The following is a 55,354-nucleotide window of genomic DNA, read 5'->3' as shown; positions in this document are numbered from 1 at the left end:
TGCGCCTCATCCGTCACATCCGCCACCCGGATCTCCAGCTCCAGCCCTTCCGCCGCCGCCTCCAGCGGTTCCCGGCGGCGCCCGGCGATGGTGACATGGCAGCCGTCCGCGGCAAAGGCATGGGCAATCGCCTTGCCGATCCCCGTACCGCCGCCCGTGACCAGAACCCTGCGTGTCATGCCCGGATCACCTCCGCCTCGCGGTCGGCCAGCCGCCATAGCTGATCGCGGCCCGCCAGATACGGCAGCGGCCAGTCCCCGTGCCGGTCGCCGATCCGCGCCGCCTCATGCAGTGTCCAATAGGGATCAGCCAGATGCGGCCGCGCCACCGCGACCAGATCGGCCCGCCCCGCCATCAGGATCGAATTGGCATGATCCGCCTCATAGATGTTGCCGACCGCCATGGTGGCAATCCCGGCCTCGTTGCGGATGCGGTCGGAGAACGGCGTCTGGAACATGCGGCCGTAGACCGGCTGCGCATCGGTGGAGGTCTGCCCGGCCGACACGTCGATGATATCCGCCCCGGCCGCAGTGAAGGCCTTGGCGATCTCCACCGCCTCCTCCGGCGTCACTCCCTCGTCGCCGACCCAGTCATTGGCGGAGATCCTGACCGACATCGGTTTCCCTTCCGGCCAGACCGCGCGCATCGCCTGGAACACCTCCAGCGGGTAGCGCAGGCGGTTCTCCAAGGAACCGCCGTACTCGTCGGTGCGGATGTTCGACTTCGGCGAGATGAAGGACGAAATCAGGTAGCCGTGCGCCGCATGGAGTTCGATCATGTCAAACCCGGCGCGCTCCGCCATCTGCGCCGATGCGGCAAATTCGTCCCGGATTTGATTCATTTCCGCCCGCGTGATCTCCCGCGGCGCCGGGTTGTTGTCCGACCACGGGATGGGCGAGGCTGAAACCGTCTCCCAGTTCCCTTCCGGCAAGGGCGCGTCCATTTCCTCCCAGCCCAGCTGGGTCGATCCCTTGCGGCCCGAATGGCCGATCTGGCAGCAGATCTTGGCGCTGGTTTCCGTATGCACGAAATCCGTAAGCCGCTTCCACGCCGCTTCATGCTCCGGTGCATAAAGGCCCGGACAGCCTAGCGAGATCCGGCCTTCGGCTGACACACAAGTCATCTCGGTATAGACCAGTCCCGCCCCGCCCTTGGCGCGCTCGCCCAGGTGGACGAAATGCCAGTCCGTCGGGCAGCCCTCCACCGCCTTGTATTGCGCCATGGGGGAGACCACGATCCGGTTCTTCAACTCCATATCCCGCAGTTTGTACGGCGCGAACATCGGCGGCCGCACCGGTGCGTCCGCCGGCGCGCCTGCCTTGTCCTGGAACCACTTCTCGGCGCTCTGCAGCCACTCCGCATCGCGAAGGCGCAGGTTTTCGTGGGAAATCCGCTGCGAGCGGGTCAGCAGAGAGTAATTGAACTGCACCGGATCCATATCCAGGTAGCGCTCGACTTCCTCGAACCACTCCAGCGAGTTCCGCGCCGCCGATTGCAGCCGCAGCACATCCAGCCGCCGTTCCTCTTGATAACGCTCAAAGGCGCGCTCCAGCGTCGGCTCGGTGCTGACCAGCTCCGCCAGCGCAATCGCACTGTCAAACGCCAGCCGCGAACCGGACCCGATGGAAAAATGCGCGGTGGCGGAGGCATCGCCCAGTAGCACCACATTCTCGTGATGCCATTTCTCGCAGAGCACCCGCGGGAAGTTGATCCACACCGCCGCCCCGCGCAAATGCGCCGCGTTCGACATCAGCGCATGGCCATCCAAATGGTCGGCAAAGATCTCCTCGCAGGTGCGGATGATCTCTTCCTTGCTCATGCCCTCAAAGCCCCAAGCTTCCCAGGTCTCGGCCGAGCATTCGACAATCACCGTCGCGGTATCGGCGTCGAACTGATAGGCGTGGATCCACATCCAGCCGTGCTGTGTCTTCTCGAAGATGAAGGTGAAGGCATCGTCGAATTTCTGATGGGTGCCCAGCCAGATGAACTTGCAGGGCCGCACGTCGATTTCCGGTTTAAAATGCTCCGCGAACTCATTGCGGACACTGGAATTCAACCCGTCGCAGCCGACCACCAGGTCATAATCCTTCTGGTACTCCGCGGCAGGCTTGGCCACAGTCTCGAACTGCAGATTCACACCCAGTTCCCGCGCCCGGTCCTGCAGCAGCAAAAGCATCTGCTTGCGCCCGATCCCGGCAAACCCATGCCCTCCCGACACCGTGCGGGCGCCATTGTGCACCACCGCGATATCGTCCCAATAGGCAAAGTTTTCGCGGATCGCCTCCGCGCTCTTCGGATCATTGGCGCTCAGGTTTTCCAGCGCGTCATCCGACAGCACCACGCCCCAGCCGAATGTGTCATCAGGCTTGTTGCGCTCGACCACTGTGACCTCGGCCTCCGGCTGCCGCAGTTTCATCGAGATGGCAAAGTAGAGGCCGGCAGGCCCTCCTCCCAGACAGACGACTTTCATGATCATCCCTTCCCGCTCAGCGCACGTCTCTGAGGATCAGGATAAGCAGGTCCTGAAAAACTTCAAGCCTAAAGTTTTAAGCTTGAAATAATTGTATTGACCAGACCCACCAGCCCTGCCCCGGCCCCGCCGAGGCAGAATAATTGTTTCGCATAAGCCCGGGCCGTGAGCGGAGCCCGGTGCCGGGCAACAGGTTTCCCGCCCCGGCAGACGGGGATTACAGCCCGCGCAGGTATTCCATCACCGCCGGGCGCACTGCCTGGTCGCCGCGGTGGCGGGCATCCGAGATGATCTTGCGCAGCTCGCCCAGGTCCACTCGCATCAGCAGCGATTTCACCGGCCCGATGGAGGCCGGGCGCATCGACAGCGTGCGGATGCCCATCGCCGCCAGGCAGACGGCCTCGACCGGGCGGCCCGCGTCCTCGCCGCAGAAGCTCAGCGGCGTGCCGGAGATCGCGCAGCGTTCCACGATCCGCTCGATGAAGCTCAGGAAGCTCACGTTCAGCGTGTCATAGCGGCGGCGCACCCGCTCATTCTCGCGGTCGGCGGCAAAAAAGAACTGCTTCAGGTCATTGCCGCCAATCGAGACAAAGGCCACCTCGTCAAAGAACTTCTGCGGCGCGTAGGCCAGCGAGGGTGTCTCCAGCATCGCGCCGATCTTCAGATCCGCCGGCAGCACATGGCCCAGGATGCGCTCGCGCTCGATGGTCTTTTCGACCTCCGCCCTGGCGGAACGGTATTCCTCGAACTGGGCGACAAAGGGGAACATGATCGACAGCGGCCGCCCTTCGGCCGCGCGCAGCAGCGCCTGCAGCTGCATCCGCATCACGCCGGGCTTGTCCAGCCCCACCCGGATCGCCCGCCAGCCCAGCGCCGGGTTCGGCTCATCGGTGGGCTTCATGTAGGGCAGCACCTTGTCGGAGCCGATGTCCAGCGTGCGGAACACCACCGGCTTGCCGTGGGCGGCATCCAGCACCCGCTTGTACAGCGCAACCAGCTCCGACCGCTTCGGCATCTGGTTGCGCACCAGGAATTGAAGCTCGGTGCGGAAAAGGCCCACTCCCTCGGCGCCGGAGCCGTCCAGCGACGGCAGATCGGCCATCAGCCCCGCGTTCATCACCATGTTGATGCGCTGCCCGTCGATGGTGACAGCGGGTTTGTCGCGGATCGAGGCATAGCGCTCCTGCGCCTTGGTGTGCATCGCGATCTTGTCGCGGAAGGCGCCGACAACCGTGTCATCCGGGCGCAGGTGCACCACCCCCTGATCGCCATCCACCATGATGTGGTCGCCGTTCAGCGCCTCGGTGGTGACCCGCTTGGCATTGACCACCAGCGGAATCGCCAGCGCCCGCGCCACAATCGCCGCGTGAGAGCCGACAGAGCCCTCCTCCAGCACGATACCGCGCAGGTTGCGGCCGTATTCCAGCAGGTCGCCGGGGCCGATGTTGCGGGCAATCAGGATCGGGTTTTCCGGCAGCTCCGCGCCGGTATCAGCCCCTTGCCCGGTCAGGATCCTCAGCAGCCGGTTCGACAGATCATCCAGGTCGCTGAGCCGTTCGCGCAGATACGCATCCTGCACCTGGCTCATCCGGGTGCGGGCCTGGGACTGCTCCTTTTCCACCGCAGCCTCGGCACTCAGACCGCGGGCGATGTCCTCTTCCATGCGCCGCATCCAGCCCTTGGAGTTGGCGAACATCCTATAAGCCTCAAGGACTTGCAGCTGCTCCTTGTCGCCGTTGCGGGACACCTCCAGCATCTTGTCGACACCGACCCGCAGCTCCTCAACCGCATCGTTCAGCCGCTCCAGCTCGCGCTGCGGATCATCGGCAATCGGGTTGGTCACGATCACCCGAGGCTCATGCAGCCAGACCAGGCCCTCTGCCGCGCCCTCTTGGGCTGAGGTGCCGTGGATCAGGACCGCCTGCTGGTGCAGCGGCGACAGCGCCGCGCCCTCGCCGACAAAGGCGCCCAGCTCGGTCATCTCGGCGATCACCATCGCCACCACTTCCAGCGCATAGACCGCATCGGCGGAAAACTCGCGCGCCTCCTTGGACTGCACCACCAGCACGCCCAGCATCTCGCCCAGCCGCTGCACCGGCACGCCCAGGAAGGAGGAATACCGCTCCTCGCCGGTTTCCGGCATATAGCGGAACCCCTTGGCGTTGGGCGCATCCGGGGTGTTCACAACCTTGCCATAGCGCGCCACCCGGCCGACCAGGCCTTCACCGATCCGCATCCGGGTCTGGTGCACCGATTCGATGTTCAAACCCTGAGTCGCGCACAGCTCCAGGGTCTCGTCGTCGCGGAACAGATAGACCGAGCACACCTCGGTCCCCATGCTGTCGGCGATCAGATGGGTGATCTTGTCGAGCCGCGCCTGGCCGGCATCATCACTCGCCATCGCCTCGCGCAAGCGGCCCAGAAGCTTCCTGCTTTCGGATTCCGTGGTATCGGCCATTCTCACCCTCTCCCGAGGTTTCTTCCCTGCACACTGCCGCCCTGATTGCTCTGCCGGAACGGACACCGCCCAGAGTAGTACGCCAGTGCTCTCTCCTCCACCCACTTGTCCCACCCCGGCGGAAAAAGTCCAAGTGTTTTTGCAGCATTGCCCGCAATCAAAGCATCCCGCCGCAGCCTTGGGCAGAACATCGCCCGCCACAGGGCGCACATGACAAAGGCGCCCGAACGGCGCCTTTGCAAATTCCAGAAAATTCCATCCGGATAAGCGGTTAGCGGGCTTTTTCCAGCTCGAACGCGTCATGCAGCGCCTGCACGGCCAGCTCCATGTACTTGCGGTCGATCAGCACCGAGATTTTGATCTCGGAAGTGGTGATCACCTTGATGTTGATGCCCTCATCCGACAGCACCTTGAACATCTTGGCGGCCACGCCGGACTGCGACCGCATGCCGATGCCCACCACCGAGACCTTGGCCACATCCTTGTCGGCCAGCAGCTCGGAATAGTTCAGCTCGCCCTGTTCCTTGATCGCCATCAGCGCTTTCTCGGCGCGGGCCACCTGGTCGGTCGGGCAGGAGAAGGTCATGTCGGTGCGGCCGTCCTCGGAGACGTCCTGCACGATCATGTCGACGTTCACGCCCGCATCGGACAGCGTGGTGAAGATCGTCGCCGCGATGCCGGGGCGGTCGGCCACCGACTGCACGGTCAGCTTGGCCTCATCGCGGGAGTAGGCAACGCCGTTTACAACATTGGATTCCATGATTTCCTCCTCGTCGCAGACCAGGGTTCCGGCCTCGTCGGACTGTTCCTCAAAACTCGACAGCACGCGCAGCTTCACCTTGTAGCGCATTGCCAGTTCAACCGAGCGGGTTTGCAGCACCTTGGCCCCCAGCGAGGCCAGCTCCAGCATTTCCTCAAACGCAATCTTGTCCAGCTTGCGCGCCTTGCCGCAAATCCGCGGGTCGGTAGTATAGACGCCATCCACGTCGGTGTAGATATCGCAGCGCTCCGCATCGAACGCCGCGGCAAAAGCCACCGCCGTGGTGTCGGAACCGCCGCGGCCCAGGGTGGTGATGCGGCCCTCCGGGCTGATGCCCTGGAAACCGGCAACAACCGCCACCTTCATGCCTTCGGCAAACTTGGCGTTGATGTTTTCCGGCGGGATCTCCTCGATCCGGGCCTGGCTGTGCGCAGAGGTGGTCATCAGCGGCACCTGCCAGCCCTGCCAGCTGCGCGCCGGAATATCCATTTCCTGCAGCGTCAGCGCCATCAGGCCCGCGGTCACGTTCTCGCCCGATGACACCACCGCATCATACTCGCGCGCGTCATACAGCGGCGAGGTCTCACCGACCCAGCCGACCAGCTCGTTGGTCTTGCCGGACATTGCCGACACGATGACGATCACGTCATACCCCTTGGCCACTTCGACGCCGACGCGTTTGGCGGCGCGGCGGATGCGGTCCAGGTTGGCGACAGACGTGCCGCCGAATTTCATCACAAGTACGGGCATATGGAACGGGTCTCCCTGCGCTTGCGGGTTTCGGTCCCGTGCCTCATATGCGAGCCGCCCCCCAAGGGCAAGTGCGCGCAGGCCTTCCGGGCAAGGAAGCTGCGGCCCCGGCGCGGTTTCCAGCGCGGCAAAGCGCCACAAGGCGCTGCAGGCGCAACTTCTGCCAAACCGGCCCAAGGTCAAGGCGGGCAGTTTGCCCGCCACCGGTCAGGAGCGCCAGAACCGCACGGTCAGGATCGCATACACCGCCATCAGCTCCAGCCGCCCGATCAGCATCGCCGCGCTCAGGATCCATTTGGCCGGATCATTCAGGGTCGAGAAATTGCCCGCAGGCCCGATAATCTCGCCCAGGCCCGGCCCGATATTGGCCACTGCCGTCGCCGCGCCGGATACCGCGGTTATGAAGTCCAGCCCGGTAAGCGCCAGCGCCCAGGCCACAAAACCCAGCGTCACCACGAAGAACATGAAAAAGGAGATCACCGAGCTCAGCACCTCGGTATCCACAGGCCGCCCTTCGTAACGGGTGATGAACACCCCGTGCGGCGAGCGGATGCGCTGGATCTGCACCTTGATCGAGGCAAACAGAAGCTGATAGCGGAAGATCTTCACCGAACAGGCGGTGGAACCCGCGCAGCCGCCGATCAGCCCGGTGAAGAAGAAGATCATCACCAGGAAGCTGCCCCATTGCATGTAGTCCGCGCTGGCATAGCCGGTGCCGGACATGATCGAGGTGATGTTGAACAGGGCCGAGCGCAGCGCCTCCTCGCCGCCATGCGGGCGCGCGTAATACAGCACCGCCGCCGCCACCGCGACCAGCAGCCCCAGTGTCATCATGAAACCGCGGATCTGGCTGTCGCGCAGCAGCGGCGTGCCATGGCCGTTGATCAGCTGCACATAGCGGACAAACGGCAGAGCCGCCAAAATCATAAAGACGGAGGCGGCATATTCCACCGGCCCGGCAAAGGCCCCGAACGACGCGTCGTAGTTGGCAAATCCGCCGGTCGCGATGGTGGTCATCGAATGCACCAGCGCATCAAACGGCCCCATCCCCATCATCATGTAGACCAGCATGCAGGCCATCGTCAGAGACACGTAGATCAGCGAGATCTGCTTGGCGATCGCCTGCGCCCGCGGCAGGATTTTCCCAAAGGTGTCAAAGCTTTCCGACTTAAAGATCTGCATCCCCCCGACCCGCAGCTCGGGCAGGAACACCATCGCCACAACAATGATGCCGATGCCGCCGACCCATTGCAGGATGCCGCGCCACAACAGCAGCCCGCGCGGCAGATTGTCGAGACCGGAAATCACCGTGGAGCCGGTGGTGGTCAGCCCCGACATCGCCTCGAAGAAAGCGTCGACAAACCGCAGTTCGGTCTCCCCCAGCATCAGCGGCACCGCCCCGAACAGCGGCAGCGCCACCCAGACCAGCGTGGTCAGAAGGAAGGTCTGGCGGATGCTCAGCCCCTCCTTCACCCCGTTGGCACAGCTCAGGGACAAAAGCCCGCCCACCAGGATGGTGAAAACGGCGCTTTCCAGGAACACATGCCATTCGCCCCGGCCGTCCAGCAGGTCGACCAGCAGCGGGAACACCATCATGGCTCCCAGAATGACGACCAGCAGGCCGATGACATACCCAACCGGGCGGAGATCCAACATGCGGCGCAGCGTTGGCCCCCCGCGCGGCAGGTGTCAAGTGGGCGGGTTTATTCGCCGCTGCCGCGGGGGCCCGAAGCGTTGCGCTGCGGCATCTGCGGCGGCGTCGCGGGCTGGCGCGGGCGCTTGGCGGATGCGTCCTGCCCGTCCTGTCCCTTGGACGCGGTTGCGGGCGCCGGTGCCGGGGTGCTGGCCGTGTCCGGCTTCGCTGCAGGTGCCTGCGCCCCCTCACCGCGGCGGGCGGCGGAGACGCTGCGGAACTCCGCTGGCTTCGTCTCCGCCTTCTCCCCGGCAGTTGTTCCGTTCCGGTTTGCCGGCTTGGCAGCGGCCGGCGCCTGCGCAGCTTTCGCGGTTTCCTTGGCTGCTTCCGGTTTAACCGGCGCCGCCTTGGCGGTTTCCTTGACCGGCGCCGACTTGGAGACTGCCTGTTTGGCCGGCTCCGCCTTGGCGGCGGCCGGTTTGACAGTCTCCGGCTTGGTTCCGGCAGGGTCGGCCACCGGCTTCACCGCCTTGGGGGCCGCCCGTTTCCGCGCAGGCGCCTTGCGGGCAGTTGTCTTGCGCGCAGCGGGTTTGCGGGCCGCAGTCTTGCGTGCTGCGGGCTTCTTGGCTTTGGCCTTTTCCGCCGCCGGTTTCGCCGCCGGAGCCGCCGCTGCGGCCTCTGCTTTCAGGTCCGCGTCCGCAGCCGCCGGGGCAGCCTCCGCGGCCGGGGCTGCCTCCGGTGCGGCAGCGGCATCCCCTGCTGCAGGCACACCCGCCTGCAGCAGCCGCCGCTGGGCTTCCATCATCGAATGCGCCAGCCGCATCTGCTCCAGCGGCGCCTGCAGCGCGGCCTCTGCCGCCTGGCGCCACAGTTTCATCTGCAGCCCGGCCGCATAGCCTGCCCATTCATGCGTCTTGACCGTCAGGCCGGGGATCTTGTGAAAGCTCGTCATTTGTTACTCCTAAAGTCCTGCACTGCACTTGCCCCGGGACAGCACTGCAGCATCCGGGCAAAGAAAACAGGGAGCGGGCGCCGGATGTGCTCCGGGCCTGATGCAGCGGAAAACGGGCCGTCAAATGCAGACACCTGCGCGCAAGCTCCCCTCGCCCCCGGCAGGACGGCCGGGGGGATTCGATTTGACGCTAGCATGAACTTCTGCACTGCGGCATAAAAAATGCGGCAATGCAGAAATTGCCGCACACCTCAACGCTGACCCGGCGGAAACCTGCCTGAAATTCAGGCAGGTCCAGGCGACTTAGCCCTGGTGGATCAGGGTCGAGAACAGTTTCGGGTCCAGGCTCATCGCCTTGAACAGCGGACCTTGGGTCAGCACGCTGACCGCATCATGGCTGTGCAGGCTTTCCTGATGGCTGGCGACCACCCGGAAATCGCCGATCCTGGCATCCGCCTGCAGCGCCTCGCAGAACAGCCGCGCCGCATCCTCGACAAAGATCGGGTTGGCGGCATTGAGCTCGGCAAAGGCCTGTTCGTCTTCGCGCTTGACCATCACCTGGGTTTCGGTCGGCACCGCCTTGCGGCACAGCTCGATCAGGTCCTCGAACCACAGGCACTCGCTGCCCGGCACCGACTGCACAGAAATCCGCGCCACCGAGCGCTGCGAATGCGGCGTCGCCAGCTGGCCGCGGGCCTGGCGGGCGTGCTCCGACAGCTCCAAGGAGCACGGGCAGGTCGAGGAATAGACATAATCCAGGTGCATGATCTTCTCACGCACCCCGTCATGGTCCACCAGCTCCAGCGCAAAGTCGTAATACTGGTAGCCGCTGAGGCCGGAGCGCAGGCTGTTTACCCGCGCCGGGAAGGAGAACCGCATCTGGATGCGCGCATCCGGGCTGTCCAAATCGCTCAGGTAATCATCCAGCGCATTCGCCATCACTTCGAAACTGAAGGTGCGCTCCGCATGCTTGTAGAAGGTGCGCATGATCCGGGACATGTTGATGCCCTTCTTGCCCGCATCCAGGGACACGGTGCCGGTCACGCTGGTCTCCAGCGTCAGGTCGCCGTCGTCGCGGGTATGAAAGCGGATCGGCAGCCGGAAATTGGAAATCCCCACATGCTGGATCTGCTCCTTGGCGCCGCGGATCAGGCTGGTCGGCCCGTTCTGCAGGTCGGGCAGCGTCGCGCGGTAGGCTTCGTCGGATTTGAAATCCTCCGGGTACTGCCGCGACAGCTCCGGGTAGTTGCCCACCTCACGGCCCGGCAGCAGCCGCGCCACCGCCGGGTCCAGCTCGGCAATCTCGGTCTCGGTCACGGTGCCAGCCCAGGCCCGCAGCACATCCAGCGCGGCGGCAGCGGCCTCGCGGTCCGGCGCTTCAGCAGCGTCGCGGTTATGAATGTTCATCGGCGTTTCCCCCAGTGATACGGCCCATATAGGGTGCGGCAGGCCACCCTCATATACTGTTACGCGGCAATTTTCAAAACGGATCCGCCATTTGCGGCAGAACCGGCGCCTTATCGGACCCCAAGCACCTCCGCAAGGGTCCGCAAGCGGCGCGAGCGCGACTTGTAATGGGCGGTGACCAGCACATAGGGCCGCGGCATCTCCAGCACCGGTCCCTTCAGCCGGTGCAGCCTGCCCGCGCGGATTTCCCCGCCCACCACCTGCTCCGGCAGCAGCGCAATCCCCAGCCCCGCCTGCACCAGCGCCACCACCGAGGGCACCGACTGCCCGATCACCGCCGCCGCCGTGTCCTCGCGAGCTATCCCGTGCTGAACAAAATACTGCCGCCAGCCCGGCACCGAGGAAATCGTTTCGCCCCAGCTGACCTCCACCAGCGGCGCCGTCCGGATGTCCGTTTGCGGGTCTATGCCAACCGGCACCAGCTGATCCGTGAACAGGGCCTGTGTCCGGTGCTCGGGATGCTCGCCGCCATAGGTCAGCCGCGCATCAATGCCCTCGGCCTCCAGATCAATCCGGTCGTCCTCGATCCGCAGCCGCACCGGCACATCGGGCCGGGCCTCTGCAAAGGCCTTCAGCCGCTCCGGCAGCCATAGCTGCGCCAATGCGGGCGTGGCCGAGATCACCAGCGGCCGCCGGGTCCCGCCCTCGGTCAGCGCCTCTGTGAAACTGGCAATCTCCGCCAGCGACATCGCCGCCTTCTGGTAATAATCCCGCCCGGCATCGGTCAGCCGCACCTGATTGGCGCGGCGGGTGAACAGCTTCAGCCCCAGCCACTCCTCCAGGTTCTTCACCTGCATCGACACCGCCGCAGAACTGACGCCCAGCTCCGCCCCGGCAGCCGAAAAGCTCCCGGTGCGGGCAGCGCATTCAAAGGCGCGCAGGGCGTTCAAGGGCGGCAGTTTCATGGCGGCACAGTGCAAGAAAATCTTATGCTCGCCAAGATATTTTATAGTGGTCAGATCCGCAGCCGGGGCGCAGGCTTGGGAAAACACGAAAGATCCCAAGGAACACCCCATGCGCGACATTCTTGATCTCGACCGTTACCCGCTCGACCGCCCCGGCACCCCGGAATGGCAGGCCCTGGTGGACCGCTGCCGCGCCGAACTGGCGGCGGACGGCATGTTCAGCCTGGAGGGGCTGATGAAACCGGAAGTCGCCCAAAGAGCCGCTGATGCGCTGAAGGGCAAGTTCGAGACCGAAAGCTTCCACCACAAGCGCTGGCACAACATCTATTTCAAGGACGCGGTCGAAGGCCTGGCGCCGGACCACCCCGCGCTGCAAAAGGTCGAGACCTCGAACTTCACCCTCTGCGCCGACCAGTTCCCGGACTCACCGGTGCTGCGCCTGTACGATTGGCCTCCGTTTGCGGAATTCCTCGCCGCCACCATGGACAAGCCCGCGCTCTACACCATGGACGACCCGCTGGCGCGGCTGAACATCATGTCCTACGGCGCAAGCCAGGCGCTGAACTGGCATTTCGACCGGTCCGAGTTCACCACCACCATGCTGCTGCAAGCGCCCGACCAAGGCGGCGAGTTCATCTACAGCCCGGAACTGCGCACGGATGACGACCCGAACTACGAAGGCGTCGAGCGGCTGCTGGCGGGCCAAGACCCCAACATGCGCACAATCACCCTTGATCCCGGCACCCTCAATATCTTCCGCGGTAAGAACTCACCCCACCGGGTCGGCACGGTGAAAGGGGACAAGACACGGGTGATCGCTGTCTTCACTTTCTACGAAAATCCGGGCGTGCGGTTCACCGACGCGGAAAACATCGGCTTCTACGGCCGCGCGTCATGACCGAAGTGGCCGTTTTCAAGGACGAGCGCAAACGCACCTTCCTGAATGCGGAAGGAGCCGACAAACCGTTGAAATCCCCGCTGAGCCAGGACGTTCTGGACCGCGCCCGCGCCTACCGCCTGCAGCGGCTGCGCGATGAAATGGCCCGACAGGACGTGGCGGGTCTCCTGCTCTATGACCCGGTCAACATCCGCTATGCGTTCGATTGCTCCAACATGTCGGTCTGGACCGCCCACAATCCGATCCGCTACGCGCTGATCCTGAACGGCGGCCCCGGCATCATGTTCGAATTCAAGGGCTGCGAGCATCTGAACGACGGACTGCCCGGCATTGACGAGGTCCGCAATGCCATCGGCTGGATGTTCATGTGCGCAGGCGACAAAGCCGCGGACCGGCTGACGCCCTGGGCGGCGGAAATCGCCGATCTGGTCAAGCAATACGGCGGAGGCAACATGCGCCTCGGCGTCGACCGGATGGAGCCCGAGGGCGTGCACGCCCTGTCAGAGCAGGGCCTCCAGGTCATCGACGGCGGCCGGATCACCGAGACCGCCCGCGCCATCAAATCCGCCGATGAAATCGAACTGATGCGCTGGACCATCCGCGTTTGCGAGGCCGGCATGGCGCGGATCTACGAACACTCTGTGCCAGGCGTCACCGAACAGGAGCTCTGGGCGCATCTTCACTTTGAGAACGCCCGCTCCGGCGGCGAGTGGCTGGAAACCAAGCTCCTCACCTGCGGCCCCAACACCAACCCCTGGTACAAGGAATGCTCCGCCCGCGAATGCCGCACGGGCGAAATGATCAGTTTCGACACCGACATGATCGGCCCCTACGGCTATTGCGCCGACCTTTCCCGCAGCTGGACCTGCGGCTATGCGCCGATGAACGGCACGCAAAGGCGGCTGTATGCGGCAGCGCGGGCGCAGATCGACCACAACATGGCGCTCTTGCAGCCCGGCCTCAGCTTTGCCGAGTTCAACGCCAAGAGCTGGCAGATCCCCGAACCCTATCAACCCTACCGCTATTCTTTGGCGGCGCACGGCGTGGGCATGGCCGACGAATGGCCGGTGGTGCCGCTGAATTTGGATTTTGAGGGCGCCCATGGCGGGTGCTTCGAGGAGAACATGGTGATCTGCATCGAAAGCCTGATCGGCGAGAAAGGCTCCGAGTCGGTCAAGCTGGAAACCCAGGTGCTGGTCACCGCGGACGGGCCGCTGCGGCTCGACAGTTTCCCCTGGGAGATGTGACCCAGATAAAAACGAGAGGGGGCTGTCTGCCCCCTCTTGAGCCTCCGGCTCAATTCACCCCCGAGAGTATTTCGGGAAAGATGAAATCCCGCCAGGTCTTTGGTATCAAGCCTGCGAGGCCTCCAGCGCTGCATTCAGGTCGGCGATCAGGTCATCCGCATCCTCAAGGCCCACCGAGAAGCGCACCAGGCCCGGGGTAATGCCCAGCTCGTCTTTCAGCTCATCGGTCAGTCGCTGGTGGGTGGTGGTCGCCGGGTGGGTAGCGATGGATTTTGCGTCGCCCAGGTTGTTGGAGATCACCGGGATGGTCATCGCGTTCAGGAACTTGAACGCCGCGTCCTTGCCGCCCTTCAGGTCCAGCGAAAAGACAGTACCGCCTTTGCCGCCCAGCTGGGTCTGCACCAGCGCGTTCTGCGCGTGGTCCTTCAGCCCCGGGTAAATTGTGCGCTCCAGCGCCGGGTGGCCGTTCAGCGCCTCGGCAATCTTCAGCGCGCTCTCGGCCTGGGCATTCACACGCAGCGACAGGGTCTCCAGCCCCTTCAGCATCACCCAGGCATTGAACGGGCTGAGCGAGCCGCCGGTGTGCTTCATATAGGGTTCCAGCGTGCCGCGGATGTAGTCTTTGGTGCCCAGTACCACCCCGCCCAGCGCCCGGCCCTGGCCGTCGATATGCTTGGTCGCGGAATAGATCACCACATCGGCGCCCTGCGCGATGGCATCCGAGAACACCGGGGTCGAGAACACATTGTCCACCACCACAGTCGCACCAACAGAATGCGCAATCTCTGCAACGCCCGCGATGTCGATCACCTCCAGCGTCGGGTTCGACATGCTCTCGAAAAACACCGCCTTGGTGTCCGGGCGCACCGCCGCCTTCCAGGCCTCCAGGTCGGTGCCGTCGATGAACGTGACCTCAACCCCGAAGCGGCCCAGAACATCCGCCAGGATATAGTTGCAGGAGCCGAACAGCGCCTTCGCGGACACGATGTGATCGCCCGCCTTCACCAGCGAGGTCAGCGCGCCGTTGACAGCCGCCATGCCGGAGGCGGTGGCAAAGGCATCCTCGGCCCCTTCCAGCGCCGCGATGCGCTTTTCGAACATGTCGACGGTCGGGTTGCCGTAGCGGGCATAGATGAACTCATCCGGGCCGGTCTCGATGAACCGCGCCTCGGCCTGCTCGGCGCTGTCATAGACAAACCCTTGCGTCAGGAAGATCGCCTCGCTCACTTCGTTGTACTGGCTGCGGCGGGTGCCTCCGTGCACCAGCGTGGTGCGCTTGTTCCAGTTGTCGCTCATCTCTTCTGTCTCCTCGCGCCCATAGCGCACAAAAAACCCCCATTCGGCCAAGCGAAAGGGGGTCCTTCACGTCCTGACCTCTTTAGCGGGATTGTTTAACGTGGCCCGCAATCCGGTAACAAATCGCCACGATGTGATGCACGGGCTTTACGCATCTTGCGGGATTCGGTCAAGCCGCCGCATCCCCCCCGCGTCACACGGATGTGAGCACCGCTACCCCTTGCCTGCCCGCGCGCCCCATGCTCCTGTGGCCGGGTTGATAGACGGAGGCGCAAGATGCAGGACCCCATCCGGCTTTTCTACTGGCCCACCCCGAACGGCTGGAAAATCTCCATCGCGCTGGAAGAGATGGGGCTTCCCTACGAGGTCACCCTGATCGACATCGGCAAGGGAGACCAGTTCGCGCCGGAGTTCCTGAAGATCTCTCCCGGCAACAAGATGCCCGCGATCTTCGACCCGGACGGACCGGGCGGCGCGCCGGTCTCGCTGTTCGAAAGCGGCGCCATCCTGCAATACCTCGCCCGCAAGACCGGGCAGTTCTACGGCAAGGACGAGCACGCCCGGCTCAAGGCGGATCAATGGCTGATGTGGCAGATGGGCGGGGTCGGCCCGATGGCGGGCCAGGCGCATCACTTCCTGAAATACGCGCCCGAGGATCTGCCCTATGCCAAGGACCGCTACCGCAGCGAAGTCGCCCGTCTCTACGGCGTGCTGGACCGGCAGCTGGCGGAGAATGAGTATGCGGCGGGCGCAGGCTATACGATTGCCGATATGGCGATCTGGCCTTGGGCCTCGCTGTGGGAGGGCCAGCAGCAGACGCTGGAGAACAAGCCGCATCTGGCCCGCTGGCTCGATCTGATGTGGTCCCGCCCCGGCGTGGTGGCCGGCCGCTCGCTGCACGCGGACCTGCGCGCCGACCGGTCGGACAGCAAGGCCCAACAGGTGATTTTCGGGCAACCCCGCTAAGCCGCGGGAGCCCGCCCCTGCCAGCCTCCGGTTACTCCGCCGGGCCGGCCTCTTCTTCTTCGCCGTATTTCTGAAACAGCTGCCCCTGGAACATGAAGAAGGCAAACATCGCCACCGGCAGGCCGAAGGTCTTGAAATAGACCCAGGTCTCGGTGCCCTGGGTGCGCCAGATCAGCTCATTCGCCACCGCCAGCCCGAAGAAGAAGGCGCAGAGCCGCCGGGTGAGGATCATCCAGCCCTCCTGCTTCAAGGGCATCAGCTCCTCCATCACCACCTTCAGCCAGCTCTGCCCGCGCATCAGGCCGATGCCCAGCAACCCGCCGAACAGCAGATACAGCATCGTCGGCTTCATCTTGATGAAGCGGTCGTCGTTGAACCACACCGACATGCCGCCGAACAGCACCACCAGAATGAGCGTGGCAAACTGCATCCGCGACAGATGGCCGGTCAGCTTCCACAGGGCGAGCGTGGACGCCACCATCAGCGGGATGAAGGCCGCGGTGATGACGATGAAGCCCTTGTATTCGCTGCCGCCGATCAGAAACACCTCATCCTTCAGCTTCAGATAGCCGATGAAGAACAGGACGATCGGGCCCAGTTCCAGCACCATCTTCAGGGTCGGGTTGATCTTCTTTGCGGCCATGGGGCCTCCTGTCAATTCTGCACGCGGGCTTTAGCCGCCCATTTCCACTATCACGGCGCCCAAGGCGATCAAAGCCATCAGCGCAATCCGCCGCGGCCCCACGGTTTCCTTCAGCACCAGCCAGCCGATGAGGGCCGCAAACACGGTCGAGGTCTCGCGCAGCACCGCCGCCTCGCCGACCTTGTCCAGCCGCGTCGCCAGCATGATCGCGCCAAAGGACGCAAACGCCACCAGCCCGCCAAAGAAGCCCTTGACCATCAGCGGCCCCGGCGCGGGCGGCGCGGGCATTGTCCGCCAGCGGGTGAAGGCAATCACCGGAAACACCAGCCCGTCGATCATGAAAAACCACGCCAGGAAGGTGAACGGATCCGCCGTCGCCCGGATGCCATAAGCGTCATATGTGGTGTAGGCCGCCACAAACAACCCGGTGATGAAGGCAAACAGCAGTGCAACCCCGAAGGTGTCGCGGTTGGCTTCCAGGAAGACAAAGTTATAGGCCGCCAGACCAAAGATCCCCGCCAGCAGCACTGCCACCCCCAGCCATTGCACCGGGGTAAAGACCTCGCCGAACAGGAAAAAGGAGCCGATCACCGTGAACAGCGGCCCGGTGCCGCGCACCACGGGGTAGACCACCGTATAGCTGCCCTTGGTATAGGCCAGCGCCTGGAACAGCTTGTAGAATACGTGGATCACCCAGGCGATCAGAAAGATCAGCCACATATGCGGCTCCGGCCAGGGCACCACGAACAGCGCAAACGGCGCCGCCATCACGCAGTAGGAAAAGTCGATCGCCCCGCGCGACAGCCAGGGATCATGCCGCCCCTTCTGCAGCGCGCCGAAAACGGCGTGCAGAAAGGCCGCCCAGACGGCCAGAAAAAGCGCTGCCTGATGCCCGGCCTCAGTGCCTTCCAGGGAGATCAGCCAATCGCTCAAATCAAATGCCTTTGCGCGGGAGGAGAGCGCCGGGGGTTCTGCCCCCGGACCCACGGGATATTTTCAGCAAGAGGAAGCTGGGGTCAGGATTTCTCCAAACCCGTCAGCGCAGCGGCGAATTCTTCCGGATCAAAGGGCGCCAGATCGTCGATCTGTTCGCCCACGCCGATGGCGTGGATCGGCAGGCCGAACTTGTCCGCCAGCGCCACCAGCACGCCGCCCTTGGCGGTGCCGTCCAGCTTGGTCATCACCAGGCCGGACACATCCGCCAGCTGCTGGAAGGTGCCGACCTGGCTCAGCGCGTTCTGGCCGGTGGTGGCGTCCAGCACCAGCAGGGTATTGTGCGGCGCGGTCTCGTCCTTCTTACGGATGACGCGGACGATCTTGGCCAGCTCCTCCATCAGGTCGGCGCGGTTCTGCAGCCGCCCCGCGGTGTCGATCATCAGAAGGTCAGCGCCCTCTTCCTGAGCCTTGGTCATGGCGTCAAACGCCAGCGAGGCCGGGTCGGAGCCTTCCGGCGCAGTCAGCACCGGCACCCCGGCTCGGTCGCCCCAGACCTGCAGCTGTTCGACAGCGGCGGCACGGAAGGTATCGCCCGCGGCAATCACCACCTTCTTGCCTGCGCCCTTGAACTGGCTGGCCAGCTTGCCGATGGTGGTGGTCTTGCCGGAGCCGTTCACGCCCACCACCAGCACCACCTGCGGGCGCTTGGCATAGATCGGCAAGGGCTTCGCCACCGGCTCCATGATGCGCGCGACTTCCTGCGCCAGGAGTTCCTTGATCTCGCGGCTGGAAACCTTCTTGCCCATCCGCCCCTCCGCCAGGTTGGCAGTGACGCGCAGAGCGGTGTCCACGCCCATGTCGGCGGCGATCAGCAGCTCTTCCAACTGCTCCAGCATGTCGTCATCCAGCGCCCGGCGCGGCTCAGCCGCCGTGGTGCGGCCCATCAGGCGGCCTAGCAGGCCCGGCGATTTCTTCTCCGGCTCCGGTGCAGGCTGCGGTGCCGGTGCGGGCTTGGGTGCGGCCACCGGCTGAGGCGCCGGCGCGGGCTCCGGTTCGGGTGCAGGCTCCGGCTCGGCAACGGGTTCCGGCTGCGGAACCGGCGCAGGCGCGGGCTGCTCCGGCGTCACCGCAGGGGACGCAGCCAGCGCCTCGACATGGGCCTCTACCTGGGCCTCCACGGCCTCCGCCGCGCTGCTGTCCGCGCCTTCCTCGACAATCGCGTCGAGCCCCTGCTCGAGCTTGGAGGAGGATTTGAACAGCCGCTCCTTGAGCTTTGAGAAAAACGCCATCTTGGTCTCCGCAAAAGGGTCTGCACCCCACCTAATGCGGATTGGGCCGGAGTGCAAAGCGCAACGCGCCTTGGAAATCAGGAAAATGCCGCCAGAAACCCCGCTTGCGCGCCCCAATAGAGCGGCCAGACTGCATATGGCGAGACCCGGCGCAGAGGATGATCCTGCGGCAGCACAAAGGTTTCCGCCGCCAGCACCATGTCCGACAGCATGAAGGCGCAGGCTGCGGCAAAGACCCACGAGCCAAACGGCAGCGTCAGCGCCGCCGCCCCCATGCCAAGAATGATCGGGATATAGGCCAGCACCGGCCCTTTCAGCGCCCCGGCGCGCGGCGCCAGGATGCTCGCCATTACCAGCCCCAGCACCAGCAACAGCGCTGCAATGGCGGCCCCGGGCATATGCAGCAGCCGCACCGGGTCGCTCGCGTCCCGGGTCAGGAACAGCACCGCATAGGCCAGATGCCCGACGGCAAAGGCACCGACACCTGCCATGAAAGCCCCCTCGCCGTCGCGCGACAGGAACAGATCGCCCAGCGCGCACAGGCCCAGCGCCACGGCCAGCAGCCAGGGCGCCCCGGCCAGCAGCGCTGCCAGCGCCAGCAAAGCGACCGATGCCGTTTTCAGCACGCTGCGCAGCAGGCCCGGCGGCTGCGCAGCCATCAGCAGATAGATCAGCGCACAGGCCCCGGCCCCCGCCCAAAGCGTCAGTTCCGCCGTCATCGCCTGCCTCCCCTGTTATTTTCCCGCACTCTGTCCCCGGAGGCCGCGCGCGGTCAAAGGTGACCCCGCGGGAGCCTGGGCAGATACATGCAACGCTTGGTGCAAACGGCGGTCCTGAGTCACAATGGCTTCATGCGCACATTGATGATTCTCCTGCTGGCAGCCCTGCCCGCCCCGCTGGCGGCGGGTGAGCCGCTGAGCGCGAACGAGTTCGACCGCTACACCCAGGGCCGCACGCTGTTCTACGGCTTCGGCGGCGCCATGTACGGGGTCGAACGCTACCTGCCGGACCGCCGGGTGATCTGGTCCTTCCTGGACGGCAAATGCCAGGAAGGCAGCTGGTATGAGGAGGCTGGCCGGATCTGTTTCATCTACGAAAACCGCGATGATCCGCAGTGCTGGACCTTCGAACTGACCCCCCGCGGCCTGACCGCCCGGTTCGAGGACGACCCGGCCTCGACAGAGCTCTACGAGGCCGAGGATATCGGCGAGGAGATGCTGTGCTACGGCCCCGACGTCGGCGCCTGAGGCCGCTGCAGATGCCCCGCTAGAACAGCGAGCCCTGGCTGCCACCGCCCTCTGCCGGCGGTTTCGGCGCAGCTTTCTTCGGCGCCTGCGCGGCTGCACCGCCCTCCAGATCCAGCGTGCCGTCGGCAAATTCGATCTGCAGGGCGTCTGCCTTGGCGGCGGCGGCTCTGGTGGTCAGGATCTCCTCGCCCGAGCGCACCACCGCATAGCCGCGCTCCAGCGTCGCCTTGTAGCTGAGGATCTCCAGCTGCCGCCCCGTGGCCGTCAGCGCCTGGCGCTGGCGGTCGATGCGCACGGCCTGCGCCGTATCCAGCCGCTGCGACAGCCGAGTCAGCGCATCCTTCTGCGCTGCCATCTCCCGCTGGAGCGGCCGCAGGCTCAGGCGCGAGGACAGATTCTGCAGCCGGTCGCGCCGCCCCTGCACCAACTGGCGCAGGGTGGCAGGCCGCAAGCTGGCCGCGGTTTCGCTTAAGTGCACCCGGCGGCGCTGCACGCCGCTGATCAGCGCCCCGGGCAGCCGGTCGGAAATCCGGTCCAGCCGCTGGCGCGGGGTTTCCAGCAATGTGTCGGGCTTGGGCAGCGCGCGGGCCAGATCGTTCAGCCGCTGGCGCCTGAGCTGCACCGCCTGCCCCGCCGCGCGGGTCAGCCGCGCGCCCTGGTTTTCACTCCACGCCATCAGCTCCAGCCGCACCGGCACCGCCAGCTCTGCTGCCGCCGTTGGCGTCGGCGCCCGGCGGTCGGAAACAAAGTCGATGAGCGTGGTATCCGTCTCATGCCCCACCGCGGAGATCAGCGGGATTTGCGAGGCGGCGGCGGCACGGGCGACGATCTCCTCGTTGAAGCCCCACAGATCCTCGATCGACCCGCCGCCGCGGGCGACAATGATCAGATCGGGCCGCGGCAGCGCACCGCCTGGCGTCAGCCGATTGAAGCCTTCGATGGCGCGAGCAACCTCCGGCGCGCAGTTCTGCCCTTGTACCGCAACCGGCCAGACCAGCACCTTGCGCGGAAACCGGTCGCGCAGGCGGTGCAGGATATCGCGGATCACCGCACCGGAGGGCGAGGTCACCACCCCGATGATCTGCGGCAGGTACGGCAGCGGTTTTTTCCGCTCCGGCGCAAACAGACCTTCCGCTTCCAGCTGCTTCTTGCGTTTTTCCAGCAACGCCATCAGCGCGCCCTGGCCGGCAACCGCGACCTCGTCCACGTTCATGTTGTACTTGGACTGGGCGCCGAACGCGGTCAGGCGGCCGGTGACAACCACCTCCAGCCCTTCCTCCGGCACCACCGACAAGCCGCTGATCTGGCCTTTCCAGGTGGTGCAGGCCAGCACCGAGCGGTCGTCCTTGATATCGTAATAGAGATGGCCGGAACGCGCCTTGAACACCCGCCCGACTTCGCCCCGCACCCGGATGCGCCCGAAGGTGCCCTCCAGCGTGCGTTTCACCTCGCCGGAAATCTCGGAAACGGTGAATTCCGGGGCGTTCTGCCCGGGCTGCGGGTCGTCAAACAGGTCGGACATCGGGGGCTGCTCTCCTGCGGCCTTAGGCCGGTCTTGTTTTGAAGTCGCGCGCAGCATAGAACGCGCGGCAAGCAAGGCAAGCCCCGGGTCGCGGCCCGCGGGGCCACAGGGCTCAGGCAGATCGGAGAATGCGCCAATGAACATCCTTATCCTCGGCAGCGGCGGGCGTGAACATGCACTGGCCTGGGCCGTGATGCAGAACCCCAAATGCGACAAGCTGATCGTGGCGCCGGGCAATGCGGGCATCGCCCAGATCGCCGATTGCGCGTCGTTTGATATCGAGGACGGCGGCACAGTGGCGGCGTTCGCCGAGGAAAACGCCATTGACTTCGTGATCGTCGGCCCCGAGGCGCCGCTGGCCGCGGGCGTCGCCGACCGGCTGCGCGAGGCAGGATTGCTGGTGTTCGGCCCCTCCGAGGCAGCGGCGCGGCTGGAAGCCTCCAAGAGCTTCACCAAGGAAATCTGCGACGCGGCAAACGCTCCCACCGCGGGCTACGGCCATTTCACCGATGCCGAGGCCGCCAGGGCGCATGTGCGCCAGCACGGCGTGCCCACCGTGGTCAAGGCTGACGGTCTGGCCGCAGGCAAGGGCGTGATCATCGCCATGACCGAGGAGGAAGCCATGGCGGCCATCGACGACATGTTCGGCGGCGCCTTCGGCGGCGCCGGCGCCGAGGTGGTGATCGAGGAATTCATGGAAGGCGAAGAGGCCTCCCTGTTCGTGCTGGTGGATGGCGAGGACGTGCTGGCAATCGGCTCCGCCCAGGACCACAAGCGGGTCGGCGAAGGCGACACCGGCCTCAACACCGGCGGCATGGGCGCCTATTCCCCGGCCCCGGTTCTGTCACCTGAGGTCGAGGCCAAGGCGATGGAAGAGATCGTGAAGCCCACCATGAAGGTGATGTCAGAGCGCGGCATGCCCTATCAGGGGGTTCTGTATGCGGGCCTGATGATCAAGGACGGCCAGCCGCGGCTGGTGGAATACAACGTCCGTTTCGGCGACCCGGAATGCCAGGTGCTGATGATGCGCCTGGGCGCCCAGGCACTGGACCTGATGCACGCGGCGGCTGAAGGCCGCCTGGGCGAGGCGCAGGTGAACTGGGCGGACGATCACGCGATCACCGTGGTGATGGCGGCTGAAGGCTATCCTGGCTCGTATGAAAAAGGCTCCGGGATCAAGGGCCTGGACGCCCTGCCCGAGGACAGCAGCAACATGGTGTTCCATGCAGGCACCAAGGCGCAGGACGGCAAGGTGCTGGCGGTTGGCGGCCGGGTGCTGAACGTGACCGCCCGCGGTGAAACCCTGCAGGAAGCCCGCGACCGCGCCTATGCGATGGTGGACGGGATCGACTGGCCGCAGGGCTTCTTCCGCCGCGACATCGGCTGGCGGGCGCTGAAGTAACCCCGGGCTTGTTGCCGGGAAGGCTCCCGCCTGCTCCCGGCCAATCACAGATTGCCCTTCACAGTTGGGCGTGGCCGGGCGCTGCTGCGCCCGGCGGCCCGCGCCCTGGCAGGCGCAGGCATCTTCCCCTCCTCCGGATTTGCCCGCACCGCAGCGGCGGGATATCCTGCCGGACAGGAAGGACACCCCCATGACGCGCAAAAACGCCATCTGCCGGCCGCGATTGACCGGTCCGCCTGCTGACGGGGATACCCAATGACCGCCCCCCGCCGGCTTGCGCCCGATGACCCCAGCCTCGTTGACGTGCTCGACCTGATCCGGCGCAGCTTCGCCTGCATGGAGGGGCGCATCGATCCGCCCTCCTCCATGCACCTTCTGACGCTGGCCGCCCTGCAGGACCAATGCCGCAGCGGCGAGATCTGGGCAACCGGCACACCGCCCTCGGCCTGCGTCTTCCTGACCCCCAGGCCCGATTGCCTGTATCTGGGAAAACTCGCGGTGGAGGAGGCTCAGCGCGGCACCGGGCTGGCCCGCGCGCTGGTAGCGCTGGCCGCCGCCCGCGCCAGCGCGCTTGGCCTGCCGGTTCTGCGGCTGCAGACCCGGGTCGAGCTGACGGAAAACCACGCCGCCTTTGCCCGGATGGGATTCCGCAAGACCGGGGAAACCGCGCATCCGGGGTTTGACAGGCCAACCTCGGTGACAATGGAAAAGCCTGTGCCGGGCAGCCCCGCCCGCAGCTGAGCGGCGGGCTGGCGCTGCCGGAGGCAAGGCAGCCCGGCCGCCGCTGAACAGATCCCGCCCGGCCTCGGGCCGAACCAGGCAGCCCGCACTCCCCCTGCCGCACCCTGCTGAACCGGCCGGACAGCCTGCCTGCCACGCAGCCTCAATAGCAGGACGAAGGGGAAACAGGTTCCGCCCCGGAAATCCGCGCCAGGTCATCAGGGCGGCACCGGAAGACCGCAGATCAAGCCCCCGCAGCCGCCCCCTTAGAACCCGCCGATATCCGTCATCAGCAGGAACCGCCTGCGGAACTGATCCAGCATGTCCGGCTCCAGCAAGTCCGCCGGATGGGTCGTGCCGAAGGCGGCAAAGGTCCGGTCCTTCATCTCCACCAGCTGGCGCTCGATATCCAGCTGGCCAAAGCTGGAGGGCAGCACCAGCGCGGTTTCGAACACGGTGCGCAGGGGCGGCGATCCCATGATGTTGTACCAATGGGCGTTCTCGCTGCCGCCTTCGTCCACCACCGCCTGCAGCTCGCGCTCGAACGCCAGCGCCAGCCGCATGTTGGGGTCGGACTCGCCGATGGCAACCTCGAACTGCCGGGTGGTGTAGAGATCGGCGATCTCTTCGGCAAAGCCGTCCGGGTAGACCTGCGCCTCCGCCCCCTTGTTGAAGGAGAAGGCGTAAGCCATTGCTTTCATGTTGTTGTCATGGTGCAGATTGGCATAGGAGATTTCCGAGGACAGATCGGAATCCAGCGTCTTGATCATGACATTGAAATCGCTGTCCCGGTGGCTCAGCCCGAAAATGTCCAGCGAGGCCTCGAACAGGTTCAGGTCGAACACCAGATCTGTCGCAGAGGACAGGCTGTCCAGCTTGTCGGTGATCTCATCGGAGAACACCTGCATCTTGCTGACATGATCCGGCCAGGTGTTCTGGAACGCATCGGCGAAATCATAATAGGCAATGTTTTCCGGCTGGTTCACAAAGGAATTGGGATCGCTCAGATCCGATTCCAGCACCTGGCGCAGAAAGTCCTCCCCCCGGTCGCTGACGTTGAAGGTATCCAGCGCATCGGCCAGCAGCTCCGGGTTCAGCAGCAGTTCATCCGGGTCGGTCATCGCGTTGATGTCCGGATAGCCGAAGCCGAACGCGCGGGAGACATTCAGGTACCGGGTGTCCTCCAGCTGGTTCACAAAGGAATCCGGATCGGTGGTGTCCGAATTCAGCACCCGCCGCAGGAAGTCCGTGCTGGTGCGCTCCAGATCGAAGGTCTCGATCACCGCCTGCAGCAGTTCCTCATCCTCCAGGAGGTCGTCAGCACTGGCCAGCCCCTCGGTATGCTGGTTGAATTCCGAGACCAGCGCCTGGATGCTGTTGTCATATTCCGGCGGCTTGCCGAATTCGAACTGCCGGGCGAAATCGGCAAACCGGGTATCGGTCAGCTTGTTGGCAAAGGACTCCGGGTCGCTGAGGTCCGATTCCAGCACCTTCTGCAGAAAGAACTGATTGTTCTCCATGCCCTCCAGACCGGCATTGCTCAATGCCTTGCTCAGCAGTGCTGAGTTGGACAGTAGGTCGTCCGCGGTGGTGATGCCGGCAAATTCGCTGCCGCCCTTGGCACTGGGCAGCTGCGGGCCGTCCGGGCTGTTGAAGCCAAAGGTCTTAGCCAGCGCCAGATAGCGGCTGTCATTGAGACGGTTCACAAAGGACTTGGAATCACTCAGGTCGGAATCCAGCACCTTCTGGATGAAGGCGCGGTTGTTGATGTCCTCGTCCAGGCCAAAGGCGCCCAGGGTCACCTGCAGCAGATTGTAGTCGTCCAGCAGCTCCTCCGAGCTCTGGACGCTGGTGATGCGCTGCGTGAAATCCTGCACCTGGCGGTCCAGAACAGGCGATTTTTCAAACACTTCCTGCTGCTGGGCCTGGGTCCGCTGCAGGAAGGTCCAGCCGGCGATCCCGGTGCCGAACACATAGGGTGTAAAACTCACGCGCGTGTCTCCTGTGAAAACATGCCCCAGCCGGCGCCGCCGGGCATTTCCCGTTTGCCGCAGGCTAACCGAAGGGTGGTGAATATTTCGGAAACGCCCGCGCGGCAGGGCTCAGGGCTGCCCGCACAAAGAAGCACCAGCGGCGCCGGGCAGCACAGATTTGAGCCTGTCCGGCGATAGGCGCCGCAGTTGGGCGTGGCGCCGCGCGGCGCGCGGCACAGGCAGGCTGAACCGCCCGCACTCAGCGGCAGGCCAGCGCCGCTTCCAGACCTGTATTGGGGTCGAAGACGCCAATCTCCCGCGTGGTGATTTCATCCCCGCGCAGGCGCACCGCGATGATCCGGCGCCAGTCGCCGCTCACCATCACCAGCTCCGCCCCCCGGCCGCAATCGCGGATGCCGGAGGTGATGAAGTCTTCACCGATCCGGTGGTTGGTCAGCCCGGCCTTGCTGGCCACCTCTGTCAGCGCGCCTTTCCGGAACCGCCAGATGCGCAGGGTTTTCGCCAGATGCGGCCGGTCGACATAGGCGATCTCCACATACCCATCGCCATCCAGATCCGCGGCGCCGATAGGTGCCAGCCAGCGGTTGCGGGTGCCGATATGCGGGGTTTCGGCGATCTTCTCGCCGCGCGCGCCATATATGGCCAGCTGGGCGCCCTGCGCCACATCGGTTTCGACCACCAGCACTTCCTGGCTGCCATCGCCGTCCACATCCGCCAGCCGCGGCGCAATGTCCTCGAACACATGATCCAGCGGCAGGCGGATCTGAATATCAGATGTCAGGTAGTCGGCCTTGAGAGACGCCCCGCTCGCCGCGGTGCTTGCAACCGTGAGCGTCAGCGAGCCGTATTCCACACCATCGCCCAGCACGGCGTGGCCGTAGCGGGTGGTGGGATCGCCGTATTCCGCTGAGATCACCCCGGCCTGCGCCATCTGCGCAACCGGGCCGGCCATGGCCAGCCCCAGGCACAGCGCCATCCAGGCGCGGCGGACGGAACGGGGCCGGACGGAACGGGGCCGGACGCGCATCCGCAGACGCCGCGCTGCCGCCCCCGCAGCCATCAGATCTGCTTTTCGGGCATATGCACCACCAGGCCGTCCAGCTCGTCGCTCACCTTGATCTGGCAGGTCAGGCGCGAGCGGGCCGGATCGGGCTCATAGGCGAAGTCCAGCATGTCCTCTTCCATGTCGTCCTTGGCCGGCAGCTTCTCGACCCAGTCCGGCGCGATGTAGACGTGGCAGGTCGAACAGGCGCAGGCGCCGCCGCAATCGGCCTCGATGCCCGGAATGTTGTTGTCGCGCGCGCCTTCCATCACGGTCAGCCCGCTGGCCACATCCACAACATGTTCGGTGCCGTTGTGCTCGATGTAAGTGATCTTTGCCATTGTCAGCTCTCTTCCCTTTTCCGGTACTTGCGCGACTGTGTAGCCAAGCGCCCGCGCCGGTGCCACCCCCAATTGCGACGCTGCCCTGCCGCTGCTGGACTTTCCGCCCTGACGTTCTATATTTGTTCACGTTCAAATTTTCTCAACCGCAGGGCCGTTTTCCTCATGCCAGCCCCCGCTCCAGCCGGCGCCGCCGTTGCCGCCGCGGCCGCGCTCAGCCCGCAAACCAGCCCGCAGCCCTGGCCGCGCCCGCCCCATTGCCTGCCCGCCAACCGGCTGCAGGAGCCGCCGGAGAACGCCCGCGTCACCATCGCGGGCCTGGTGATCCTGCGTCAGCGCCCCGGCACCGCCAAGGGGGTGATCTTCGTCACGCTCGAGGACGAGACCGGCATCGTCAACGTGATCGTCTGGCGCAGAATCTACGAGGCCTTCCGCCGCGCGGTGATCTCCGGGCGGATGCTGCGGGTCACCGGGCGGCTGCAGCGGGCGCATTCGGTCACCCATGTGATCGCCGAAGAGGTGGAGGATATTTCGCCGATGCTGGACCTTCTGCTGGCGGAGCAAGGCCGGACAGGCGATCCCGCCTTTGCGGACGGCTCCGAACTCGGCTAGGCTGCCGCCAAAGCAACGGCCCCAGCCCCGCCACGGGGACAGACTGAGGTGCCGGCAAGAGGCAACCGGGCATGACGCCATCCAATCTGATCCCCCGCCGGCGCCTGGCGCCCGCCCTGCTGCTGGCAGCCCTGGCAGCGCTGCCCGCCTGCGTCCAGCCGCAGCCAGGCAGCCCCGGCAGCCAAGTTTCGCGCGAGGGCCGCTATGCCCCGCCCGGCGCGCCGCCCGGCACATGCTGGAGCAAGCACACCTCCCCTGCTGTCATTGAAACCGTCACCAGCCAGGTGCTGGCCGAACCGGCGCAGCAGGACGCCAGCGGCCGGGTGATCCGCCCAGCAACCTTCCGCACCGAAACCCGGCAGGAGATCGTCACGCCGCGGCAGGAGCAGTGGATCGAAATCCCCTGCCCCGCCATGATGACCCCGGATTTCATCCGCACCATCCAGCGGGCGCTGGCGGCGCGCGGCCTCTACCGCGGCCCGGTGCATGGCCAGATGGACGCCGCCACCCGCAAGGCCGTGCAGCGCTACCAGGTGCCGCTGGGGCTGGACAGCGGCACCCTGACGCTGGCCTCCGCCCGCAGGCTGGGGCTGGTTGCCGTCGCTGGCTGAACCGCGCGGTTCAGCTGCCCGGTTCCCAGCCGGCGAACCCTCTGCTAAGGTCCGCGCACCGGGCAACAGACGCAAAGAGACAAACACCATGCTGACCACCCGCCTGCCGGACACCGGCTTTCTCTCCGGTGCCTCCGGCCCGCTGCGCCGGATGCTGGAGAGCCAGGCAACCGAGGTGCGCCTGCGCCAGGGCGAGGTGCTGTTCGAGCAGGGCGACGCAGGCGATGCGCTCTATGCGATTGCCGAAGGCGCGCTGGAATTCTCGGTGCTCTCCGCCTCGGGCCGCAAGCTGTCGCTTGACATGATGCGCCCCGGCGCGGTGTTCGGCGAGATCACCCTGTTTGACCCGGGCGAGCGCACCGCCACCGCCATCGCCGCTGAGCCCAGCCGGGTCTTGCGGCTGCGCAGCGGCGACGTGCTGGCGCAGATCCGCCAGTACCCCGACCTGGCCGCCGACCTGCTGCGGCTGGCCGGCCAGCGGATGCGCTGGATGAACACCCAGCTCAATGAGCAGGTATTCCTGCCGATGCCGGTGCGGCTGGCGCGCAAGCTGCTGTACCTCGCGCCCGAGACCAGCGACGGCCGCATCGCGCTGTCGCAGGCGGAACTGGCGGAATTTGTCGGTGCCACCCGCGAGGCGGTGTCCAAGACACTCTCCGCCTGGAAGCGCAGCGGCCTCGTGGGCATCAGCCGCGGCGGCGTGCAGATCCTCGACCGCGGCGAGCTGGCAGTGCTGGCGGAGCCGGATTCGATCTGATCCCGTCTCCCGGCGCAATTTTCCGCAACAAAATCCGCTCTCTGTAATCCCGGTCACAGAACCCGGCGCCGCCCCGCGCCATAACGCCTGCATAGACGGCCATTATACGTTCCATCCCAATGGCCGCCTGTCCAACAAGAGCCATGTGCCCGCCAGCGCATGGCTCTTCCCCTTTTGCGCATCAGCTGTCCCGCGCAGTCCCGGAGAACGGCTGCCCGCCCCTCATGCGCAAGCCCAAAAGCTCTCCGAAGACCTTAGCCAAGACTGTTTAAAAGTCCTGGCTCTCTCCACCGCGCCCCCTCTTGTTCAAAAAATATTCACTTAGCCATTCCCGGACCCCGCCGCTACGGTGCCGCGCATGGCTTATGACTACGACAGTCTCTACCGCGAAACCCCGGACGCGCTGGGGGCGCCGTCCCCTGCCTTCACCGCCTTTTTCCAGCGGCTGACCGCACAAGGACTGGACATTCTCGATGCGGGCTGCGGCCAGGGCCGGGACGCGCTGTTCATCGCCCGCCTGGGCCACCGGGTGACAGGGTTGGATATTTCCCGGCACGGCATCCGGGACATGCTGGCCGCCGCGCAGCGGGAAGACCTTGATGTCACCGGCATCGCCGCCGACCTCACCGCCTGGGCGCCGGACAAGGATTTCGACATCCTGCTGTTCGACCGCACCCTGCACATGCTGGCCGCGCCCCAGCGGCGGGCACTGCTGGCCCGCTGCCTGCCGCATGTGCGGCCCGGCGGCTGGGTGCTGATTGCGGATGAGCCGCGCAATCTGGAGGACTTCCGCCAGATCTTTGCCGCCCGGAAAGCCGCTTGGCGCACGGACAAGGACAGCCGCGGCCTGCTGTTCATGCAGCGGGTTTGAATCCCCCTCCGCAGCAATGCAAAAGGCCGGGCGCTGGCCCGGCCTTTGCCTGTGTTTCAGCAGCTCCCGCCCCGGATCACTCGGACAGGTTCAGCGCCACGAAGCGCGGCTCGCCGCCGCGGCGCACCAGCAGCAGCAGCGACTTGCGCCCAGCCTCCTTGGCCTCGCTGACGCGCGCCTCCAGGTCGCTGATCGAGGCCACCTTCTGCTGGCCCGCCTCGGTGATCACGTCACCGGCGCGCAGGCCCTTCTCCCAGGCCTCGGAGGTCTCATCCACCGACAGCACCGCCAGCCCCTGGACATCCTCCGCCACGTTCAGCTCGCTGCGCAGCTGGTCGGTCAGCACGCCCACCGACAGGCCCAGCAGCTCTTTCTCAGTGCTGCCCGGCGCATCGCCATCGCCGCCCTGGCTGGCGGGGCCGCGCTCGGCATCCTCACGGCGGCCCAGGGTCACCCGCAGGGTTTCGGTCTTGCCTTCACGGTAGACCACCACGCGCACGGTCTTGCCGACCTCGGCATTGCCGACCTGGCGCACCAGGCCGCGGGTGTCCTGCACATCGACGCCGTCAAAGCTGACGATCACGTCGCCGGCCAGCACACCGGCATCCTTGGCCGGGCCGTTCGGCACGTCAGTGACCAGCGCGCCGCGGGCCTTGTCCAGGCCCATCGCCTCCGCCAGGTCGTTGTCCACATCCTGGATCTTCACACCCAGCCAGCCGCGGCGGGTCTCACCGAATTCCTTCAGCTGCGCGACCACCTTGACCACCACGTTGGAGGCCATCGAGAAGCCGATGCCGATGGAGCCGCCGTTGGGCGACAGGATCGCAGTGTTCACGCCGACCACATCGCCGTCCATGTTGAACAGCGGCCCGCCGGAGTTGCCCCGGTTGATCGCCGCATCGGTCTGGATGTAGTCGTCATAAGAACCCGAGAGCTCGCGGTTGCGGGCCGACACGATGCCCGCGGACAGCGAGAACCCCTGCCCCAGCGGGTTGCCCATCGCCACCACCCAGTCGCCGACGCGGGCAGTGTCGCTGTCGCCGAACTTGACGTATTTCAGCGGCGACGGCGCCTCCACCTTCAAGAGCGCAATGTCGGTGTTGGGATCGGTGCCGATCACCTTGGCCGGCAGCAGCTCCTTGGGCTGGCCTTCGCCGGGGAAGAACTCGATCTCGATCTCGTCGGCGCCGTCGATCACGTGGTTGTTGGTGACGATATAGCCGTCCTCGGAAATCACGAACCCGGAGCCCAGCGCAGAGGAGCGGCGCGGCCGGGTGCCATTGCCGTTGCGGTCCTGGAACTCGCGGAAGAAATCCTCGAATGGCGAGCCTTCCGGCACGATGCCCTGCGGGCCGGTGCGCCCTTCGACAACGGTGCTGGTGGTGATGTTGACGACCGCCGGGCTCACCCGTTCGGCCAGCGGGGCCAGGCTTTCGGGCCGGGCCATTGCGGTCACCGCCTGCATCAGCAGGACCGCCATTGCCAGCACCGCAAGCCAGGCCAGCCGTATCATCGCGCTGCTGCCGCTTGCCCGGCCGGAAATTGCAATTGCCTGTGGCTGCACGGATCTACTCCTTGTCTTATTCAATTCTTCTGCCCCGCCCGGGCCGGCGCAAATACCGCAGATGCCAGGCAGAGTCTTATGGACCCAATGTAGGAACTCTCCCCGGTCCCGCAACAAATGTTGCATGGAATAAAGCCGCTGTGATCCGGTTTTCACCCGGCACAGGCGGGGGAGGCCCTGCTGAGACCACCCTATCAGGGAAAGCTTACGGATTCGCTGAAAATCTGAGGGGAAAAGCGCGGCTCAAAACCCAAAATGGAAGGCCAGCCAGACCAGGATCAGCCCCAGCGCCAGCGCCGCCAGACCGGCATTGCGGCGCTGCTCCTCGGTCAGGGCGCGCAGCATCTCCAGCAGCCGCTCCACAAGCGAAGGGGCCAGTGCGTACACCAGCCCCTCTGCAATCAATACCAGCCCGAGGGCCAGGAGGATGAACCCCATTACTGCGTCGCCGTCTGGCCGTCCGAGGACTTCAGGTAATTGAAGAACTCGTTGTCCGGCGACAGCACCATCGAGGAATTGCCCGCCAGCAGCGAATTCGCATAGGCGTTCAGCGAGCGGTAGAACTCGAAGAACTCGGGGTCTGCCCCATACGCCTTGGCAAAGATCGCGTTGCGCTCGGCGTCCGATTCACCGCGGATCACCTCGGCCTCGCGCTCGGCTTCCGACACCAGCTCGACCTCGGTCCGGTCGGCCTGGGCGCGGACGCGCTGCGCCGCCTCTTCACCGCGGGCGATCTCGTCCGCCGCTTCCCGTTCGCGCTCGGCGCGCATCCGGGCAAAGGTGGCTTCCAGGTTGGCCTGCGGCAGGTCGGTGCGCTTCAGCCGCACGTCGATCACCTCAAGGCCCAGCTGGCGCGCCTGGGTGATGGCGCCGTTGCGGATCCGCAGCATCAGCGCGAAACGGTCCGAGGACAGGATGTCGTTGGAGCTGACGGAGCCCAGCACCTCACGGGTCTGCGCCCGCATGATCTTGTCCAGCCGCAGCTCAGCACCGCCGATGCCACCGCCGCCGACCGCCTGGCGGAAGGTTTCCACATCCGCGATCCGGTAGCGCGAGAACGCATCCACGATCAGGCGGCGGTCATCCAGCGGGGTGACCTCCAGCGGGCCAACTTCCAGGCTCAGGATGCGGTCGTCATAGCGCACCACATTGTCGATCACCGGCAGTTTGAACGCCAGGCCCGGGGTTTCCTTGACATCGACCACCCGGCCAAAGCGCAGCACCAGCGCCTTTTCACGCTCGTCGACGATGAAGATCGCCGACAGCACCGCAATCGCCGCAACCACCAGGATGGGCAGAAGAAGAGTAGATTTCCGCATCAGTTGCCCCCCTGCGGCTTGCGCAGCTCATTGAGCGGCAGATAGGGCACGACGCCCTGGCCTTCGCCGCCTGCGTTCTCATCCAGGATGATCTTGTCGACCCGGCTCAGAACCTCTTCCATGGTTTCCAGGTACAGGCGCTTGCGGGTCACTTCCGGCGCTTTCTGGTATTCCTCCAGAACCGCGGTGAAACGGCTCGCCTCACCCTGGGCCTCGTTCACCACGCGGGCGCGGTAGGCCTCGGCTTCTTCCAGCGTCTGCGCCGCCTGGCCGCGGGCCCCCGCCAGCTTGCGGTTGGCATAGGCGTCGGCCTGTTTCTCCAGCCGGTCGCGCTCCTGGCCCGCGGACTGCACTTCGCGGAAGGCGTCCTTCACCGGCTCCGGCGGGTCGGCGCCGTCAAAGTTCACACGGACGATGTTCACGCCGCTGTCGTAGCTGTCCAGGGTGTCCTGGATCAGCTCTTCCAGACGGGCGGTGATGGCGCCGCGGTCGCGGTTCAGGATCGGCGCCAGCTCGGACTGGGCGATGATCTCGCGCATCGCCGATTCCGACACCGCGTTGATGGTCGAGCGCGGATCGCGCAGGTTGAACAGGAACCGCGCCGGGTCGGAGATGTTCCACACCACCTGGAAATCCACGTCGATGATGTTCTCATCGCCGGTCAGCATCAGCCCGGCGTCCGATCCGCGGGCGCCGGAACCGATGTTCTCGGTCTGCTCCACCCGCACCGGGATCACCTCCTTGGTGACCAGCGGCCAGGGCGCAAAGTTCAGGCCCGGCTGGCCGGTCGAGGAATACTCGCCCAGGAACAGTTCCACCGACTGCTCTTCCGGCTTCACGGTATAGATGCTGGCAAAGCCCCACAGCACCGCGCCGGCGATGACCGCCAGCCCCACCGTGCCCTTGGTGAACAGCGGCGCGCCGCCGCCCGGGCCGCCGCGCCCGCCGCGGCCGCCGCCGGAGCCGCCGCGCCCGCCCATCAGCACGCGCAGCTGTTCCTGGCCTTTCTTCACCAGCTCATCGATTTCGGGGATCTGCGGATCCTCGGGCTTGCGCCCGCCGCCGTTGTTGCCCCGGTTGCCGCCACCGCCGCCGGAGGAGCCACCGCCCCCCCATGGGCCACCGCTATTGCCCGCCATATGTCTCCTATCCGTTTGCTGCCGCCCGAAGGGGGCATGTGAGTTCTATTCTTGCCGGTTTGCCCGCTCAGGTCGAGCGCACCGGAGTCTTCAGGGTTACCAACTCTTCCGACATTGTCGGGTGCACCGCAACCGTGCGGTCGAAATCTTCCTTGGTTGCACCCATTTTTACGGCGATTCCCGCCATCTGGATCATCTCGCCCGCGCCGGGTGCGACGATATGGCAGCCCAGCACCTTGCGGGTGGCCTTCGAGACGATCAGCTTCATCAGCACCCGCTGCGCCCGGCCCGCAAAGGCCTGCTGCATCGGTTTGAAGGAGGTCGCGTAAACCTCGATCGGCTCCTGCTCGCTTGCCTCTTCCTCGCTCAGGCCGATGGTGCCCATTTCCGGCTGGGTGAAGATCGCGGTCGGGATCAGCTCATGGTCGGGACTGGTCGGGTTGCCCTTGAACACGGTCTCGACAAAGGCCATCGCCTCGCGGATCGCCACCGGAGTCAGCGCCACCCGGTCGGTCACATCGCCGATCGCATAGACCGACGGCACCGAGGTCTGGCTGTATTCATCCACGATGATCTCGCCCTTGCGGCCGCGCTCCACGCCGATCTCCTCCAGCCCGAGGTTGTCGGCATTGGGGTGGCGGCCGGTGGCATACATCACCTTGTCGAACAGCCGCTCCTGGCCGTTGGTCGACTTGACCCAGATCTTATCGCCTTCCTTGCGCATCTCCAGAACGTTGGTGCCCAGATGCACGTCGATGCCCGCCTGGCACATTTCCTCGCTGATCAGCCCGCGCGCCTCGTCGTCGAAGCCGCGCAGGATCTGCGCGCCGCGGTAGAACTGCGTGGTGTTGACGCCCAGCCCGTTCATGATGCCCGCAAACTCGCTGGCGATATAGCCGCCGCCGACGATCAGCAGGCTTTCCGGCAGCTTGTCCAGGTGGAACATCTCGTTCGAGGTGATCGCCAGCTCCGAGCCCGGAAACTCCGGCACCGTCGGCCAGCCGCCGGTGGCGATCAGGATGTGCTTGGCGGTCTTGCGGGTGCCGTCGGCCAGCTCCACCGTATGGGCATCGGCCAGCCTGGCGCGGCTGTCAAAGCTCTCGACGCCGTTGTTCTTCAGGATGTTGCGGTAGATGCCTTCCAGCCGGTCCAGCTCGCCATGCAGCTTGCCCTTGAAGGCATCCCAGTCAAAGCCGCCCGCCTTGATGTCCCAGCCATAGGCCTGGGCATCCTCAACCATGCTGGAATACTCGCTGGCGAACACCATCAGCTTCTTCGGCACGCAGCCGCGGATCACGCAGGTGCCGCCATAACGGTCCTCTTCGGCCAGCGCCACCTTGGCGCCTTCCTGCGCCGCCACGCGCGCCGCCCGCACCCCGCCGGAGCCGCCGCCGATGACAAACAGATCGTAATCAAAGCTCATGAAGTTCCGCCCTTTGCATTTCTTGAGAAGGTGTATCCCATAACGGACCACCAAACGCCATATGCCCAAGTGGGCGTTCCCGCGCCGCATTCAACCTTTTGCATTGGATTTGCACAGGGTTGTGAGGCGAAAGGTCCCACTCAGCACGCCGAGGGCAGGACGGGCGCTGCCCCGCCTTCGGCCAGGCGGAACTCAATCCATCAGATCGGTGAACAGGTTGTCGGCCTCGGCAAAGTCCAGCTTGTCCTTCTCGACGGTGCCCTCGTTGATGTCGCGCACCTCGACCCGGCCGTCGCCATAGCCGATCACCACCGTGTCGCAGATGTCGATGAACAGCCCGTTCTCGATCACCCCCGGAATCTGGTTCAGCACCAGCGCCAGCTGCCGCGCGTTGCCGATCCGCTTCAGATGCAGGTCGAGGATGTAATTCCCCTCATCCGTCACAAACGGCGCCCCGCCGTTCATCCGCAGGGTGGAGTTGCGCCCCATCACATCCAACGACACCAGCGTCTCCTCGATCAGCGCCTGGCTGCTCTGCCAGCCGAACGGCAGCACCTCCACCGGCAGCGGGAAGGCGCCCAGCGTCTCCACCGACTTGCTGGCATCCGCAATCACCACCATCTGGTCCGATGCGGTGGCGACGATCTTCTCCTGCAGATGGGCGCCGCCGCCGCCCTTGATCAGGTTCAGGTCCGGGTCGAACTCGTCGGCGCCGTCGATGGTCATGTCCAGCCACTTGGCCTCGTCCAGCGACACCACGTTGATGCCCACGTCCCGCGCCAGCGCCGCGGTGCGGCTGGAGGTCGGCACCGCGGTGATCCGCAGGCCCTCCTTCCGCACCAGATCGCCCAGGCAGCGCACCAGCCAGGCGGCGGTCGATCCGGTGCCCAGGCCCACCCGCATGCCGTCCTCGACCATCTCCGCCGCCCGCCTGGCCGCGACGAATTTCGCCTTGTCGATGGGGGACAGCTCTCCGGTCATCACAGGTCTCCAAGAATGGCTTGCCGGGCAGTTATAGGCGGTTAGCCGCTCACGCGCGAGGGGCATTTGCCCCCCCCGTCGCCGCCCGGCTGGAAATCCCGGCATTCCGCCCTAGTCCTCTAAACCTGACGGAGGGACATGATGCTGCAATTCGACCAGGAGACCACCCGCGTGCTGGAGGACGCCTATCAGGGCGCCGACATCTCCCGGCGGCGGCGGGCCAATTTCGATGCGCTGCAGCCGCAGCCCGGCGACCGCATTCTGGATCTCGGCTGCGGCAACGGGCTGCTGACCCTGGAGCTGGCCCGCACCGTCGGCCCTGCCGGCCATGTGACCGGTCTGGACGCCAGCCCCGACATGCTGGCCGCTGCCCGCCAGCGGCTGCAGGGGCGCGCAAACACCACCCTGACCGAAAGCGATGCCGCCCGCCTGCCGTTCGAGCCGGAAAGTTTCGACAAGGCGGTGTCGGTGCAGGTGTTCGAATACATCACCAGCCGCCGCCCGGTGCTGCGGGCTCTGCACCAGGTGCTGAAACCGGGCGGCCGCCTGGTGATCGGCGACATCCACTGGGACACGCTGGCCTGGCACAGCGACAACGCCGCGCGGATGCAGCGGTTCCTGGAGATCTGGGACGCCCATATGGCCGAACGCGCCATGCCCGCCCGGCTGCCGGAGGAACTGCGCGATTGCGGCTTCGCGCGCGAGGCGCTGCATCCGCTGACCATCTGCGACACCAGCCTGCGCCCGGACGGGCTGGCGATGATGATGATCCGGCTGATCCGCGCCTATGCGGTGGAGATCGGCGCCACCGACGCAGACGACGCCGCCGCCTGGGCACAGGAGCAGGAGGAACTGGCGCAGGAGGGCCGCTTCTTCTTCTCCCTCACCCATTTCGTCTGCACCGCCCGCAAGACCCGGCTCCCCTAGGCCCAGCTGCTGCAATACCTGCTCACTGCCACTGCACAACGCGCAGCCGTTCGTGTCGGCTCATGCAAAAATTGCACCGGCTAACGGCTGCCCGGTGTTTACAAATAAACATATTCATCTTATTGATTTTAACATGCTCAAAAGACACCCTCTCACCCGCCGCAGCTTCCTCCTTCACGGCACCTGCCTGGCGGCGCTTGGCGCTCAATCCAAGCCCTTGCGCGCGGATTTGCAGCTCGGCTCATCGGCGCGGATCTCAACGCTTTCGGACGGGTACTTGTCATTGCCGCCTGAAATGGTGTTCGGGGCGATGCCGCAAGAAGAACTTGAAGAGCTGATGAAACACCATCAGGCCGACATCACCAAGTACGAGCCGGATTGCAACGTGGTGCTGTACCGTGACGGGAATAATACAGTGCTGTTCGACGCCGGCGCCGGCCCGGACTTCATGGCAACTTCCGGCAAGCTTCCGGAGGCTCTCGCCGCGATTGACCTGTCCCCCGCTGAAGTCACACATGTTGTCTTCACGCATGCTCACCCGGATCACATCTGGGGGGTTCTGGATGACTTTGACGAACCGTACTTTCCCAACGCAGCTCATCTCTTTGGCCGCGAGGAGTGGGACTATTGGTGGAACCCGGAAACAGTGGACTCAATAGGGGCTGAGCGCGCGTCGTTTGCAGTCGGGGCAAAGCGGCGCATGGAAGCGATCGAAGACCTGGTTGATTTTTTTGATGACGGGCAAGAAGTCCTTTCCGGTATCGCCGCACGCGCAACTTACGGTCACACGCCGGGCCATATGGCCTTTGAAGTCCGCAATGGCGGCGACGCGGTGATGGTGGTCGGAGATGCGCTCGGAAACCCGCATGCCGCGTTCGAGCGCCCCAGCTGGCCCAGCGGCACCGATCAGGATCCTGAGACCGCGGCGGCGGCCAGAACAACGCTGCTCGACCAGATTTCAGCAGAGCAGATGAGGCTTGTTGGTTTTCATCTGCCGGGCGGCGGGTTCGGCCGCGTGGAAAGGGCCGGCCAAGCATACCGGTTTATAGGAGAGCTGTCATGATACGGAAGATTCTGATTGCTGGCACGCTGGCCTTTCCGGCTTGGGCCAGCGAGGATATCGCAGACCAGTATCCGCAAAGCGTGCTGTATTCGAAGCCGGTGGAGTACATTCCCGGCGTGTTCACTGCCATAGGCGCAACCGCACCGCCCACATATGAAAACTCAGGCCACAACAACAACCTGAGCTTCATTGTGACCGGAGACGGTGTCGTGGTCGTGAACGGGGGCGCTGCCTATGTGCTTGCAAAGGCGCTTCACCAGGAGATTCAGGCCGTCACCGATCAGCCGGTCAAGCTTGTCTTCAATGAAAACGGTCAGGGGCATGCGATGCTCGGCAATGCCTATTGGTCTGAGATCGGCGTGCCCATCATTGCCCATACCGATGCCGCGGCGGAGTTCGAGGAATACGGCGCGCAGATCCTCGAGCAGATGAAGAAATACAATAAAGACAAGGCGGAAGGCACCTACCTGGCGGGCCCGACGGAGACCTTCGACGATGAATACGCGGTCGAAATGGGCGAATTCCGCATCGAGGCAAAATACCTTGGACCGGCACACAGCCCCGGGGATATCTCGATTTGGCTGCCCGGCCAAAGCCTGGTCATTGCCGGCGACATGGCCTTTCACGAACGCATGCTTCCGGTCTTTGAGAACACCTACACCGCGGATTGGCTTGAAACCTGGGACAATGCGTTTGAACCTCTGGACGCGACCTATGTCATCCCAGGCCACGGGCATCCGACGAATATGGATCAGGTCCGCAGGTATACACGCGGCTACCTGATATACCTGCGCAGCAGAATTCAGGAGCACATGGACGCCGGCGGGGATTTGGCAGACGCCTACTACGTTGACCAGTCGCCGTACGCCCACCTGGATACTTTCGAGAAGCTGGCAGCCAGGAATGCCGGCCGTGTCTACGAGCAAATGGAATTTGAGTAGCTCAGGGTCGCTGCAGAGCGGGCAACCGCTTTATCAGCCGGTGCGTGGCAATCGCCCCGATCCACATCGAGAAAGCCGCAATCCATGCGGTCAGGGACAAGGCCGATCCTCCCGACAATCCGGCACCGACGGCGCAGCCCCCGGCAAGCATTGCTCCGAAGCCCATCAGGACCGCCCCGACGAGATACCGTTCCATCGGGGTGTCCGCGCCGAACCTTTCAATTCCCCAGTCCCCCGACAAAAAGGCTGATGCAGCCGCGCCGGCTGCGACCCCGGGAACGAGGCCGATACCAAAGGACAATTCCACGTTCCGCTCTGCGACCAATGCCATCAGGGTATCTGTGGCGGGGCCGGTAAATGTGACGGACAGCACCGGCACGATTTCAAACGACGATTGGGCAATCGCAGAGGTCATCAGCCAGCCAAACGCTACCGCCCCCCCGACCCCTGCAGCTGACAGAATGCCGGTTACGGTGACGTTTTGCCGGTAGGCAAATGCAATTGCCAGAAGCAATCCTGCCATTGCCGAAATGGCGTAAACAGCCGTTGGAAAGCCAGCGATCACGGACAGGTCCCGCGCCTCGCCGCCGGGGACCACCCAAATACCAGCGAGCTTCTCCCGTGCCGGGCTGAGCACCCCCGTAAAGGCCGCCTGCGCGACCAGTGTCAGGACCAGCCCCGTGACCAAGGCCCGCAAGTTGCCGCAAGAGGCCAGAACCAGCAGGCGCGATGCGCAACCGCGCGCCAGAACCATTCCGGTGCCGAACATCACGCCGCCGATCAAGGCTCCGCTGATGCTTCCCGTTGAAGCAATCGCACGCGTGCCGGACAGTTCCAGCCAATCCAGGGCCACAGATGCCTGAACAAGAGACAGTGCCGAAAGGAACGCAATCAGCCAAACCGCCAAGCGGGGCCCGGCCCCGCCCTCAGCAACTTCCACCGTGGCTGCACGCAGGCAGAATTGGGATTTCTGGGCCGCAACCCCGAACACGATGCCAACGGCCAGCCCGGCAAAAGCCAAAGCACCGGCATCTCCCAGCAGATTGATGAGCATCTCCATGGGCAGAAACTGCCATCCCGTTACGCGGCTGTGCTTGTCATTTGTCAAACTCCGGCTGCACGGCCGATGGCCAGCACGCCGGCAGGGCGCCCGTTCAAAAGAAATCCAGCCGCTCCGCGTATTCAGCCGGCTGGCCGCGCCTCCCTTCAGTTGCCAACGGCCTCTTCGACGATTTCCGACAGCAGCGCTTCGACTTTTTCCAGCGGCCCGTCCGGATAGCTCCGGTAGCCGACCTGAACACCGCTTTCATCCTCGGCGACAAAAACCCCGTAAGGGCAGTAACCGATGTTCATCGGATCCGCTTCCATCACTTCGCGCGAGATTTTTGCAGAACAGAAGATAAAGATATCCGCAGCCGAGAAGATCAGTTTGTCGCTGCCGACATCAGCACCTGTCCGGTTCAGCATCTCGCCAACGTGGCTCACGTAGTCAATGACCAGCCCCTGGCCGACAATTGCCGATTCAACTGCAAACGTGGCGTCATCAAAGCTGCCGTCAAAGGGGACCGTGACAATCTCTCCGGCAAAGGCCTGGCTAGCCAAAACGCCGGAGATTGCAGCGGCCGCAACATTGTACTTCATGATCGTATTCCTCCTCCAGACCCGCGGTCCGCGCATAGAGCGGCAGGGCCATGGCACCGGCCGCTCTCTGTTTCCCTACCCGAACATGTCCGAGGTGATGCCCGCGTACCACCCAAGCGATTCTTCGTAAGTCGCTTTCCTGAGATCAGCGCCTTCGCCTGTCTGGCTGATGAAACCATCCACCTTGGCGATCTTCTCGGGAGTGGCCTCATAGGTCGCGCCAACCTTAACGCCATCTTCAGTGCCGATGAGCGACCAGCAAGTGTTCGAGAACTTGGCCGGAAATACCTTTGACCCGGTCAGTGCGCCGCGAACGGCATTTGCGCAAACCTTCGCCTGGCTGTTGGCTGAGAACCCGGACTTCGGCATATCGCCCTGCTGGCTCGCATCGCCAAGGACATAGATGTCCGGGTTTGCCTTCGACGACATGTCGGCAGCGTTCACGGGGGCCCAGTTGCCATCCGTCACCCCGGCCATTTCCGCAATCCGGCCTGCTTTCATCGCCGGGATCACGTTGCAGACATCAACCTTGGTTTCTTCTCCGTCGATCGTCACCGTCATGGCATCCGGGTTCACCGAAACGTTGCCGCCGCCGAACTCCTCGCCGATCCAGTCAACCATTCCTTCATAGTGGTTCGCCCAGCCCTCCTGGAACAAAGCCATCTTGGAAAACTTCGGCTTGGGATCTGCGACAATGATCTTCGCGGTCGGGTTGCGGGCCTTCAGAACATGCGCCACCATCGAAACCCGCTCATAAGGCCCCGGCGGGCAGCGGTACGGGTTCGGCGGCGCCACCATTGCGAAGGTCCCTCCTTCAGGCATCGCCATGATCTGCGCCTTCAGAAGCTCGGTCTGTGAACCTGCCTTATAGGCATGCGGCATCTTGTTCTGCGCAGAGACGTCCCAGCCCTCGACCGCGCCATCAACAAAGTCGATGCCGGGGCTCAGGATCAGCTTGTCGTAAGGCAGGGATCCGCCCCCCGCCAAGGACACGGTCCTGGCATCCGGATCGACACCCGTGGCCCAATCGTGGACGACGTTGATACCATAGCTGGCCGCCAGCGTTCCGTAGCTGTGCGCGATGTCGGAAAGCTCCCGGAATCCGCCCAGGTACAGGTTCGAGAAAAAGCAGGTGTAATAGGTCCGCGACGGTTCAATCAGCGTGACATCGACTTCGCCTTTGCTGTCCTTGGCGATATAGCGGGCAACGGTGGCACCGCCTGCACCGCCGCCGACAACCACGACCCTCGGCCTGCCCTGCGCCAGGACCATCGGCGCCGACAGTCCGGCAGCCGCTGCACCGGTGGTTCCAAGAAATATGCGTCTGTTAAGTGTCATCGCCTTTCCTCCCCTTGGGCACTGTTACTCCGGGTTATTGAAATACGCGGCCAGGGCCGCGATTTCTTCGTTGCTCAGGCGCCCGGCAATCATCTGCATGACAGGATGGGGGCGCAGCTTTTCCTTGTAGGCATGCATGGCAATGACAAAGTCGTCATCCGGCCAGAAAACGATAGACGGGATGCCCTCGTCGCCGCCTTCGATCTGATGGCAGGTTGTGCATTCGCTGCTGAGATACGCTCCGTATTCCGGGTCCCCCTGAATAGCCAGAATCCCGGGATCCACAGAGTGATCCGTTCCCTTGGCCGTCGGGTCGGCTTCCGGGATGTCCCGCGGATTGTCAGAGAACTTGCGCAGGTAAGCGAGCAGGTTTGCCCGGTCTTGCGGGTCTTTCAGCCCCGGAAAGCTCATTCGGGTTCCCGACGCGAAAGCGCGCGGGTTTTCGACGTAAGCCGACAACGTGTCCGCATGCCATTCCAGGCCGGAGTTTCCCGCGCGCTCAAGGCTTTTGGAATATTTGAACCCTTCCAGCCCCGCGGCCTTGCGTCCGAAGACCCCGTTCAGATGCGGGCCGATCCTGCTTTCAGCGCCTGTGCCAATCTGGTGGCAGCCCTTGCACTTCTCGAACACCAGCTTTCCGGCTTCTGCATCGCCAAGTTCTTCAGCAGCACCGGCTGCCGGGGAAAGCCCCCCGGCAGCTGCTGCAAACACCAGTGCGCCCGGCCACCGCACGATCAGCTGCCGAACGACTTGAGGTAAACGATCACCGCGTCGATTTCGTCCTGTTTCCTGAGGCCGGCAAAGGACATCCGCGTGCCCTTCATATAAGCTTTCGGCTTTGCAAGGAACGCGGCCAGCTCATCGTCGGTCCAGACTAGCCCCTCTTCAGCGGCCGCTTTCATCGCTTTGGAATACTTGAAACCTTCGACGGCCGCCGCATTGGCACCGGCAATTCCATTCAAGGCCGGGCCGGTACGGTGCCTGGCGCCTTCACCGACCTGATGACAGGACTTGCATTTCTTGAAGACTTTTTCGCCGCTTTCGATCATCGCGGCATCAAGTGCTGCAGTTTCCGCAACCGCCGCGGAACCTTCCGCTGCCGCTTCGGCGTCTGCAGATGCTTCCTGCACAGACGCCTGCGTTTCTGCCGTCCCGGTCTCCTCGGGCGTCACGTCCAGAACCGCCGCCCGCATGGTGATTTCAACACTTTCCTTGCACGCCGCCATGCACGGCTCACCGGTCCAGAAATGCGCCTCGGCAGTTTCCCGGTCATCCACGATGAACCCCTCTGCATTCGGCATGTCCACTTCGAGAAAATTCTCGTGCGTCAGCGTGAATTCGTCATCGACGATGTCATTTGAATACAGGATGTATGCTACGATCGCATAGACGTCATCCGGTTCCAGCGACTGCGCGTTTCCGAACGGCATCGACCGGTTCACATAGTCCCAGACCGTGGACAGATGAGGCCAGTAGGACCCGACCGTCTTTAGCGGATCCTTGTCGGCAAGCGTCCCTTCTCCGCCAGCCAGTTTAGGCCAGTTGCCGACGCCTTCGGCAAAATCCCCATGGCAGATAGCGCAATGTTCGGCAAATACCTCTTCTCCGGCGAACACATCGCCGGATCCTTCGGGCAGCCCGGTTCCATCCGGAGCAACATCCAAATCCCACGCAGCGATCTCTTCCGGCAGCGCCGGGCGCCCCAGGCCGAAGTTCCCGGCATATGCCGGAACAGCCAGGGTCAAGCCCAGGACAGAGGCAGCGAACAGCTTATGATACTTCGACATTTTCCGCCTCTCCGTTCTCCTTGATCCACCAGGTCTGGATGCAATTGTTGTGATAGATCGAGTTCTCTCCGCGCGCCTCCCGCAATTGCGCCTTGCTGGGCTGGACGTATCCCGTCGAATCCTTTGCGCGGGCCTGCAGAAGCATCTCCGAGCCGTCCCAATTGTAATCCAGGTAGAACCGGGTCAGCGCCTTGTCTGCGCCGGGTGCTGCCAGGCGCGCGGGCGTCCAGTTCTTGCCGCCATCGACCGATACGTCGACGCCGGAAATCGACCCCCGGCCGGACCAGGCCAGCCCGGTGATGACCAGCGGCCCCGGGCCGTGCGTTACCGGCGCCTGCGGGCTGGGCGAGGTGATAACCGATTTGGCGTCCATCACCCATGTCCACTTGCGCGATGTGCCGTCCTCCAGCGTATCAGTATACTTGGACGTTTCTTCGCGGCTTTCAATGGCCATTCCGGTCACTTCGACCCGGCGCAGCCACTTGACCCACATATTGCCTTCCCAGCCGGGCACAACCAGCCGGACAGGATACCCGTGCTCTTTGCGCAGCGCCTCTCCATTGGCTTTGAAGGCAACCAGCACATCATCCAGCGCCTTTTCCAACGGGATCGAGCGCCCGTTTGAAGACGCGTCAGCGCCCTCGACATAGACCCACTTGCCTTCAGGTTTGACGCCGGCTTCTTCCAGCAAAGTGCGCAGCGGCACGCCGGAATACTCCATGTTGTGGATCATGCCATGCGTGAACTGCGCGCCGTTCAGCTGCGCGCCCGCCCACTCCATGCCGGTGTTCGCTGCGCATTCGCAGAAATGGATGCGGTTCTCGCGCGGGAAGCGTTCAAGGTCTTCGTAGGTGAAGATCAGCGGCGTATCGACCAGACCGTTGATCATCAGGCGGTAGTCCGCCTTGCTCAGCTCGATAGCACCGGAATGGTGCCGCTCAAAAGCACAGCCCTGCGGGGTAATCGTTCCGTCCAGCGCATGGATCGGCGTGAAGTTGATCGAGCTGATCGTGTCCGCTGTCAGCCATTCGACGTTGCGCCGCACGACATCCTTTTCAAACTGGATCGGCAAACCGTACGGCGTGGCGTCCACGCCCTCTCCGGTTGCCCGCGCCCACTCCTGCACCTCGGTTATCAGCGGGTCCGGGCCAGCGGCGCGGGCCGCCCCGGCGCCCACCGCCCCCACCCCAACGGCGGCCGCACCGCTCAGGAACTGGCGGCGCGAAGGCGCCTTTCCTCGGGAGTTGTCACTCATTTTGTTTGCCTCCGTTACGCGAGCAGCAAATCTTGTTCTGGTTTTGCACGGCCGGATGCGGCCGCCGCATCAGGCGCCGATCACCTCAACCGACGTATTCGGCCCGACGGTCACGGTGCCCTGATTGCGGATGTGGTTTTCAACGACATCCCAGACCGGCGGGCCTTCGGTGCCCTCATTGACGCTGGCCCAGCCGGCCACGACGTAGTTCTTTGCCGGGTCAATCGCCTCACCGGTCTTCAGCAGGGTCATTTCGCTGATCCGCTGCCCCTGCGGCTTGGTCACGTCGATGCGGTAGCCGAGCCCGCCGACACGAACCATGTCGCCGCCCTGCTGGTAGTAGGGATCGGGGTTGAACAGGTTATCGCCGACGTCTTCCAGGATGACGTGGATGAATTCCCCTGTCATTTCCGTGCGGTAGGCATTCGGATATGTCATCGAGGTGACGTTCCACACATCCTCGCGCGTGATGTCCTGCCCCGGCAGGATCGAAGGCCCCCAGCGCACGCCCGGCGACATCGCAATGTCGGCTTCCCGCTCGCTCAGCAGCGCGTCGCAGATCAGGTCGTCCCAGGTGCCGTTGAAATTGCCGCGGCGGTAGAGCAGCGTGTCCGTCTTTCCGATCACTTCGCTCAGCGCTGCCTCATAAGGCGCACGCTGTTCGTCAATCAGCGCCGTGATCGCCGGATCAGGTGCAATCACGTCCGAGAAAACCGGGATCAGCTTGTGCTTCAAGCCCATCATCCGGCCATCCCGCACATCCAGATCCACACGGCTGACGAACTTGCCGTTCGAGCCGGATGCGATGATGTGCGTTTTGCCGACCAGCACCGGCTCAGGCAGCGCGTCATGGGTATGGCCGCTGAGGATCACGTCAATCCCCTGCACCCGCCCGGCCATCTTCTTGTCGACATCGAAGCCATTGTGGCTCAGCACGGCAACCACGTCGGCCCCGGCGTCGCGGACTTCGTCCACCATGGCCTGCATGTTCTCGTCACGGATCCCAAAGGAGTATTCGGGGAACATCCAGCCCGGGTTGGCAATCGGCATGTAAGGGAAAGCCTGGCCGATCACGGCAATCTTGGCGCCGCCGCGCTCAAAGAACCTGTAAGGCTTGAACAGCTCCGCGGGTTCGTCCCACTCGGCATCGAAAATGTTCTGCCCCAAAGCCGCAAACGGCAGACCTTCGACGATCTCGTTGACCCGGCCGCTGCCCAGGGTGAACTCCCAGTGGAATGTCATCGCATTGGGTTTCAGCGCGTTCATCACATTGACCATGTCCTGGCCCGCCGTGTGATAGCAGGTGTATGACCCGTGCCAGGTGTCGCCGCCGTCCAGCAGCAGCGCATCGGGGCGGTCCGCGCGGATGGCATTGATGACGGTCGCAACCCGGTCCATGCCCCCCACCCGGCCATAAGCCCGCGCCAGAGAGGAGAAATCGTCGTGGGTCAGCGCATAGGCGGACGGGCTTCCGTCCTCGATCCCATAGGCCCGGCGGAACGCCGCGCCCGTCACATGCGGCATCTGCCCGTGCGCCTCGCCGATCCCAAGATTGACCTCAGGTTCGCGGAAATAGACCGGCTTCAGCTGCGCGTGAATATCGGTGACATGGATCAGGCTTATGTTGCCGAAGGTCTCAAACTCCAGCAGCTGATCCTGGGTCAGGCTTTGCTGTGCCGCCAGCCGGGCCCAGTTTCCGAACCCCGCCGACCCGTACAGCGCCGAAGCCGCCATGGAAACCTGCAGAAAGTCACGTCGCGAAATCATTTTCCGGCTTTCCCGTTTCTTCACATCTAAATGTGTGAATGCAATTGCTGTGAATTACCCGCGCCAGGCATCCCGGCGCGGGTGCAGAGTTACTGGCGAACCGCGGGCGTCTCGACCGACAGCCCGTTGCCCCGCGATGCCACATACAGCTCCAGCGCCCGGAACTCGTCCGACCCCTCGGCAAAGGTTTCGGCGCGGGTGTCGCGGATACAGCCGCGGAACCGGTTGTGGCGCGAAATCAGCTTGGCCTGTTTCAGCCGGTAGGTGGGGAAACCATTGACCATACCCTGGCTCAGATGATCGGCCCGGATCATGTTGCCCCAGTTTTCTTCATGGCAGTTGGCGCAGCTCAGCTCCAATTGGCCGTAGCGGGTATAGTACATCTCCTTGCCCTGCTCCCAGTACGGGGCGGCATCGCCGTCAATCGCGACATTCACAGGCATTCCGCGCGATTGCAGGCCAATCAGCGCAACCACCCCCTGCATCTCAGCCCCGGACCATTTCCAGGCGTCCGCTTCCATGCGGCCGGTCCGGCACTTGTTGATCAGGTCCTCCATCACAACCAGCTTCCCGCTTTCGGCATCCACCTTGGGCATGGAGGCCTGCAGCCCCTTGAAGCTTTCCACATCTTCGTGGCAGGAGGCACAGCTCTTGCCAGCCGCGCCATCGGCGGTTTCGAACAGGTCGGCCGCCTGATCGACGAATACCATGGCAGGATTGTCAAAATCGTCGGTCTGCAACGCCTGGGTTTCGTCAGTGCGGAAATGCCAGCCGGAATAGATCGTGTCCAGGTTTTCGGCATGCGCCGGCGCGCCGGTCACCGAGATCATGTTCAGATCTTCATTGATCACCAGGTTGTCTTCGTCCGGCCCAGCTATCGCTGCAACAGGATAGGCCAGAAGTGCCGCGATCACCGTAAGTGCCTTGTTGTTCATTGCTTTCCTCCCTTGGTGAACCAGCGCCAGCGGTCACAGGCGGGCGCTGATCTGCCTTAGTGGCCGGACCATCAGGCGATCTCGATAGATTTCTTGGTGTCGTAGACGGACCCGTCGTCGTCATACCAGGTGAACACGAACTCCCCGGCTTCGGGCACGGTCGCCTCAAACTGGAAATAGGGGTTCGTTGAAATCGCAGGTTCCAGCGTCACGTCGACAACCAGCTCGCCGTTGAACTCGCAGGTGAAGCGGTTGATGATCGAACGCGGAATGACGTTGCCTTCCTTGTCCTTGCGCTGACCGCTTTCCATCTTGTGGCTGATCAGGGTCTTGATGGTGACCGCTTCACCAGCAGCGGCTGATTTCGGAACCTTGACGCGGGGTTTAACTCCGGATGCCATTGGGTGATCTCCTGTGTTTCAGGGGGCGGGGCAATCAGCCGCCGCAGCCGCCAATTGTCACTTTTACGGTCGCCGCGGCCCTGGCAAAGCTGCCGTCAGCCATCCTGGCCACCGCGATGACATCCTGCGTTCCAGCAAGACGAATGCGCGTGGAGGCGGCCTGAACAGCTGCCAGCGGGCCGAAGTTGAAGGTTGCCACACCCGGCTCCGGGTTGCCGGCGGCCACGATCAGGATCGCAGCGGCCCCCGGGGCGCTCACCTCGATCGGCACCGTGTTGCCGTTTTCCGCGATTTCCGGCGCTGTCAATGCCACCCCGCCTTCGGCCATTTCCGCTCCGCCCGTGAAAGCGGCAATCGCGTCTTCCGCAGCCGCGTTGGCGCGGAACGGTGCCAAGACAAGAACCGCGGCGCCCAGGCCCAGGCCCAGCGTCTCGCGACGAGAAAGTTCCATTTTCAATCTCCTTTGCATCCTTCGGATCCCGGGCTTGAGGGCGCGGTCACTGTTCTTTCAGGGTCGCAAGAAATGCGACGACATCTTCGATTTCCTGCGCAGTCAGAATCGAAGTCAGCTGCGCGGAAGGAGCTTTGCCGGTATATGCGTCGCCAGGACGGATATAGCCCTCATCCTTGTAGAAAGCCGGCATCACCGTTCCCTCAAACGTCATCTTCGCGTTCGCCACCAAGCCGCGAAGCTCGGCTTCGGTCCACCGGTCACCGGCACCATCCAGCATCGGTCCGACTTCCCCATGAAAAGGGATATCCGCCAAGGCTGTGACCTCGTGGCAGGCGACACAGTTGCCTTTCGATTTTTCGCCCACGATGACCGCGCCGTTGGCCGCATCACCGGCGACGCCGGTAAGGGACTCCTCAACTGCACCGTACTCGTCATATTGGACTTCTTTCGGACCTGTCTCCGCCGCGATGGCAGCAGCGCCTGTCGTTAAACACGCCAGAGTAATGAGTTTCAGCTTCATGATCCCTCCCATTTGCTGCCACGCCGACAGCGCCTTGCGGCCCAAAGTCTTCGTGTACCGTAGTCGACGAACAGGGCTTATCGCAACATTAAATTCATTTACTTGAATTTTTTTATTTGTACCCTGCAAGGTCAGTCCTGAGCAACATTGCTGCGCTCGCGGATGCGCCTTGCATGGTAGCGCTGAAAATCCTCCCCGTTCTCAATCTCATAGCGCCTCTCGTTGACCCAGGTGAAAAGATCCAAGGTGGTTGCCTTGGAAAACGCGCTCGGCATGACGGCGACCGCGGCTTCGATCGCCGTGGCATCCTCGGGCACCTCTCCGGGCAGGAAAACGAGCGTTGGCGTGAACAAGATGCCCCACTTGCGCATCAGCGACCTTTGCTCGCTCTCGTCTCCGTCAAAATCGACCGCCGTTGCGCTTCCGTGCAGATCCAGCTGCACGACAAAAAAGTTCTCTTCGATGTAAGCGGCCAAATCGGGCTGCAGGAAAACTTCCTCATGCATCTTCTTGCAGTAGATGCAGCCCTGCTGTTCGATGAACAGCACCAGCCGCTTGCCGTCCTTGGAAGCCTCCTCAAGATCCTCGCGGAGGTCCTTGAATGTGTCGCGCATCCATGGCGCTTTGTGGAGACCGTCATCACCCAGCTCTGCGGCAGCAACAGCCCCGGCGGCAAGGCACGCTATCATGAAGGCAAGAATTCGTTTCATGGCTTCCTCCCGAACTAGCCGATTGCTGCCAGCCACGGCATGCGGTCCAGCATCCATTGCGCGATCATGTTCACGGAGCCGGTTGCAATCAGCAGGCCAAAGGTGATCAGCAGCCCCCCCATCGCCTTCTCGATCAGCCCCAGGTGCTTTCTGAAACGCGCCATCCACTGCATGAACGGGCGCACCAGAAGCGCCGCCAGAACAAACGGCGCGGTCATGCCAGCGCCATAGACGAACAGCAGCCCGGCCCCCCGCCAAGCCGTTTCCGTGCCTGCGGCGGTGAACAGGATCGCGGCCAGAACCGGGCCGACACACGGCGTCCAGCCAAAGGCGAAAGCCAGACCAAGAACATAGGCACCGGCAAAACTGACGTCTGAGGTTGCTCCGACGTCCGCGCGGAACTGGCGATAGAGAAATCCGACTCGAATGACGCCCAGGAAATGCAGCCCCATCGCAATGATGATTACCGCCGCGACCCATCGCAAAATGTCAAAATATTCCCGGACCAACTGCCCGAAAATCGAGGCCGTTGCGCCAAGCGCCACAAAGACCGTTATGATCCCCGCTGCAAACGCCGCTGCCGACAGGGTTGCCCTGCGGCGCACAGCCCCTGGAACATCAGGGCCGGCCGACATCCACTCGATGCCGGCACCAGCCAGATAGCTGAGATAGAAGGGAACGATCGGCAATATGCAGGGAGACAGGAACGACAACAGGCCTGCGACCAAAGCCCCTGCGAAAGTAATATCGAGCATGGCCAACACCGTCCTGGAATGATATCATTCACATATTCAAATTAACCAAGATGTAATGCCGCCGTCAATCGGAGCTTGCAATGCGACGCTTCCTCTTCCTTCTGCTGGCTGTTGTGCTGGTTTTTCCGCCCGTGATTTCACGGGCTGAGATGACATTGCTGATGGCGGAAGAGGACGGCTGCATGTGGTGCGCGCGCTGGGATGAGGAAATATCGGAGACTTACCCCAAAACGCCCGAAGGCAAGATTGCCCCCCTGCGGCGTGTCGACATCCGCCACTCCGCCCCAGCGGATATTGCACTGGAAAGGCCCCTCCTTTTCTCGCCGACTTTTGTCCTACTGGAAAATGGTCAGGAGGTCGGCCGCATCGAAGGCTATCCGGGTGAGGATTTTTTCTGGGGCCTGCTCGGTGCTCTGCTGCTTGACAGAGGAATATCGATTGAGACCTCTGGCTAATGCGCAGCAAATCACATAAATTGATTTGAATACGTGAAGCCAAGTAAGCGAGGCGATCTTGTTGGACAAACCTTCGAAACTTCCAGTGTTCTCCAAGGACATGTGCGCCGAGGACTTGGACAGGATGATGGAAAATGCGCAGACAGCATCGAACTTCCTCAAGGCGATCAGCCACGAGGGGCGCCTGATGATCCTGTGCTATTTGTCGTCGGGGGAAAAATCCGTCACCCAGATGGAGGAAATGCTCTCCGCCCGGCAGGCCGCAGTATCCCAGCAATTGTCACGCTTGCGCTTTGAGGGCCTCGTCAAAACGCGGCGCGAAGGAAAGACGATCTACTACAGTCTCGCTGATGACCGGTCGACACAGATCCTTGAGGTCATCTACGATCTTTTTTGCCGCGGAAAGTAAGGGCCTTTTGGAAACACAGCCAGCTTTGGGAGGAGACTGGCCATGTTCGAAATCTTGGGAGATGCCAATTCCGTGGCCCTGATTGGGCTTTTTGGCGGGGTCGTCCTGGGCCTGGCTGCCCGGATTGGCCGGTTTTGCACTCTGGGAGCGATCGAAGACTGCCTCTATGGCAATGACGACCGGCGGCTGCGGATGTGGGCCGTTGCGATTGGCGTCGCGATCATCGGCTCGCATGCAGCCATGGCCCTTGGGTGGCTCGACCCGTCAGGGACCCGTTACCTGGCGCAAACATGGAACCCGGCCGGTTCGGTCGCCGGAGGCCTGATGTTCGGCTATGGCATGGCCATCAGCGGAAACTGCGGCTACGGAGCGCTGGCGCGGCTTGGCGGCGGTGATTTGCGGTCGTTTGTCATCGTTTTGATTATGGGTCTTTCTGCCTATGTCGTGATGTCGGGCCCCCTCGCATATCTGCGGATCTGGATTTTCCCGGTGGAAATGGATCTCAGCGAAACTCAGAGCATCAGCTTTCTTGTCGAACGGCTGACTTCTGTTCCAGCGGAAATAGCCGGCTCGCTGACCGGCGCTGCCCTGACAGTTTTCGCAATGGCAAACCGCCGGTTTCTCCGCAGCCCGTCCCATGTGATCTGGGGAAGTGCAGTGGGATTGGCAATCGTGTCCGGTTGGGTCGGAACCTATTGGGTCGTCACGCATGGATTCGACGGCGAAACGGTGCAGACCCACACCTTCGCCGCACCTTTGGGAGACACGATACTCTACCTCATGACTGCATCGGGAACCTCGCTTTCATTTGCAGTCGGGTCTGTCTCCGGCGTGCTCATCGGTGCCTTCCTGGGCTCTTGGTCCAAAGGCCACTTCCGCTGGGAAGCCTGCGAGGACCCGCGCGAGCTCAAGCGGCAGATGCTAGGGGCCGCAATAATGGGGCCTGGAGCCATAATCGCAGTTGGATGCAGCGTCGGACAGGGCATTTCCGCCTTCTCCCTTCTGGCCTACAGCGCCCCTGTCACTTTCGCAGCGGTATTTGCCGGGGCAGCGCTCGGGCTTAGGCAGCTCGTCACAGGTTTGCCGTTTGCTGCGGGACGTTGAATTCCGAATTTGATGCTGCAGTGTTTTCGCCGGGCCTTGGGCGTTTCCGGATTGCGGGACTTCCGGCCCCGAAGGGCACCTGCGGGGCCAGAAGGTTGTGTTATGCGTGCAATTCCTGCGCGATATGCGTGCCGTCCTTTGCATACTCCCCAGCCGGAGCCTTCACGGCCGAGGGGTCCATGGCCAGGGACTTGCACAACCCCCACGTCATTGCGATCAGGACAAAGGATATCGGGAACGCCGCGGCAATAGACGCGGTTTGCAAAGCGCTCAGCCCGCCGGCCAGCAGCAGCACCGCGGCAACCAGGCCCTGCCCCATGCCCCAGATAATGCGGAATTTCTTCGGCGGGTGATCATCCCCCATCGACAGAATGGTGGTGATGACCAAGGTTCCGGAGTCTGAAGAGGTGATAAACCAGGAGGCCAGCAGGAAGGTTGCCAGTGCCGATAGCGGCCATCCGATCCAGGCCATGTCACCAATCTGGGAATTGGCGGTGAGATTGGCAATGGTTCCATACAGGGCATCCGGCAAGTCCCAAGCGCGCACAGTGTCGATGATGCCTGCACCGCCCGCTGCAGCGGGTCCGCCAACAGCGTTCAGTTCTTGCCAGATTGCGTTGCCGCCGAACATGCACAGCCAGAGGAAGGTAATTGTGGTGGGCACGAACATCACGCCGACCATGAATTGCCGGATGGTACGGCCGCGGCTGATGCGCGCGATGAACATGCCGACGAACGGTGCCCAGCTGAGCCACCAGCCCCAGTAGAAGATGGTCCAGCCCCCCTGCCATGCGGAGTTTCCTGCCTCATTGGCTGTCCAGAACCCCATCGGAATGACGTTCCACAGATAGTCGCCAATTGAAGTGACAAAGAAGCTCATGAGCCACTCGAAGGGGCCGAAAATCATGAAGCAGGCCAGCAGAATGATCGACAGCCAGATATTCCACTCGGAAATGATGCGGATCCCCTTGCCGACCCCGGAGACGGCAGAGGCGGTCGCAACAACAGAGATCACACCGATCAGGACCAGCTGCGTCGGCAGGCCGGAGTCCACCCCGAAGAGCACCTTCAGCCCCGTCGCCATCTGATTGACGCCCAGGCCCAGCGATGTCGCGACGCCGAACACGGTGCCGAATACCGCCAGAAGGTCGACGGCGTGGCCGGCAGGGCCATAAATCTTGTCGCCGATGAGGGGGTGCAGGGCAGAGCGGAGCGTCAGCGGAAGCTTCTTGCGGAACCCGAAGTAGGCGAGGCACAGGCCGACGATCACGTAAACCGCCCAGCCATGAAAGCCCCAGTGGAAATAGGTGACACGCATCGCCGCAACTGCGCGCTGCATGTCCATCTCCATGTGGCCTTGAAGGTCCGCATGGGGGTTGTTCGGGTAACCGAATGCACCGGAGTTGTCGAAGTAGAAGACCGGTTCCGCCACGCCGAAAAAGAGGATGCCGATGCCGACACCGGCCGAGAACAGCATCGCGAACCAGGAGAAGTTGCTGAATTCCGGGGTGCTGTCGTCGTCGCCCAATTTGATGCTTCCCCACTTGGAGAACATCAGGAAGAAGCAGACGAACATGATGACGGTGATTGTCGAAATGTAGTACCAGCTCAGGGCACCTTCGATCCAGCCGCGGACCGCGCCGTAGACGCCGCCGGCAAATTCCACGTTCATGATCGTGAAAATCACGAACGCGGCAATCATGCCCTTCGCGGCCATGCCCATTCCGGGATGCAGGCCGGCAAAGAAGCCGCTCCTGGATACCCGGCCGTTGTTGGGATTTGATTGGGACACTTTTTCCTCCGTAAGAATGAGCCATGGGGCTCGCCCGCCGATCCCCTTGGGATGCGCGGTATTGATCGGCCGCTGCACGAGGCACGCGGCCGGTGGCAATGAAAAAGAGAAGCCGGCGCCGCCTGATGCCAGCCGGTCCGGCTTCTTTTCAGTTGGGGACTGATTTAGCCCTGCGCGCCTTCTGCGGGCACTTTCTCGTCTGCTGTCTCCAGCAGTTCCAGATGGCCTTCCTGCTTCGTCAGAACGCGCCTCAGGATCGGTTCAAAAAACTCCAGCGGCTTGGTCGGGTAGTCCGGGTCGAACGCCTTCTGATCGTATTCATGACAGAAATGCCGGCAGTCCTCCCAATAGGGGCTGTCGCGGTACTTGTCGCGGGCGTTGCGGTCGCCGCCAAGGTGGTGGTTGTAATAGTAGCCCTGGAACACGCAGTGGTGCTTGGTGATCCAGTGGCACTTTTCGCTGACGTAGGGCTTCAGGATCGCCGCGGCGAGCTCGCCGTGATTGTAGGGCGCAAGGATGTCGCCGACGTCATGGATCAGCGCCGCAACCACGATCTCTTCATCCGCGCCGTCATTGTGGGCGCGTGTCGCGGCCTGCAGGCAGTGCTGGTAGCGGTTTACCGGGTACGGGGTCCAGTCCTCATCCAGTGAACGGATCGCATCGAGAAGCCGGTCAATGAGAGCCGCGTTGTAGGCGTCCTCGTAATCCATGACAGCAAGGAAATCCTCTTTGCTCGCATTCTCGAAGTTGGTCCATTTGGGGAGTGTCCTGAAGTCTGTGTATTTGGCCCGGCCCATGCGGTTTCAAATACTCAAGCGTCGAAGCGCTCGCCGAACATTATGGCGAACTGATTGCGGGCCGCAAACCATTCCCGGACGTTCCGGC

At 63.7% G+C, this 55,354-nt stretch carries 54 protein-coding genes and 1 riboswitch (1 of these 55 cut by a window edge); of the genes, 16 read left to right on the top strand and 38 right to left on the bottom strand.

Features of this window, described 5'->3' with window-relative positions:
* The 8 genes from AB1A62_RS18910 to AB1A62_RS18875 form a co-directional block, all read right to left on the bottom strand.
* Window positions 1-179: the 5' end (the start) of an SDR family NAD(P)-dependent oxidoreductase gene (locus tag AB1A62_RS18910; protein WP_366663038.1), read on the bottom strand. It extends 547 nt beyond the left edge of the window; 179 of the gene's 726 nt are visible here — the first part of the coding sequence; its start codon is at window positions 177-179; the stop codon falls past the left edge of the window.
* Entirely contained in the window at window positions 176-2,470 is a 2,295-nt protein-coding gene (locus AB1A62_RS18905; RefSeq protein WP_366663037.1) for a bifunctional salicylyl-CoA 5-hydroxylase/oxidoreductase, read from the bottom strand. Before AB1A62_RS18905 ends, AB1A62_RS18910 begins: the two co-directional genes overlap by 4 nt.
* Window positions 2,471-2,687: 217 nt before the next feature.
* Window positions 2,688-4,928: a phosphoenolpyruvate--protein phosphotransferase gene (ptsP, locus tag AB1A62_RS18900; protein WP_366663036.1), complete on the bottom strand. Its 2,241-nt coding sequence runs from the start codon at window positions 4,926-4,928 to the stop codon at window positions 2,688-2,690.
* Window positions 4,929-5,199: 271 nt separating this feature from the next.
* Complete coding sequence (locus AB1A62_RS18895) at window positions 5,200-6,438, bottom strand: aspartate kinase (protein ID WP_366663035.1); 1,239 nt, start codon at window positions 6,436-6,438, stop codon at window positions 5,200-5,202.
* 207 nt (window positions 6,439-6,645) lie between these two features.
* Complete coding sequence (locus AB1A62_RS18890; protein ID WP_366663034.1) at window positions 6,646-8,094, bottom strand: TrkH family potassium uptake protein; 1,449 nt, start codon at window positions 8,092-8,094, stop codon at window positions 6,646-6,648.
* Between the two features lie 47 nt (window positions 8,095-8,141).
* A complete protein-coding gene (locus AB1A62_RS18885; RefSeq protein ID WP_366663033.1) occupies window positions 8,142-9,023 on the bottom strand; it encodes a hypothetical protein in 882 nt (293 codons plus the stop codon).
* Window positions 9,024-9,326: 303 nt separating this feature from the next.
* Window positions 9,327-10,430 (bottom strand): GTP cyclohydrolase FolE2, encoded by a 1,104-nt coding sequence (folE2, locus tag AB1A62_RS18880; protein WP_366663032.1) that lies wholly within the window; start codon window positions 10,428-10,430, stop codon window positions 9,327-9,329.
* Between the two features lie 110 nt (window positions 10,431-10,540).
* Window positions 10,541-11,395: a LysR substrate-binding domain-containing protein gene (locus AB1A62_RS18875; RefSeq protein WP_366663031.1), complete on the bottom strand. Its 855-nt coding sequence runs from the start codon at window positions 11,393-11,395 to the stop codon at window positions 10,541-10,543.
* 109 nt (window positions 11,396-11,504) lie between these two features.
* Between AB1A62_RS18875 and AB1A62_RS18870 the strand changes: the two genes are divergently transcribed.
* Both AB1A62_RS18870 and AB1A62_RS18865 read left to right on the top strand, forming a co-directional pair.
* Complete coding sequence (locus AB1A62_RS18870; protein WP_366663030.1) at window positions 11,505-12,293, top strand: 2OG-Fe(II) oxygenase; 789 nt, start codon at window positions 11,505-11,507, stop codon at window positions 12,291-12,293.
* Entirely contained in the window at window positions 12,290-13,540 is a 1,251-nt protein-coding gene (locus AB1A62_RS18865) for a Xaa-Pro peptidase family protein (RefSeq protein ID WP_366663029.1), read from the top strand. Before AB1A62_RS18870 ends, AB1A62_RS18865 begins: the two co-directional genes overlap by 4 nt.
* Window positions 13,541-13,645: 105 nt before the next feature.
* Here the strand turns inward: AB1A62_RS18865 and metZ are convergent, their stop codons facing one another.
* Window positions 13,646-14,836, bottom strand: coding sequence for an O-succinylhomoserine sulfhydrylase (gene metZ, locus AB1A62_RS18860; RefSeq protein ID WP_366663028.1), 1,191 nt, complete (start codon window positions 14,834-14,836; stop codon window positions 13,646-13,648).
* Window positions 14,837-14,897: 61 nt separating this feature from the next.
* A riboswitch (SAM riboswitch) is annotated at window positions 14,898-14,976 on the bottom strand.
* A 136-nt stretch (window positions 14,977-15,112) separates the two neighbouring features.
* Here metZ and AB1A62_RS18855 point away from each other — a divergent pair.
* A complete protein-coding gene (locus tag AB1A62_RS18855) occupies window positions 15,113-15,802 on the top strand; it encodes a glutathione S-transferase N-terminal domain-containing protein (protein WP_366663027.1) in 690 nt (229 codons plus the stop codon).
* A 31-nt stretch (window positions 15,803-15,833) separates the two neighbouring features.
* Here the strand turns inward: AB1A62_RS18855 and AB1A62_RS18850 are convergent, their stop codons facing one another.
* The 4 genes from AB1A62_RS18850 to AB1A62_RS18835 all read right to left on the bottom strand — a co-directional run bounded on the left by AB1A62_RS18850 (window position 15,834) and on the right by AB1A62_RS18835 (window position 19,389).
* On the bottom strand, window positions 15,834-16,445 hold the full coding sequence (locus AB1A62_RS18850) for an inner membrane-spanning protein YciB (RefSeq protein ID WP_366663025.1): 612 nt from the start codon (window positions 16,443-16,445) through the stop codon (window positions 15,834-15,836).
* 30 nt (window positions 16,446-16,475) lie between these two features.
* Window positions 16,476-17,378, bottom strand: a complete 903-nt coding sequence (locus tag AB1A62_RS18845; protein WP_366663024.1) for a DMT family transporter — start codon at window positions 17,376-17,378, stop codon at window positions 16,476-16,478.
* An 83-nt stretch (window positions 17,379-17,461) separates the two neighbouring features.
* Window positions 17,462-18,670 carry a signal recognition particle-docking protein FtsY gene (gene ftsY, locus AB1A62_RS18840; protein ID WP_366663023.1) on the bottom strand — a complete coding sequence of 403 codons (1,209 nt, stop codon included), beginning with the start codon at window positions 18,668-18,670 and terminating at the stop codon, window positions 17,462-17,464.
* Between the two features lie 77 nt (window positions 18,671-18,747).
* Window positions 18,748-19,389 (bottom strand): lysoplasmalogenase, encoded by a 642-nt coding sequence (locus AB1A62_RS18835; RefSeq protein WP_366663022.1) that lies wholly within the window; start codon window positions 19,387-19,389, stop codon window positions 18,748-18,750.
* Between the two features lie 132 nt (window positions 19,390-19,521).
* Between AB1A62_RS18835 and AB1A62_RS18830 the strand changes: the two genes are divergently transcribed.
* Window positions 19,522-19,917 (top strand): hypothetical protein, encoded by a 396-nt coding sequence (locus AB1A62_RS18830; RefSeq protein WP_366663021.1) that lies wholly within the window; start codon window positions 19,522-19,524, stop codon window positions 19,915-19,917.
* Between the two features lie 19 nt (window positions 19,918-19,936).
* Here AB1A62_RS18830 and xseA read toward each other — a convergent pair whose 3' ends face one another.
* Complete coding sequence (xseA, locus tag AB1A62_RS18825; protein WP_366663020.1) at window positions 19,937-21,439, bottom strand: exodeoxyribonuclease VII large subunit; 1,503 nt, start codon at window positions 21,437-21,439, stop codon at window positions 19,937-19,939.
* A 136-nt stretch (window positions 21,440-21,575) separates the two neighbouring features.
* On the opposite strand from xseA, the gene purD reads away from it, so the two are divergent.
* Window positions 21,576-22,841, top strand: a complete 1,266-nt coding sequence (gene purD / locus AB1A62_RS18820; protein WP_366663019.1) for a phosphoribosylamine--glycine ligase — start codon at window positions 21,576-21,578, stop codon at window positions 22,839-22,841.
* A gap of 255 nt (window positions 22,842-23,096) precedes the next feature.
* Window positions 23,097-23,582, top strand: coding sequence for a GNAT family N-acetyltransferase (locus AB1A62_RS18815; protein ID WP_366663018.1), 486 nt, complete (start codon window positions 23,097-23,099; stop codon window positions 23,580-23,582).
* A 245-nt stretch (window positions 23,583-23,827) separates the two neighbouring features.
* Here the strand turns inward: AB1A62_RS18815 and AB1A62_RS18810 are convergent, their stop codons facing one another.
* The 3 genes from AB1A62_RS18810 to AB1A62_RS18800 all read right to left on the bottom strand — a co-directional run bounded on the left by AB1A62_RS18810 (window position 23,828) and on the right by AB1A62_RS18800 (window position 26,938).
* Window positions 23,828-25,552, bottom strand: coding sequence for a DUF1217 domain-containing protein (locus AB1A62_RS18810; protein WP_366663017.1), 1,725 nt, complete (start codon window positions 25,550-25,552; stop codon window positions 23,828-23,830).
* Window positions 25,553-25,793: 241 nt separating this feature from the next.
* Complete coding sequence (locus tag AB1A62_RS18805; RefSeq protein WP_366663016.1) at window positions 25,794-26,582, bottom strand: VCBS repeat-containing protein; 789 nt, start codon at window positions 26,580-26,582, stop codon at window positions 25,794-25,796.
* Between the two features lie 32 nt (window positions 26,583-26,614).
* A complete protein-coding gene (locus tag AB1A62_RS18800; RefSeq protein ID WP_366663015.1) occupies window positions 26,615-26,938 on the bottom strand; it encodes a 2Fe-2S iron-sulfur cluster-binding protein in 324 nt (107 codons plus the stop codon).
* Between the two features lie 165 nt (window positions 26,939-27,103).
* Here AB1A62_RS18800 and AB1A62_RS18795 point away from each other — a divergent pair, with 165 nt between their 5' ends.
* From AB1A62_RS18795 to AB1A62_RS18780, 4 genes are all read left to right on the top strand, one after another.
* Window positions 27,104-27,550 (top strand): OB-fold nucleic acid binding domain-containing protein, encoded by a 447-nt coding sequence (locus AB1A62_RS18795; RefSeq protein ID WP_366663014.1) that lies wholly within the window; start codon window positions 27,104-27,106, stop codon window positions 27,548-27,550.
* A 71-nt stretch (window positions 27,551-27,621) separates the two neighbouring features.
* On the top strand, window positions 27,622-28,161 hold the full coding sequence (locus AB1A62_RS18790) for a peptidoglycan-binding domain-containing protein (protein ID WP_366663013.1): 540 nt from the start codon (window positions 27,622-27,624) through the stop codon (window positions 28,159-28,161).
* Between the two features lie 88 nt (window positions 28,162-28,249).
* Window positions 28,250-28,918, top strand: coding sequence for a Crp/Fnr family transcriptional regulator (locus AB1A62_RS18785; protein WP_366663012.1), 669 nt, complete (start codon window positions 28,250-28,252; stop codon window positions 28,916-28,918).
* Between the two features lie 358 nt (window positions 28,919-29,276).
* Complete coding sequence (locus AB1A62_RS18780; RefSeq protein WP_366663011.1) at window positions 29,277-29,789, top strand: class I SAM-dependent methyltransferase; 513 nt, start codon at window positions 29,277-29,279, stop codon at window positions 29,787-29,789.
* 76 nt (window positions 29,790-29,865) lie between these two features.
* Here the strand turns inward: AB1A62_RS18780 and AB1A62_RS18775 are convergent, their stop codons facing one another.
* The 6 genes from AB1A62_RS18775 to rpiA form a co-directional block, all read right to left on the bottom strand.
* A complete protein-coding gene (locus tag AB1A62_RS18775; RefSeq protein WP_366663010.1) occupies window positions 29,866-31,302 on the bottom strand; it encodes a Do family serine endopeptidase in 1,437 nt (478 codons plus the stop codon).
* A 294-nt stretch (window positions 31,303-31,596) separates the two neighbouring features.
* Window positions 31,597-31,791 carry a DUF2065 domain-containing protein gene (locus tag AB1A62_RS18770; RefSeq protein WP_366663009.1) on the bottom strand — a complete coding sequence of 65 codons (195 nt, stop codon included), beginning with the start codon at window positions 31,789-31,791 and terminating at the stop codon, window positions 31,597-31,599.
* Window positions 31,791-32,672, bottom strand: a complete 882-nt coding sequence (locus tag AB1A62_RS18765; protein ID WP_366663008.1) for a protease modulator HflC — start codon at window positions 32,670-32,672, stop codon at window positions 31,791-31,793. Before AB1A62_RS18765 ends, AB1A62_RS18770 begins: the two co-directional genes overlap by 1 nt.
* Window positions 32,672-33,811 carry an FtsH protease activity modulator HflK gene (gene hflK / locus AB1A62_RS18760; RefSeq protein ID WP_366663006.1) on the bottom strand — a complete coding sequence of 380 codons (1,140 nt, stop codon included), beginning with the start codon at window positions 33,809-33,811 and terminating at the stop codon, window positions 32,672-32,674. The genes AB1A62_RS18765 and hflK overlap by 1 nt, the downstream gene beginning before the upstream one ends.
* Before the next feature lie 67 nt (window positions 33,812-33,878).
* Window positions 33,879-35,234 (bottom strand): glutathione-disulfide reductase, encoded by a 1,356-nt coding sequence (gene gor, locus AB1A62_RS18755; RefSeq protein ID WP_366663005.1) that lies wholly within the window; start codon window positions 35,232-35,234, stop codon window positions 33,879-33,881.
* Between the two features lie 192 nt (window positions 35,235-35,426).
* Window positions 35,427-36,215: a ribose-5-phosphate isomerase RpiA gene (rpiA, locus tag AB1A62_RS18750; RefSeq protein ID WP_366663004.1), complete on the bottom strand. Its 789-nt coding sequence runs from the start codon at window positions 36,213-36,215 to the stop codon at window positions 35,427-35,429.
* Window positions 36,216-36,356: 141 nt separating this feature from the next.
* Here rpiA and AB1A62_RS18745 point away from each other — a divergent pair, with 141 nt between their 5' ends.
* The 3 genes from AB1A62_RS18745 to AB1A62_RS18735 are packed head-to-tail and all read left to right on the top strand — an operon-like array spanning window position 36,357 to window position 39,146.
* Window positions 36,357-37,142: a methyltransferase domain-containing protein gene (locus tag AB1A62_RS18745; RefSeq protein WP_366663002.1), complete on the top strand. Its 786-nt coding sequence runs from the start codon at window positions 36,357-36,359 to the stop codon at window positions 37,140-37,142.
* 52 nt (window positions 37,143-37,194) lie between these two features.
* Window positions 37,195-38,205, top strand: coding sequence for an MBL fold metallo-hydrolase (locus AB1A62_RS18740; RefSeq protein ID WP_366663001.1), 1,011 nt, complete (start codon window positions 37,195-37,197; stop codon window positions 38,203-38,205).
* Window positions 38,202-39,146 (top strand): MBL fold metallo-hydrolase, encoded by a 945-nt coding sequence (locus AB1A62_RS18735; protein WP_366663000.1) that lies wholly within the window; start codon window positions 38,202-38,204, stop codon window positions 39,144-39,146. The genes AB1A62_RS18740 and AB1A62_RS18735 overlap by 4 nt, the downstream gene beginning before the upstream one ends.
* A 1-nt stretch (window position 39,147) precedes the next feature.
* Here the strand turns inward: AB1A62_RS18735 and AB1A62_RS18730 are convergent, their stop codons facing one another.
* The 13 genes from AB1A62_RS18730 to AB1A62_RS18670 all read right to left on the bottom strand — a co-directional run bounded on the left by AB1A62_RS18730 (window position 39,148) and on the right by AB1A62_RS18670 (window position 50,709).
* A complete protein-coding gene (locus tag AB1A62_RS18730; RefSeq protein ID WP_366663047.1) occupies window positions 39,148-40,200 on the bottom strand; it encodes a YeeE/YedE family protein in 1,053 nt (350 codons plus the stop codon).
* Window positions 40,201-40,352: 152 nt separating this feature from the next.
* Window positions 40,353-40,787: a DUF302 domain-containing protein gene (locus tag AB1A62_RS18725; protein ID WP_366662999.1), complete on the bottom strand. Its 435-nt coding sequence runs from the start codon at window positions 40,785-40,787 to the stop codon at window positions 40,353-40,355.
* 75 nt (window positions 40,788-40,862) lie between these two features.
* Window positions 40,863-42,125, bottom strand: coding sequence for an NAD(P)/FAD-dependent oxidoreductase (locus AB1A62_RS18720; protein ID WP_366662998.1), 1,263 nt, complete (start codon window positions 42,123-42,125; stop codon window positions 40,863-40,865).
* 24 nt (window positions 42,126-42,149) lie between these two features.
* Window positions 42,150-42,839: a c-type cytochrome gene (locus AB1A62_RS18715; RefSeq protein WP_366663046.1), complete on the bottom strand. Its 690-nt coding sequence runs from the start codon at window positions 42,837-42,839 to the stop codon at window positions 42,150-42,152.
* Between the two features lie 20 nt (window positions 42,840-42,859).
* Complete coding sequence (locus AB1A62_RS18710; protein ID WP_366662997.1) at window positions 42,860-43,912, bottom strand: c-type cytochrome; 1,053 nt, start codon at window positions 43,910-43,912, stop codon at window positions 42,860-42,862.
* Window positions 43,896-45,167, bottom strand: coding sequence for a sulfite dehydrogenase (soxC, locus tag AB1A62_RS18705; protein WP_366662996.1), 1,272 nt, complete (start codon window positions 45,165-45,167; stop codon window positions 43,896-43,898). The genes AB1A62_RS18710 and soxC overlap by 17 nt, the downstream gene beginning before the upstream one ends.
* A gap of 69 nt (window positions 45,168-45,236) precedes the next feature.
* A complete protein-coding gene (gene soxB, locus AB1A62_RS18700) occupies window positions 45,237-46,934 on the bottom strand; it encodes a thiosulfohydrolase SoxB (RefSeq protein WP_366662995.1) in 1,698 nt (565 codons plus the stop codon).
* Between the two features lie 89 nt (window positions 46,935-47,023).
* Window positions 47,024-47,869, bottom strand: coding sequence for a sulfur oxidation c-type cytochrome SoxA (soxA, locus tag AB1A62_RS18695; protein WP_366662994.1), 846 nt, complete (start codon window positions 47,867-47,869; stop codon window positions 47,024-47,026).
* Window positions 47,870-47,940: 71 nt separating this feature from the next.
* Window positions 47,941-48,270, bottom strand: a complete 330-nt coding sequence (soxZ, locus tag AB1A62_RS18690; protein WP_366662993.1) for a thiosulfate oxidation carrier complex protein SoxZ — start codon at window positions 48,268-48,270, stop codon at window positions 47,941-47,943.
* Between the two features lie 34 nt (window positions 48,271-48,304).
* Entirely contained in the window at window positions 48,305-48,721 is a 417-nt protein-coding gene (gene soxY / locus AB1A62_RS18685; protein ID WP_366662992.1) for a thiosulfate oxidation carrier protein SoxY, read from the bottom strand.
* A gap of 46 nt (window positions 48,722-48,767) precedes the next feature.
* Window positions 48,768-49,244, bottom strand: coding sequence for a sulfur oxidation c-type cytochrome SoxX (soxX, locus tag AB1A62_RS18680; RefSeq protein WP_366662991.1), 477 nt, complete (start codon window positions 49,242-49,244; stop codon window positions 48,768-48,770).
* Window positions 49,245-49,375: 131 nt separating this feature from the next.
* On the bottom strand, window positions 49,376-49,954 hold the full coding sequence (locus AB1A62_RS18675) for a thioredoxin family protein (RefSeq protein WP_366662990.1): 579 nt from the start codon (window positions 49,952-49,954) through the stop codon (window positions 49,376-49,378).
* Between the two features lie 14 nt (window positions 49,955-49,968).
* Window positions 49,969-50,709: a cytochrome c biogenesis protein CcdA gene (locus AB1A62_RS18670; RefSeq protein ID WP_366662989.1), complete on the bottom strand. Its 741-nt coding sequence runs from the start codon at window positions 50,707-50,709 to the stop codon at window positions 49,969-49,971.
* Window positions 50,710-50,789: 80 nt separating this feature from the next.
* Between AB1A62_RS18670 and AB1A62_RS18665 the strand changes: the two genes are divergently transcribed.
* The 3 genes from AB1A62_RS18665 (at window position 50,790) to AB1A62_RS18655 (ending at window position 52,677) form a co-directional block, all read left to right on the top strand.
* A complete protein-coding gene (locus AB1A62_RS18665; protein WP_366662988.1) occupies window positions 50,790-51,164 on the top strand; it encodes a hypothetical protein in 375 nt (124 codons plus the stop codon).
* Window positions 51,165-51,264: 100 nt separating this feature from the next.
* Window positions 51,265-51,573, top strand: a complete 309-nt coding sequence (locus AB1A62_RS18660) for a metalloregulator ArsR/SmtB family transcription factor (RefSeq protein ID WP_366663045.1) — start codon at window positions 51,265-51,267, stop codon at window positions 51,571-51,573.
* 42 nt (window positions 51,574-51,615) lie between these two features.
* Complete coding sequence (locus AB1A62_RS18655; protein WP_366662987.1) at window positions 51,616-52,677, top strand: YeeE/YedE family protein; 1,062 nt, start codon at window positions 51,616-51,618, stop codon at window positions 52,675-52,677.
* A 100-nt stretch (window positions 52,678-52,777) separates the two neighbouring features.
* Here the strand turns inward: AB1A62_RS18655 and AB1A62_RS18650 are convergent, their stop codons facing one another.
* On the bottom strand, window positions 52,778-54,400 hold the full coding sequence (locus tag AB1A62_RS18650; RefSeq protein ID WP_366662986.1) for a BCCT family transporter: 1,623 nt from the start codon (window positions 54,398-54,400) through the stop codon (window positions 52,778-52,780).
* A 233-nt stretch (window positions 54,401-54,633) separates the two neighbouring features.
* Window positions 54,634-55,266 (bottom strand): HD domain-containing protein, encoded by a 633-nt coding sequence (locus tag AB1A62_RS18645; protein ID WP_366662985.1) that lies wholly within the window; start codon window positions 55,264-55,266, stop codon window positions 54,634-54,636.
* Between the last annotated feature and the right edge of the window lie 88 nt (window positions 55,267-55,354).

The organism is Leisingera sp. JC11 (genome assembly GCF_040704725.1).
GTDB lineage: Bacteria > Pseudomonadota > Alphaproteobacteria > Rhodobacterales > Rhodobacteraceae > Leisingera.
This window is presented reverse-complemented; position numbering and strand designations above follow the sequence as displayed.

What these genes read in the sequence shown, in the direction of transcription:
- gor (WP_366663005.1), bottom strand. Translation starts at nt 35,234, where the DNA reads ATGAGCTTTGATTACGATCTGTTTGTCATCGGCGGCGGCTCCGGCGGG.
- AB1A62_RS18785 (WP_366663012.1), top strand. Translation starts at nt 28,250, where the DNA reads ATGCTGACCACCCGCCTGCCGGACACCGGCTTTCTCTCCGGTGCCTCC.
- hflK (WP_366663006.1), bottom strand. Translation starts at nt 33,811, where the DNA reads ATGGCGGGCAATAGCGGTGGCCCATGGGGGGGCGGTGGCTCCTCCGGC.
- AB1A62_RS18780 (WP_366663011.1), top strand. Translation starts at nt 29,277, where the DNA reads ATGGCTTATGACTACGACAGTCTCTACCGCGAAACCCCGGACGCGCTG.
- AB1A62_RS18890 (WP_366663034.1), bottom strand. Translation starts at nt 8,094, where the DNA reads ATGTTGGATCTCCGCCCGGTTGGGTATGTCATCGGCCTGCTGGTCGTC.
- AB1A62_RS18905 (WP_366663037.1), bottom strand. Translation starts at nt 2,470, where the DNA reads ATGAAAGTCGTCTGTCTGGGAGGAGGGCCTGCCGGCCTCTACTTTGCC.
- AB1A62_RS18660 (WP_366663045.1), top strand. Translation starts at nt 51,265, where the DNA reads ATGTGCGCCGAGGACTTGGACAGGATGATGGAAAATGCGCAGACAGCA.
- ftsY (WP_366663023.1), bottom strand. Translation starts at nt 18,670, where the DNA reads ATGGCGTTTTTCTCAAAGCTCAAGGAGCGGCTGTTCAAATCCTCCTCC.
- AB1A62_RS18655 (WP_366662987.1), top strand. Translation starts at nt 51,616, where the DNA reads ATGTTCGAAATCTTGGGAGATGCCAATTCCGTGGCCCTGATTGGGCTT.
- ptsP (WP_366663036.1), bottom strand. Translation starts at nt 4,928, where the DNA reads ATGGCCGATACCACGGAATCCGAAAGCAGGAAGCTTCTGGGCCGCTTG.
- AB1A62_RS18885 (WP_366663033.1), bottom strand. Translation starts at nt 9,023, where the DNA reads ATGACGAGCTTTCACAAGATCCCCGGCCTGACGGTCAAGACGCATGAA.
- AB1A62_RS18815 (WP_366663018.1), top strand. Translation starts at nt 23,097, where the DNA reads ATGACCGCCCCCCGCCGGCTTGCGCCCGATGACCCCAGCCTCGTTGAC.
- AB1A62_RS18765 (WP_366663008.1), bottom strand. Translation starts at nt 32,672, where the DNA reads ATGCGGAAATCTACTCTTCTTCTGCCCATCCTGGTGGTTGCGGCGATT.
- AB1A62_RS18770 (WP_366663009.1), bottom strand. Translation starts at nt 31,791, where the DNA reads ATGGGGTTCATCCTCCTGGCCCTCGGGCTGGTATTGATTGCAGAGGGG.
- purD (WP_366663019.1), top strand. Translation starts at nt 21,576, where the DNA reads ATGAACATCCTTATCCTCGGCAGCGGCGGGCGTGAACATGCACTGGCC.
- rpiA (WP_366663004.1), bottom strand. Translation starts at nt 36,215, where the DNA reads ATGACCGGAGAGCTGTCCCCCATCGACAAGGCGAAATTCGTCGCGGCC.
- AB1A62_RS18745 (WP_366663002.1), top strand. Translation starts at nt 36,357, where the DNA reads ATGCTGCAATTCGACCAGGAGACCACCCGCGTGCTGGAGGACGCCTAT.
- AB1A62_RS18790 (WP_366663013.1), top strand. Translation starts at nt 27,622, where the DNA reads ATGACGCCATCCAATCTGATCCCCCGCCGGCGCCTGGCGCCCGCCCTG.
- AB1A62_RS18775 (WP_366663010.1), bottom strand. Translation starts at nt 31,302, where the DNA reads ATGATACGGCTGGCCTGGCTTGCGGTGCTGGCAATGGCGGTCCTGCTG.
- AB1A62_RS18650 (WP_366662986.1), bottom strand. Translation starts at nt 54,400, where the DNA reads ATGGGCATGGCCGCGAAGGGCATGATTGCCGCGTTCGTGATTTTCACG.
- AB1A62_RS18795 (WP_366663014.1), top strand. Translation starts at nt 27,104, where the DNA reads ATGCCAGCCCCCGCTCCAGCCGGCGCCGCCGTTGCCGCCGCGGCCGCG.
- soxC (WP_366662996.1), bottom strand. Translation starts at nt 45,167, where the DNA reads ATGAGTGACAACTCCCGAGGAAAGGCGCCTTCGCGCCGCCAGTTCCTG.
- soxX (WP_366662991.1), bottom strand. Translation starts at nt 49,244, where the DNA reads ATGAAGCTGAAACTCATTACTCTGGCGTGTTTAACGACAGGCGCTGCT.
- soxA (WP_366662994.1), bottom strand. Translation starts at nt 47,869, where the DNA reads ATGAACAACAAGGCACTTACGGTGATCGCGGCACTTCTGGCCTATCCT.
- AB1A62_RS18830 (WP_366663021.1), top strand. Translation starts at nt 19,522, where the DNA reads ATGCGCACATTGATGATTCTCCTGCTGGCAGCCCTGCCCGCCCCGCTG.
- AB1A62_RS18645 (WP_366662985.1), bottom strand. Translation starts at nt 55,266, where the DNA reads ATGGGCCGGGCCAAATACACAGACTTCAGGACACTCCCCAAATGGACC.
- soxZ (WP_366662993.1), bottom strand. Translation starts at nt 48,270, where the DNA reads ATGGCATCCGGAGTTAAACCCCGCGTCAAGGTTCCGAAATCAGCCGCT.
- AB1A62_RS18725 (WP_366662999.1), bottom strand. Translation starts at nt 40,787, where the DNA reads ATGAAGTACAATGTTGCGGCCGCTGCAATCTCCGGCGTTTTGGCTAGC.
- AB1A62_RS18875 (WP_366663031.1), bottom strand. Translation starts at nt 11,395, where the DNA reads ATGAAACTGCCGCCCTTGAACGCCCTGCGCGCCTTTGAATGCGCTGCC.
- xseA (WP_366663020.1), bottom strand. Translation starts at nt 21,439, where the DNA reads ATGTCCGACCTGTTTGACGACCCGCAGCCCGGGCAGAACGCCCCGGAA.
- AB1A62_RS18735 (WP_366663000.1), top strand. Translation starts at nt 38,202, where the DNA reads ATGATACGGAAGATTCTGATTGCTGGCACGCTGGCCTTTCCGGCTTGG.
- AB1A62_RS18675 (WP_366662990.1), bottom strand. Translation starts at nt 49,954, where the DNA reads ATGAAACGAATTCTTGCCTTCATGATAGCGTGCCTTGCCGCCGGGGCT.
- AB1A62_RS18665 (WP_366662988.1), top strand. Translation starts at nt 50,790, where the DNA reads ATGCGACGCTTCCTCTTCCTTCTGCTGGCTGTTGTGCTGGTTTTTCCG.
- folE2 (WP_366663032.1), bottom strand. Translation starts at nt 10,430, where the DNA reads ATGAACATTCATAACCGCGACGCTGCTGAAGCGCCGGACCGCGAGGCC.
- AB1A62_RS18805 (WP_366663016.1), bottom strand. Translation starts at nt 26,582, where the DNA reads ATGCGCGTCCGGCCCCGTTCCGTCCGGCCCCGTTCCGTCCGCCGCGCC.
- AB1A62_RS18895 (WP_366663035.1), bottom strand. Translation starts at nt 6,438, where the DNA reads ATGCCCGTACTTGTGATGAAATTCGGCGGCACGTCTGTCGCCAACCTG.
- AB1A62_RS18670 (WP_366662989.1), bottom strand. Translation starts at nt 50,709, where the DNA reads ATGCTCGATATTACTTTCGCAGGGGCTTTGGTCGCAGGCCTGTTGTCG.
- AB1A62_RS18865 (WP_366663029.1), top strand. Translation starts at nt 12,290, where the DNA reads ATGACCGAAGTGGCCGTTTTCAAGGACGAGCGCAAACGCACCTTCCTG.
- metZ (WP_366663028.1), bottom strand. Translation starts at nt 14,836, where the DNA reads ATGAGCGACAACTGGAACAAGCGCACCACGCTGGTGCACGGAGGCACC.
- AB1A62_RS18730 (WP_366663047.1), bottom strand. Translation starts at nt 40,200, where the DNA reads ATGCTCATCAATCTGCTGGGAGATGCCGGTGCTTTGGCTTTTGCCGGG.
- soxB (WP_366662995.1), bottom strand. Translation starts at nt 46,934, where the DNA reads ATGATTTCGCGACGTGACTTTCTGCAGGTTTCCATGGCGGCTTCGGCG.
- AB1A62_RS18720 (WP_366662998.1), bottom strand. Translation starts at nt 42,125, where the DNA reads ATGACACTTAACAGACGCATATTTCTTGGAACCACCGGTGCAGCGGCT.
- AB1A62_RS18800 (WP_366663015.1), bottom strand. Translation starts at nt 26,938, where the DNA reads ATGGCAAAGATCACTTACATCGAGCACAACGGCACCGAACATGTTGTG.
- AB1A62_RS18850 (WP_366663025.1), bottom strand. Translation starts at nt 16,445, where the DNA reads ATGGCCGCAAAGAAGATCAACCCGACCCTGAAGATGGTGCTGGAACTG.
- AB1A62_RS18835 (WP_366663022.1), bottom strand. Translation starts at nt 19,389, where the DNA reads ATGACGGCGGAACTGACGCTTTGGGCGGGGGCCGGGGCCTGTGCGCTG.
- AB1A62_RS18855 (WP_366663027.1), top strand. Translation starts at nt 15,113, where the DNA reads ATGCAGGACCCCATCCGGCTTTTCTACTGGCCCACCCCGAACGGCTGG.
- soxY (WP_366662992.1), bottom strand. Translation starts at nt 48,721, where the DNA reads ATGGAACTTTCTCGTCGCGAGACGCTGGGCCTGGGCCTGGGCGCCGCG.
- AB1A62_RS18710 (WP_366662997.1), bottom strand. Translation starts at nt 43,912, where the DNA reads ATGTCGAAGTATCATAAGCTGTTCGCTGCCTCTGTCCTGGGCTTGACC.
- AB1A62_RS18870 (WP_366663030.1), top strand. Translation starts at nt 11,505, where the DNA reads ATGCGCGACATTCTTGATCTCGACCGTTACCCGCTCGACCGCCCCGGC.